Source organism: Citrobacter freundii complex sp. 2025EL-00176 (genome assembly GCF_053309355.1).
On sequence record NZ_JBRYHT010000019.1, the window covers coordinates 1 to 56,433 of the forward strand.

General features: G+C 52.7%; 57 protein-coding genes and 1 pseudogene (1 of these 58 only partly in view). 23 read left to right on the plus strand and 35 right to left on the minus strand.

What is annotated here, in order from left to right:
• Nucleotides 1-200 precede the first annotated feature (200 nt).
• Nucleotides 201-704 (minus strand): molybdopterin-guanine dinucleotide biosynthesis protein MobB, encoded by a 504-nt coding sequence (gene mobB / locus ACVXHP_RS22465; RefSeq protein WP_447572201.1) that lies wholly within the window; start codon nucleotides 702-704, stop codon nucleotides 201-203.
• Nucleotides 701-1,285 (minus strand): molybdenum cofactor guanylyltransferase MobA, encoded by a 585-nt coding sequence (gene mobA / locus ACVXHP_RS22470; RefSeq protein ID WP_447572202.1) that lies wholly within the window; start codon nucleotides 1,283-1,285, stop codon nucleotides 701-703. The genes mobB and mobA overlap by 4 nt, the downstream gene beginning before the upstream one ends.
• 69 nt (nucleotides 1,286-1,354) lie before the next feature.
• On the opposite strand from mobA, the gene ACVXHP_RS22475 reads away from it, so the two are divergent.
• The 3 genes from ACVXHP_RS22475 (at nucleotide 1,355) to dsbA (ending at nucleotide 3,327) form a co-directional block, all read left to right on the plus strand.
• Complete coding sequence (locus ACVXHP_RS22475; RefSeq protein WP_003028616.1) at nucleotides 1,355-1,624, plus strand: YihD family protein; 270 nt, start codon at nucleotides 1,355-1,357, stop codon at nucleotides 1,622-1,624.
• Nucleotides 1,625-1,700: 76 nt separating this feature from the next.
• Nucleotides 1,701-2,687, plus strand: a complete 987-nt coding sequence (locus ACVXHP_RS22480) for a serine/threonine protein kinase (protein WP_047025939.1) — start codon at nucleotides 1,701-1,703, stop codon at nucleotides 2,685-2,687.
• A gap of 16 nt (nucleotides 2,688-2,703) precedes the next feature.
• Complete coding sequence (gene dsbA / locus ACVXHP_RS22485; protein ID WP_047025938.1) at nucleotides 2,704-3,327, plus strand: thiol:disulfide interchange protein DsbA; 624 nt, start codon at nucleotides 2,704-2,706, stop codon at nucleotides 3,325-3,327.
• Nucleotides 3,328-3,340: 13 nt separating this feature from the next.
• Here dsbA and ACVXHP_RS22490 read toward each other — a convergent pair whose 3' ends face one another.
• The gene (locus ACVXHP_RS22490) at nucleotides 3,341-4,204 is read right to left on the minus strand and encodes an acyltransferase (RefSeq protein ID WP_447572220.1); all 864 of its coding nucleotides are present in this window, start codon (nucleotides 4,202-4,204) and stop codon (nucleotides 3,341-3,343) included.
• Between ACVXHP_RS22490 and ACVXHP_RS22495 the strand changes: the two genes are divergently transcribed.
• The 3 genes from ACVXHP_RS22495 (at nucleotide 4,089) to ACVXHP_RS22505 (ending at nucleotide 7,640) form a co-directional block, all read left to right on the plus strand.
• A complete protein-coding gene (locus ACVXHP_RS22495) occupies nucleotides 4,089-4,424 on the plus strand; it encodes a hypothetical protein (RefSeq protein ID WP_233612887.1) in 336 nt (111 codons plus the stop codon). The two genes, ACVXHP_RS22490 and ACVXHP_RS22495, sit on opposite strands and share 116 nt — an antisense overlap.
• A gap of 215 nt (nucleotides 4,425-4,639) precedes the next feature.
• Nucleotides 4,640-7,426, plus strand: coding sequence for a DNA polymerase I (polA, locus tag ACVXHP_RS22500; RefSeq protein ID WP_200009476.1), 2,787 nt, complete (start codon nucleotides 4,640-4,642; stop codon nucleotides 7,424-7,426).
• A gap of 166 nt (nucleotides 7,427-7,592) precedes the next feature.
• The gene (locus tag ACVXHP_RS22505) at nucleotides 7,593-7,640 is read left to right on the plus strand and encodes a spot 42 RNA, inhibition of DNA synthesis (RefSeq protein ID WP_071892919.1); all 48 of its coding nucleotides are present in this window, start codon (nucleotides 7,593-7,595) and stop codon (nucleotides 7,638-7,640) included.
• 120 nt (nucleotides 7,641-7,760) lie between these two features.
• Here ACVXHP_RS22505 and yihA read toward each other — a convergent pair whose 3' ends face one another.
• On the minus strand, nucleotides 7,761-8,393 hold the full coding sequence (gene yihA / locus ACVXHP_RS22510; protein ID WP_042313572.1) for a ribosome biogenesis GTP-binding protein YihA/YsxC: 633 nt from the start codon (nucleotides 8,391-8,393) through the stop codon (nucleotides 7,761-7,763).
• 212 nt (nucleotides 8,394-8,605) lie between these two features.
• Between yihA and ACVXHP_RS22515 the strand changes: the two are divergent.
• From ACVXHP_RS22515 to hemN, 3 genes and pseudogenes are all read left to right on the plus strand, one after another.
• Nucleotides 8,606-8,851, plus strand: a pseudogene (locus ACVXHP_RS22515) (hypothetical protein).
• Nucleotides 8,852-8,957: 106 nt separating this feature from the next.
• Nucleotides 8,958-9,467 carry a Der GTPase-activating protein YihI gene (gene yihI, locus ACVXHP_RS22520; protein WP_047025942.1) on the plus strand — a complete coding sequence of 170 codons (510 nt, stop codon included), beginning with the start codon at nucleotides 8,958-8,960 and terminating at the stop codon, nucleotides 9,465-9,467.
• 188 nt (nucleotides 9,468-9,655) lie between these two features.
• Nucleotides 9,656-11,029 (plus strand): oxygen-independent coproporphyrinogen III oxidase, encoded by a 1,374-nt coding sequence (gene hemN / locus ACVXHP_RS22525; RefSeq protein ID WP_447572203.1) that lies wholly within the window; start codon nucleotides 9,656-9,658, stop codon nucleotides 11,027-11,029.
• Between the two features lie 87 nt (nucleotides 11,030-11,116).
• On the opposite strand, the gene ACVXHP_RS22530 is transcribed toward hemN, so the two are convergent.
• The 4 genes from ACVXHP_RS22530 to glnA all read right to left on the minus strand — a co-directional run bounded on the left by ACVXHP_RS22530 (nucleotide 11,117) and on the right by glnA (nucleotide 15,519).
• A complete protein-coding gene (locus ACVXHP_RS22530; protein WP_003028631.1) occupies nucleotides 11,117-11,227 on the minus strand; it encodes a YshB family small membrane protein in 111 nt (36 codons plus the stop codon).
• 112 nt (nucleotides 11,228-11,339) lie between these two features.
• Nucleotides 11,340-12,749, minus strand: coding sequence for a nitrogen regulation protein NR(I) (glnG, locus tag ACVXHP_RS22535; RefSeq protein ID WP_042313592.1), 1,410 nt, complete (start codon nucleotides 12,747-12,749; stop codon nucleotides 11,340-11,342).
• A gap of 11 nt (nucleotides 12,750-12,760) precedes the next feature.
• Nucleotides 12,761-13,810 (minus strand): nitrogen regulation protein NR(II), encoded by a 1,050-nt coding sequence (gene glnL, locus ACVXHP_RS22540; protein ID WP_047025935.1) that lies wholly within the window; start codon nucleotides 13,808-13,810, stop codon nucleotides 12,761-12,763.
• A 299-nt stretch (nucleotides 13,811-14,109) separates the two neighbouring features.
• Nucleotides 14,110-15,519 carry a glutamate--ammonia ligase gene (gene glnA / locus ACVXHP_RS22545; RefSeq protein ID WP_047025934.1) on the minus strand — a complete coding sequence of 470 codons (1,410 nt, stop codon included), beginning with the start codon at nucleotides 15,517-15,519 and terminating at the stop codon, nucleotides 14,110-14,112.
• A gap of 380 nt (nucleotides 15,520-15,899) precedes the next feature.
• Here glnA and typA point away from each other — a divergent pair, with 380 nt between their 5' ends.
• Nucleotides 15,900-17,723: a ribosome-dependent GTPase TypA gene (typA, locus tag ACVXHP_RS22550; RefSeq protein WP_008786988.1), complete on the plus strand. Its 1,824-nt coding sequence runs from the start codon at nucleotides 15,900-15,902 to the stop codon at nucleotides 17,721-17,723.
• A 69-nt stretch (nucleotides 17,724-17,792) separates the two neighbouring features.
• Here the strand turns inward: typA and ompL are convergent, their stop codons facing one another.
• The 8 genes from ompL to yihU all read right to left on the minus strand — a co-directional run bounded on the left by ompL (nucleotide 17,793) and on the right by yihU (nucleotide 27,435).
• Nucleotides 17,793-18,485, minus strand: a complete 693-nt coding sequence (ompL, locus tag ACVXHP_RS22555) for a porin OmpL (protein WP_447572204.1) — start codon at nucleotides 18,483-18,485, stop codon at nucleotides 17,793-17,795.
• A gap of 66 nt (nucleotides 18,486-18,551) precedes the next feature.
• A complete protein-coding gene (locus ACVXHP_RS22560) occupies nucleotides 18,552-19,973 on the minus strand; it encodes an MFS transporter (protein WP_047025932.1) in 1,422 nt (473 codons plus the stop codon).
• A gap of 46 nt (nucleotides 19,974-20,019) precedes the next feature.
• The gene (locus ACVXHP_RS22565) at nucleotides 20,020-21,402 is read right to left on the minus strand and encodes an MFS transporter (protein ID WP_047025931.1); all 1,383 of its coding nucleotides are present in this window, start codon (nucleotides 21,400-21,402) and stop codon (nucleotides 20,020-20,022) included.
• A gap of 45 nt (nucleotides 21,403-21,447) precedes the next feature.
• Nucleotides 21,448-23,484 carry an alpha-glucosidase gene (locus ACVXHP_RS22570; RefSeq protein ID WP_447572205.1) on the minus strand — a complete coding sequence of 679 codons (2,037 nt, stop codon included), beginning with the start codon at nucleotides 23,482-23,484 and terminating at the stop codon, nucleotides 21,448-21,450.
• A gap of 48 nt (nucleotides 23,485-23,532) precedes the next feature.
• Nucleotides 23,533-24,375 carry an aldose-1-epimerase gene (locus tag ACVXHP_RS22575; protein WP_304702935.1) on the minus strand — a complete coding sequence of 281 codons (843 nt, stop codon included), beginning with the start codon at nucleotides 24,373-24,375 and terminating at the stop codon, nucleotides 23,533-23,535.
• Between the two features lie 18 nt (nucleotides 24,376-24,393).
• A complete protein-coding gene (gene yihS / locus ACVXHP_RS22580) occupies nucleotides 24,394-25,635 on the minus strand; it encodes a sulfoquinovose isomerase (RefSeq protein WP_047025928.1) in 1,242 nt (413 codons plus the stop codon).
• A 14-nt stretch (nucleotides 25,636-25,649) separates the two neighbouring features.
• Nucleotides 25,650-26,525, minus strand: coding sequence for a sulfofructosephosphate aldolase (yihT, locus tag ACVXHP_RS22585; protein WP_047025927.1), 876 nt, complete (start codon nucleotides 26,523-26,525; stop codon nucleotides 25,650-25,652).
• A 19-nt stretch (nucleotides 26,526-26,544) separates the two neighbouring features.
• A complete protein-coding gene (yihU, locus tag ACVXHP_RS22590; protein ID WP_447572206.1) occupies nucleotides 26,545-27,435 on the minus strand; it encodes a sulfolactaldehyde 3-reductase in 891 nt (296 codons plus the stop codon).
• A gap of 166 nt (nucleotides 27,436-27,601) precedes the next feature.
• Between yihU and ACVXHP_RS22595 the strand changes: the two genes are divergently transcribed.
• From ACVXHP_RS22595 to fabY, 6 genes are all read left to right on the plus strand, one after another.
• Nucleotides 27,602-28,498, plus strand: a complete 897-nt coding sequence (locus ACVXHP_RS22595; RefSeq protein WP_447572207.1) for a sugar kinase — start codon at nucleotides 27,602-27,604, stop codon at nucleotides 28,496-28,498.
• A 33-nt stretch (nucleotides 28,499-28,531) separates the two neighbouring features.
• Nucleotides 28,532-29,335, plus strand: a complete 804-nt coding sequence (locus tag ACVXHP_RS22600; RefSeq protein ID WP_047025924.1) for a DeoR/GlpR family DNA-binding transcription regulator — start codon at nucleotides 28,532-28,534, stop codon at nucleotides 29,333-29,335.
• Between the two features lie 105 nt (nucleotides 29,336-29,440).
• The gene (gene yihX / locus ACVXHP_RS22605) at nucleotides 29,441-30,040 is read left to right on the plus strand and encodes a glucose-1-phosphatase (RefSeq protein WP_047025923.1); all 600 of its coding nucleotides are present in this window, start codon (nucleotides 29,441-29,443) and stop codon (nucleotides 30,038-30,040) included.
• Nucleotides 30,034-30,906: a virulence factor BrkB family protein gene (locus ACVXHP_RS22610; RefSeq protein WP_042313529.1), complete on the plus strand. Its 873-nt coding sequence runs from the start codon at nucleotides 30,034-30,036 to the stop codon at nucleotides 30,904-30,906. Before yihX ends, ACVXHP_RS22610 begins: the two co-directional genes overlap by 7 nt.
• Complete coding sequence (gene dtd / locus ACVXHP_RS22615; RefSeq protein WP_003825289.1) at nucleotides 30,903-31,340, plus strand: D-aminoacyl-tRNA deacylase; 438 nt, start codon at nucleotides 30,903-30,905, stop codon at nucleotides 31,338-31,340. The genes ACVXHP_RS22610 and dtd overlap by 4 nt, the downstream gene beginning before the upstream one ends.
• A gap of 44 nt (nucleotides 31,341-31,384) precedes the next feature.
• Nucleotides 31,385-32,326, plus strand: a complete 942-nt coding sequence (fabY, locus tag ACVXHP_RS22620; RefSeq protein ID WP_032940213.1) for a fatty acid biosynthesis protein FabY — start codon at nucleotides 31,385-31,387, stop codon at nucleotides 32,324-32,326.
• 14 nt (nucleotides 32,327-32,340) lie between these two features.
• On the opposite strand, the gene ACVXHP_RS22625 is transcribed toward fabY, so the two are convergent.
• From ACVXHP_RS22625 to ACVXHP_RS22635, 3 genes are all read right to left on the minus strand, one after another.
• Nucleotides 32,341-32,787, minus strand: coding sequence for a helix-turn-helix domain-containing protein (locus ACVXHP_RS22625; protein ID WP_447572208.1), 447 nt, complete (start codon nucleotides 32,785-32,787; stop codon nucleotides 32,341-32,343).
• Nucleotides 32,784-33,095 (minus strand): type II toxin-antitoxin system HigB family toxin, encoded by a 312-nt coding sequence (locus ACVXHP_RS22630; RefSeq protein WP_447572209.1) that lies wholly within the window; start codon nucleotides 33,093-33,095, stop codon nucleotides 32,784-32,786. Before ACVXHP_RS22630 ends, ACVXHP_RS22625 begins: the two co-directional genes overlap by 4 nt.
• 85 nt (nucleotides 33,096-33,180) lie before the next feature.
• Nucleotides 33,181-34,110, minus strand: coding sequence for an alpha/beta hydrolase (locus tag ACVXHP_RS22635; RefSeq protein ID WP_447572210.1), 930 nt, complete (start codon nucleotides 34,108-34,110; stop codon nucleotides 33,181-33,183).
• 204 nt (nucleotides 34,111-34,314) lie between these two features.
• Here ACVXHP_RS22635 and ACVXHP_RS22640 point away from each other — a divergent pair, with 204 nt between their 5' ends.
• Together ACVXHP_RS22640 and ACVXHP_RS22645 are read left to right on the plus strand one after the other, a co-directional pair.
• The gene (locus ACVXHP_RS22640; protein WP_047025919.1) at nucleotides 34,315-34,557 is read left to right on the plus strand and encodes a ribbon-helix-helix domain-containing protein; all 243 of its coding nucleotides are present in this window, start codon (nucleotides 34,315-34,317) and stop codon (nucleotides 34,555-34,557) included.
• Nucleotides 34,557-34,931, plus strand: coding sequence for a type II toxin-antitoxin system VapC family toxin (locus ACVXHP_RS22645; RefSeq protein WP_316130150.1), 375 nt, complete (start codon nucleotides 34,557-34,559; stop codon nucleotides 34,929-34,931). The genes ACVXHP_RS22640 and ACVXHP_RS22645 overlap by 1 nt, the downstream gene beginning before the upstream one ends.
• A 36-nt stretch (nucleotides 34,932-34,967) precedes the next feature.
• On the opposite strand, the gene fdhE is transcribed toward ACVXHP_RS22645, so the two are convergent.
• From fdhE to fdnG, 4 genes are read right to left on the minus strand one after another with little or no spacing between them, the layout of a single operon-like run.
• Nucleotides 34,968-35,897 carry a formate dehydrogenase accessory protein FdhE gene (gene fdhE / locus ACVXHP_RS22650; RefSeq protein WP_200009464.1) on the minus strand — a complete coding sequence of 310 codons (930 nt, stop codon included), beginning with the start codon at nucleotides 35,895-35,897 and terminating at the stop codon, nucleotides 34,968-34,970.
• Complete coding sequence (fdoI, locus tag ACVXHP_RS22655; RefSeq protein WP_038635897.1) at nucleotides 35,894-36,529, minus strand: formate dehydrogenase cytochrome b556 subunit; 636 nt, start codon at nucleotides 36,527-36,529, stop codon at nucleotides 35,894-35,896. The genes fdhE and fdoI overlap by 4 nt, the downstream gene beginning before the upstream one ends.
• On the minus strand, nucleotides 36,526-37,428 hold the full coding sequence (gene fdoH, locus ACVXHP_RS22660) for a formate dehydrogenase O subunit beta (RefSeq protein WP_042313505.1): 903 nt from the start codon (nucleotides 37,426-37,428) through the stop codon (nucleotides 36,526-36,528). The genes fdoI and fdoH overlap by 4 nt, the downstream gene beginning before the upstream one ends.
• A 12-nt stretch (nucleotides 37,429-37,440) precedes the next feature.
• Nucleotides 37,441-40,491 carry a formate dehydrogenase-N subunit alpha gene (gene fdnG / locus ACVXHP_RS22665; protein WP_172698311.1) on the minus strand — a complete coding sequence of 1,017 codons (3,051 nt, stop codon included), beginning with the start codon at nucleotides 40,489-40,491 and terminating at the stop codon, nucleotides 37,441-37,443.
• 194 nt (nucleotides 40,492-40,685) lie between these two features.
• On the opposite strand from fdnG, the gene fdhD reads away from it, so the two are divergent.
• The gene (fdhD, locus tag ACVXHP_RS22670; protein WP_447572211.1) at nucleotides 40,686-41,522 is read left to right on the plus strand and encodes a formate dehydrogenase accessory sulfurtransferase FdhD; all 837 of its coding nucleotides are present in this window, start codon (nucleotides 40,686-40,688) and stop codon (nucleotides 41,520-41,522) included.
• A gap of 128 nt (nucleotides 41,523-41,650) precedes the next feature.
• Complete coding sequence (locus ACVXHP_RS22675; protein WP_042313485.1) at nucleotides 41,651-41,863, plus strand: YdgH/BhsA/McbA family protein; 213 nt, start codon at nucleotides 41,651-41,653, stop codon at nucleotides 41,861-41,863.
• Nucleotides 41,864-41,919: 56 nt separating this feature from the next.
• Here ACVXHP_RS22675 and ACVXHP_RS22680 read toward each other — a convergent pair whose 3' ends face one another.
• From ACVXHP_RS22680 to ACVXHP_RS22705, 6 genes are all read right to left on the minus strand, one after another.
• Nucleotides 41,920-43,665, minus strand: coding sequence for a putative frv operon regulatory protein (locus tag ACVXHP_RS22680; protein ID WP_447572212.1), 1,746 nt, complete (start codon nucleotides 43,663-43,665; stop codon nucleotides 41,920-41,922).
• On the minus strand, nucleotides 43,665-44,735 hold the full coding sequence (locus ACVXHP_RS22685; protein WP_447572213.1) for an aminopeptidase: 1,071 nt from the start codon (nucleotides 44,733-44,735) through the stop codon (nucleotides 43,665-43,667). The genes ACVXHP_RS22680 and ACVXHP_RS22685 overlap by 1 nt, the downstream gene beginning before the upstream one ends.
• A complete protein-coding gene (locus tag ACVXHP_RS22690) occupies nucleotides 44,725-46,170 on the minus strand; it encodes a PTS fructose-like transporter subunit IIBC (protein WP_447572214.1) in 1,446 nt (481 codons plus the stop codon). The genes ACVXHP_RS22685 and ACVXHP_RS22690 overlap by 11 nt, the downstream gene beginning before the upstream one ends.
• A 10-nt stretch (nucleotides 46,171-46,180) precedes the next feature.
• Nucleotides 46,181-46,627, minus strand: a complete 447-nt coding sequence (locus ACVXHP_RS22695) for a PTS fructose transporter subunit IIA (RefSeq protein WP_447572215.1) — start codon at nucleotides 46,625-46,627, stop codon at nucleotides 46,181-46,183.
• 181 nt (nucleotides 46,628-46,808) lie between these two features.
• Entirely contained in the window at nucleotides 46,809-47,132 is a 324-nt protein-coding gene (locus tag ACVXHP_RS22700; protein ID WP_047025910.1) for an AzlD domain-containing protein, read from the minus strand.
• Nucleotides 47,132-47,791: an AzlC family ABC transporter permease gene (locus ACVXHP_RS22705; RefSeq protein ID WP_047025909.1), complete on the minus strand. Its 660-nt coding sequence runs from the start codon at nucleotides 47,789-47,791 to the stop codon at nucleotides 47,132-47,134. Before ACVXHP_RS22705 ends, ACVXHP_RS22700 begins: the two co-directional genes overlap by 1 nt.
• 101 nt (nucleotides 47,792-47,892) lie before the next feature.
• Between ACVXHP_RS22705 and ACVXHP_RS22710 the strand changes: the two genes are divergently transcribed.
• Complete coding sequence (locus ACVXHP_RS22710; protein ID WP_003825255.1) at nucleotides 47,893-48,441, plus strand: helix-turn-helix domain-containing protein; 549 nt, start codon at nucleotides 47,893-47,895, stop codon at nucleotides 48,439-48,441.
• Nucleotides 48,442-48,498: 57 nt separating this feature from the next.
• Here the strand turns inward: ACVXHP_RS22710 and rhaM are convergent, their stop codons facing one another.
• From rhaM to rhaB, 5 genes are all read right to left on the minus strand, one after another.
• The gene (gene rhaM / locus ACVXHP_RS22715) at nucleotides 48,499-48,813 is read right to left on the minus strand and encodes an L-rhamnose mutarotase (protein WP_447572216.1); all 315 of its coding nucleotides are present in this window, start codon (nucleotides 48,811-48,813) and stop codon (nucleotides 48,499-48,501) included.
• The gene (fucO, locus tag ACVXHP_RS22720) at nucleotides 48,810-49,958 is read right to left on the minus strand and encodes a lactaldehyde reductase (protein ID WP_447572217.1); all 1,149 of its coding nucleotides are present in this window, start codon (nucleotides 49,956-49,958) and stop codon (nucleotides 48,810-48,812) included. The genes rhaM and fucO overlap by 4 nt, the downstream gene beginning before the upstream one ends.
• 11 nt (nucleotides 49,959-49,969) lie before the next feature.
• Nucleotides 49,970-50,794, minus strand: coding sequence for a rhamnulose-1-phosphate aldolase (gene rhaD, locus ACVXHP_RS22725; protein WP_200009457.1), 825 nt, complete (start codon nucleotides 50,792-50,794; stop codon nucleotides 49,970-49,972).
• Between the two features lie 143 nt (nucleotides 50,795-50,937).
• Entirely contained in the window at nucleotides 50,938-52,197 is a 1,260-nt protein-coding gene (gene rhaA / locus ACVXHP_RS22730) for an L-rhamnose isomerase (protein WP_042313455.1), read from the minus strand.
• On the minus strand, nucleotides 52,194-53,663 hold the full coding sequence (rhaB, locus tag ACVXHP_RS22735) for a rhamnulokinase (RefSeq protein ID WP_447572218.1): 1,470 nt from the start codon (nucleotides 53,661-53,663) through the stop codon (nucleotides 52,194-52,196). The genes rhaA and rhaB overlap by 4 nt, the downstream gene beginning before the upstream one ends.
• Nucleotides 53,664-53,963: 300 nt before the next feature.
• Between rhaB and rhaS the strand changes: the two genes are divergently transcribed.
• On the plus strand, nucleotides 53,964-54,812 hold the full coding sequence (gene rhaS, locus ACVXHP_RS22740; RefSeq protein WP_042313449.1) for an HTH-type transcriptional activator RhaS: 849 nt from the start codon (nucleotides 53,964-53,966) through the stop codon (nucleotides 54,810-54,812).
• Between the two features lie 108 nt (nucleotides 54,813-54,920).
• On the plus strand, nucleotides 54,921-55,769 hold the full coding sequence (rhaR, locus tag ACVXHP_RS22745; protein ID WP_447572219.1) for an HTH-type transcriptional activator RhaR: 849 nt from the start codon (nucleotides 54,921-54,923) through the stop codon (nucleotides 55,767-55,769).
• On the opposite strand, the gene rhaT is transcribed toward rhaR, so the two are convergent.
• A protein-coding gene (gene rhaT / locus ACVXHP_RS22750; protein WP_042313441.1) for an L-rhamnose/proton symporter RhaT crosses the window boundary here: on the minus strand, nucleotides 55,766-56,433 show its 3' portion. Its footprint extends 367 nt past the window's final position; the window shows 668 of its 1,035 coding nt (coding positions 368-1,035); its start codon lies off the right edge, out of view — the gene reads right to left on this strand; the stop codon is at nucleotides 55,766-55,768. The two genes, rhaR and rhaT, sit on opposite strands and share 4 nt — an antisense overlap.

Consider the following 56,433-nt stretch of genomic DNA (forward strand, 5'->3'; position numbering starts at 1 on the left):
CAGAAGTGAAACGCCGTAGCGCCGATGGTAGTGTGGGGTCTCCCCATGCGAGAGTAGGGAACTGCCAGGCATCAAATAAGTGAAGAAGCCCATCCTGCCGGATGGGCTTTTTTGCGTCTGTGCGAAATGAAACCTGCCGGATACGGCGTTCCGCCTTATCCGGCTTACCAAAGCGCATCAGGCGCATCACCACACCGCAGTTATCGTCTTGCCCACTGCGTAACAAATTCTGCAACTTGCTGTATATCATTAATATCTAATAATGGAACATCCACAGGTAACGGAACATCACTGGCAACCGCGATAACAAACTCATCCATCACCAACTCTTCTGGGCTATGTCCGCAGCCCTCGCGAAAAAGCAGGATTTTCGCGACAGGTTCATGCTTAAATCCCTCAACCAGTACCATATCCAACGTCGAAGCATCCATCCTGCTTACCAGATACGCTAAATCCAGTTCGGGTTCTTCCGGTGTTTCTACCATTAACGCCCAACGTTGCTGGCTGGCGACCAGTGTTTGCGCCGCGCCTGCCTTACGCAGCTCATAGCTATCCTTGCCGGGCTTGTCGACATCCATATTGTGATGAGTATGCTTAATCAATCCGGGTCGAATACCTCTGACGCGCAGCTCAGGGATCAGTTTCTTAAGCAGCGTGGTTTTCCCTGTGCCGCTCCATGCCGCAATGGCAAGTAATGGGATCATGATTTTTCCTGCCATTTTGCGAGTTCTTCAGGCGTGTTCACGTTTACGAATGCATCTTTATGATCGCTGAAATCGACGGCATGACCGCCAGCCTGACGCATAAACACCATGACGCGTCGTTCACCTGACTGAAGATAATCCTGTAGCAAGGGCTGCAAGGAGCGGTGCATCAGGGCAATTGTCGGGTGATCTCTTTCCCCATCATGCACCCAGACGATTGGTGCAGCTTTGCGCTGCTCTTTTAAACGAGAGACCAGATCGTGAGGAATATAGGGCATATCGCACGGGCAGAACAAAAACCAGTCCCCCGCTTGCTGCAGGAATACCGACAGCATCCCGGCCAATGGGCCAGGGAAATCGGCCAGGGTATCGGGAATAACTTTCAGGCCGCTTTGTTGGTAGATATCCCGGTGGCGATTGGCATTCACTACTACGGTTTCGACCTGCAAAGCGAGGGTATCGGCTACATGCCGCCAAAGCGGTTTACCGTCCAGCTCAAGCAGACCTTTATCCGTTCCGCCCATTCGTCTGGCCTTACCGCCCGCCAGTACAACCCCTGTTATTGCACTATCCAGAATCACTGATATCGCCTCTTTTAATGTGGGATTGACCCTGCTAACGTATCCGTATTGAGCCTAAGGAGCACAACCATGAAATGTAAACGCCTGAATGAAGTTATTGAACTCCTCCAGCCAGCCTGGCAGAAAGAACCCGATCTTAACCTGATGCAATTTTTACAGAAACTGGCGCAAGAGTCAGGTTTTGACGGTGAACTGGCGGATTTAACTGATGACATTCTGATCTATCACCTGAAAATGCGTGACTCGGCGAAAGACGCCGTCATCCCAGGTATTCAGAAAGATTATGAAGAAGATTTTAAAACTGCCCTTCTCCGCGCACGTGGCGTAATTAAAGAGTAAAAGCTTGTAATCGCCGCCACCGAAAGCGCTGCGAAATGATATCCTGAATCATTCGTAGTATTTTCCGGATGATGGGATGAACGACAACGCTTTTACTTTCCAGACGCTACACCCGGATACCATCATGGATGCACTGTTTGAGCAGGGGATCCGGGTGGACTCCGGGCTTACCCCGCTTAACAGCTATGAAAACCGTGTCTATCAGTTTCAGGACGAAGACCGCCGACGCTTTGTCGTTAAGTTTTATCGCCCTGAGCGTTGGTCCGTCGATCAGATCCAGGAAGAGCACCAGTTTGCTCTGGAACTGGTGAGCGATGAAGTGCCGGTTGCTGCACCGCTGGTACTGAACGGCCAAACGTTGTTAAGCCATCAGGGTTTCCATTATGCTATTTTCCCAAGCGTCGGCGGACGCCAGTTTGAGGCAGATAACATCGATCAGATGGAGGCGGTTGGGCGCTATCTGGGGCGTATGCACCAGACCGGCGGCAAGCGCAATTTCGCTTTCCGCCCCACGATTGGCCTTGAAGAGTATCTGACCGAACCGCGTAAACTGTTTGAACAGGCCCAACTTATTCCATCAGGGCAAAAAGCGGCCTTCCTGAAAGCAACGGATGCACTTATTACAGTGGTTACGGAACGCTGGCATACGCGTTTTGCCACGTTACGCCTGCACGGCGATTGTCATGCCGGCAATATTCTGTGGCGTGACGGTCCAATGTTTGTCGATTTAGATGATGCCCGCAATGGCCCGGCTGTTCAGGATTTATGGATGCTTCTCAACGGCGATAAAGCTGAACAACGCATGCAGCTTGAAACCATTATCGAGGCTTATGAAGAGTTTAGTGAGTTCGACACGACAGAAATCGGACTGATCGAACCTTTACGTGCTATGCGTTTAGTTTATTATCTTGCATGGCTGATTCGACGTTGGGCTGACCCTGCGTTTCCAAAAAACTTCCCGTGGTTAACCGGGGAAGATTACTGGCATCGTCAGACCGCAACTTTTATTGAGCAGGCAAAAATTCTGCAAGGTCCCCCCTTACAATTAACGCCAATGTATTAATCGGAGAAACTTGAACATGAAAAAAATATGGCTGGCGCTGGCTGGTATGGTTTTAGCTTTTAGCGCATCTGCAGCGCAGTTCCAGGATGGCAAACAGTACATCACTCTGGAAAAGCCTATTGCGGGTGAACCGCAAGTGTTGGAGTTCTTCTCCTTCTACTGCCCGCATTGCTACCAGTTTGAAGAAGTACTTCATGTGTCTGATAACGTGAAGAAAAAACTGCCGGAAGGCACCAAGATGACCAAATACCACGTCGAGTTTCTTGGGCCTTTGGGTAAAGATCTGACTCAGGCCTGGGCTGTTGCTATGGCACTTGGCGTTGAAGATAAGGTCACTGTTCCGTTGTTTGAAGCTGTGCAGAAAACCCAGACCGTTCAGTCTGTTGCAGATATCCGTAAAGTGTTTGTCGACGCGGGTATTAAAGGCGAAGACTACGATGCGGCATGGAACAGCTTCGTGGTGAAATCACTCGTGGCGCAGCAGGAAAAAGCGGCGGCTGATTTGCAGTTGCAGGGCGTTCCGGCAATGTTCGTGAATGGCAAATATCAGGTAAACCCGCAGGGCATGGATACCAGCAGCATGGATATCTTTGTACAACAGTATGCGGATACCGTGAAATTCCTGGTTAGTCAGAAGTAAAAGTGAAAGCCGGTCATTGACCGGCTTTTTTGTTTGTGGCTTTAATCGCATCTATTTGCGCGTCTTTCTCGCTCCAGAGCGTATTCAACCATAGCTGAAACCGACGTTTGAACCCCTTATCGTTCACGTAATCACCGTGCAACTCTTCTTGAATTTGCTCCAGGTTCACCCGCACGACAATACGCGTTAATTTGCCGCTCAGCATATCGTAGAAAGGGCGGCTGCTATTTTCCGGGTAGCACAGCGTGACGTTCAGCAACTTATCAAACTGCGACCCCAGCACATTCAATGCCATAGCGATACCGGCCGCCTTAGGTGGGAGCAGGTTTTGATAGGGGGAGCGGGTTTGCTCACGTTTCGCATGAGTAAAGCGTGAACCTTCGACAAAATTCACGATAGTTGTCGGGTGTACGCGAAATTTCTCGCAGGAGCGACGCGTTGTTTCCACGTCTTTACCGCGCCGTTCCGGGTGACGGAGCAGGTAGCCGCGTGAATAACGTTTCATAAACGGCATATCCAGCGCCCAGCAGGCCAGGCCAATAAACGGCACCCAAGCCAGCTGTTGCTTGAGAAAATATTTATTCATTGGGATATGCTTACGGAACAGAACGCAAAGCACAACGATATCGGCCCAGCTGTAATGATTACAAATGAGCAGATACCAGTTTTTTTTGCTAAGACCTTCCAGCCCTTCGACGTCCCACTTCAGTCGTGGATTAAGGTGCAGCAGTAGCGCCAGACCTTCACACCAGCAATACATCATGAAATTACAGAAGATGGAAACCTTGCGCCAGACGACAGGAACAGGCAAAAGGAGTTTTATCACCCCGGCAAGGATGATCGGCACAGAACAAAAAATCGTGACCAATATGGTCAATACGATACTCAGCAACAGCGTTATCGCAGCGAGTATTCTTGTCATAATTAAATTATTCAAAAGGTTAGCCATAGACAGTGCGCTAAAAAGGCGCAAGGGGCTGATTTTATCAGAAAACGAGCCAAATGATGGATCTTCACTGAATAGAAAAAAAAGGAATATCTATCCACATCAGGGTACAAGCGATAAAAATGGAATAAAATGCTGCGAATTTATTTAACCTGATGAAATACATATAAAAATATAATGAATCAATAATTATCTTGCTATATTTAAAGAGCTGAAAATTATTTATTCACAAAGTTATCCACAGTCTTATTTGCGAGCAAAGCAGAAGAACTGCAAAAGTTTTTCGACAAAAACGGCGAAAAACTCATGTTTTCATCCCGTCTGTGGCATCCTTTACCCATAATCTGATAAACAGGCACGGACATTATGGTTCAGATCCCAGAAAACCCACTTATCCTTGTAGATGGCTCATCTTACCTTTATCGCGCATATCACGCTTTTCCGCCGCTGACTAACAGCGCAGGAGAACCTACTGGTGCGATGTACGGTGTTCTCAACATGCTGCGTAGCTTGATTTTACAATATCAACCGACCCATGCTGCTGTGGTATTTGACGCTAAGGGTAAAACCTTCCGTGATGAATTATTCGAGCATTACAAGTCACACCGCCCGCCAATGCCTGACGATCTGCGTGCGCAGATTGAACCTCTACATGCGATGGTAAAAGCGATGGGGCTGCCATTACTGGCTGTTTCAGGCGTGGAAGCGGATGATGTTATCGGTACGCTGGCGCGTGAAGCGGAAAAGGTTGGTCGTCCGGTGCTGATCAGTACCGGTGATAAAGACATGGCTCAGTTGGTGACACCGAACATCACCCTGATTAACACCATGACCAATACGATCCTCGGCCCGGATGAAGTGGTGAATAAGTACGGTGTGCCACCTGAGCTGATCATTGATTTCCTGGCGCTGATGGGCGACTCCTCCGATAACATTCCTGGCGTACCTGGCGTGGGTGAAAAAACCGCTCAGGCCCTGCTCCAGGGCTTGGGGGGGCTGGATACCCTTTATGCTGAATCTGACAAAATTGCGGGGCTGACTTTCCGTGGTGCGAAAACCATGGCGGGCAAGCTTGAGCAAAATAAAGAGGTGGCGTACCTCTCTTATCAATTAGCGACCATTAAAACAGATGTTGAGCTGGAGTTAACCTGCGAGCAACTGGAAGTGAAGCAGCCCGCAGCAGATGAACTGCTTGGCCTGTTTAAACAGTATGAGTTTAAGCGTTGGGTTGCAGACGTAGAAGCCGGTAAATGGCTACAGGCGAAAGGAACGAAGCCGGCGGCTAAACCGCAGGAAACCATCGTCGTCGAGGCTACGCCGGAAGAACCGGCGACGGCTCTTTCGTACGATAACTACGTGACGATTCTGGATGAAGCGACGCTGGAAGAGTGGATCGCGAAGCTGAAAAAAGCGCCCGTCTTCGCTTTTGATACAGAAACTGACAGCCTGGACAATATCTCTGCGAATCTGGTTGGACTGTCTTTTGCCATTGAACCGGGCGTGGCTGCCTATGTCCCTGTTGCCCATGACTACCTGGATGCTCCCGATCAGATCACTCGCGACCGTGCGCTGGCGCTGCTGAAGCCGCTGTTGGAAGACGAAAACGCGCATAAAGTGGGACAAAACCTGAAGTACGATCGCGGCATTCTGGCGAATTACGATATCGAACTGCGCGGCATCGTCTTTGACACCATGCTCGAGTCCTACATTCTTAACAGTGTTGCTGGTCGACACGATATGGACAGCCTGTCCGATCGCTGGCTGAAACATAAAACCATTACCTTTGAAGAGATTGCCGGAAAGGGCAAAAACCAGCTGACCTTTAACCAGATAGCGCTGGAAGAGGCTGGTCGTTATGCCGCGGAAGATGCCGACGTTACGCTACAGCTGCACCTGAAAATGTGGCCGGAATTGCAACAGCACAAAGGGCCGCTGAACGTCTTTGAAAATATCGACATGCCGCTGGTGCCGGTTCTGTCTCGCGTTGAGCGCAACGGTGTGAAAATCGATCCGGCTGTTCTGCACAAACATTCAGAAGAGCTGACGCTGCGTTTGAACGAGCTGGAGCAAAAAGCGCACGAGATTGCCGGAGAAGCGTTTAACCTCTCTTCCACCAAGCAACTGCAAACCATCCTGTTTGAAAAGCAGGGCATTAAGCCGCTGAAGAAAACGCCAGGCGGCGCGCCATCGACGTCGGAAGAGGTACTGGAAGAGCTCGCGTTGGATTACCCGTTGCCGAAAGTGATCCTGGAATATCGCGGGTTGGCAAAACTGAAGTCGACCTATACGGACAAGCTTCCGTTGATGATTAACAAGAAAACCGGGCGCGTACATACCTCTTATCATCAGGCGGTTACCGCGACCGGGCGCTTGTCTTCAACGGATCCGAACCTGCAAAACATCCCGGTACGTAATGACGAAGGTCGTCGTATTCGCCAGGCGTTTATTGCACCGGAAGACTACGTGATTGTTTCCGCGGACTACTCGCAGATTGAACTGCGTATCATGGCGCATCTCTCGCGTGATAAAGGTTTGCTTACCGCATTTGCCGAAGGGAAAGATATTCACCGCGCAACCGCCGCTGAAGTCTTTGGCTTACCGCTGGATTCAGTAACTAACGAACAACGCCGCAGCGCGAAAGCTATCAACTTCGGTTTAATCTACGGGATGAGCGCCTTTGGTCTTGCTCGCCAGTTAAATATTCCGCGCAAAGAAGCACAGAAGTACATGGATCTGTACTTCGAACGCTACCCTGGCGTGCTGGAATATATGGAACGCACACGCGCACAGGCAAAAGAGCAGGGTTACGTTGAAACGCTGGAAGGGCGTCGCCTCTATTTGCCGGATATTAAATCCAGTAATGGCGCTCGTCGTGCAGGTGCTGAACGTGCCGCGATCAACGCCCCGATGCAAGGTACTGCCGCAGACATTATTAAGCGAGCCATGATAGCCGTAGACGGATGGCTGCAAACCGAGCAACCGCGCGTGCGCATGATCATGCAAGTTCACGATGAACTGGTGTTTGAAGTGCACAAAGATGACCTGGAAAGTGTGTCTAAAAAGATCCATCAACTGATGGAAAACGAGACCCAGATTGACGTGCCGCTATTAGTGGAAGTCGGTAGTGGTGAAAACTGGGATCAAGCGCACTAAGGGTTTACTGAATAACGGCCTTTTTTCGTAACTAAGCAACATAAGATAGAACTTTTTGTGATGTTCATTAGAATTCCCTCTGTAAGGAATGAAAAAAAATTACAAAAAGTGCTTTCTGAGCTGCTCAAAAAAGAGTAAAGTTATTCACGTAGGGTACAGAGGTAAGATGTTCTATCTTTCAGACCTTTTACTTCACGTAATCGGATTTGGCTGAATATTTTAGCCGCCCCAGTCAGTAATGACTGGGGCGTTTTTTATTGTGCGCAAGAAAAGTTTCGCTCACGCCGTAGGCCGGATAAGACGCGCAGCGGCGCCATCCGGCATAGCGGGGGGTTTATTCCCCGTCCTGAATCTCTTCAACCGGTGCCAGTTCACTAAACCAGCTATCCAGCTTCTGACGCAATTTGTCTACGCCCAGCTTTTTCAGTGATGAAAAGGCTTCTACCTGCACATCACCATTAAACGCCAGCACGGCTTCACGTACCATATTCAGTTGAGCTTTGCGCGCGCCGCTGGCCAGCTTGTCTGCTTTAGTCAGTAGCACCAGAACCTGAACGTTGCTCTCTACCGCCCACAGGATCATCTGCTGATCCAGATCCTTAAGCGGGTGACGAATATCCATCAGTACCACCAGACCTTGCAGGCTCTGACGTTTTTCCAGATATTCAGCCAGTGCGCGCTGCCATTTGCGCTTCATCTCTTCCGGCACTTCGGCGTAACCGTACCCCGGCAGGTCAACCAGGCGTTTGCCGTCAACGACTTCAAACAGGTTGATGAGCTGAGTACGGCCCGGTGTTTTAGATGTACGTGCCAGACTCTTTTGATTAGTCAGGGTATTTAGCGCACTGGATTTGCCTGCGTTGGAACGGCCAGCAAAAGCCACTTCGATTCCGGTATCGGAAGGTAGGTGGCGAATATCAGGCGCACTCATCACAAAATGCGTCTGTTGATAATTCAAGTTAGTCAAAGCGGTCCTCTCCATCAATCAAGGCTTTGCAGCGATTATACCTGAACACCAGCAAAAGGCTGGTTTTTCGACGCGTGGCCTGTGTAAGTAAAAACCTCGCACTTTGTGAGACATTGCCGATAGTATCTATACGAGATGACAGTGTAAAAAATGACATGGCCTAAATAAATCATAGCGTTACGGTTAGGCACTATTCTTAAAATCCGAAATTGTTGCCTTGGTTACTTGTACGTTTAAACCAAAACGTTAAAGTAGTGCCCATAGCGAGGAAGCTGACAGGATAGACGACTCAGGATGAGGGTCAGGAGCGCCAGGAGGCGAAGACACAGGATTGTCAGGAAGACAAACGTCCGGAGACGTTAGTAAAAGGAAATGGAAACAACACGGAATGTTTCAGGCTAAGGGAAAAACAGGGTGTGTTGATAGCCAACAGGGATAGTAGAGCCCGTAAGGGTTGAGAGTCAGGAAAAAAGGCGACAGATTACTCTGTCGCCTTTTTTCTTTATTTCTGCTAGATTCCGGCGCAAATATATACTGAATTAAAACAGCCAAAGACGAATCATGATGAAACCAACTTCTACACCACGCGGTAAAGGTCCTGCAAAAGCGCGTCGTAAAACACGCGAAGAAATTAACCAGGAAGCTCGCGACCGTAAGCGCCAGAAAAAACACCGTGGCCATGCGGCGGGTAGCCGTGCGTCCGGTAGCGATGGCGCATCTGGTGGCGGAAAGCAAAATAAGCAACAAGATCCTCGTATTGGCAGTAAAACCCCCATTCCATTGGGCGTGACCGAAAAAGTCACCAAACAGCACAAACCGAAGAGTGAGAAACCTATGCTTTCACCACAGGCTGAGTTGGATTTACTGGAAACGGATGAGCGCCTGGATGCGCTGCTGGAGCGTCTTGAAGCAGGAGAAACCCTGAGTGCGGAAGATCAGACCTGGGTTGATGCCAAGCTGGATCGCATTGATGAACTGATGCAAAAGCTGGGTCTCTCTTACGATGACGAGGAAGAAGAGGAAGAAGAAGAAAAACCGGAAGACATGATGCGCCTGCTGAAAGGCGGCAACTAACGGTTTTACACCGTGGGTCTTCCCGTCCTGCTTATAACCCTTCCGGTTATATGTTATCTGGTGTGGTTATTCGTTAAACTACAGCGGTTGTCGCGGCGACAGAAGTGGCTGCGCAACCGGCTTATTACCCGCACAGGGGTTAAGCCGGTACGCCGTACCCGCCAGAGACGCCATCGGAAGGAGTGAGCATGTCAGAGCAGCTAATAGACTGGGACCTGGCCCTGATCCAGAAATATAACTATTCCGGGCCACGATATACCTCGTACCCAACCGCGCTGGAGTTTTCTGAAGACTACGGCGCCGAGGCGTTTTTAAACGCTGTGGCGCGTTACCCTGAGCGTCCGCTCTCGTTGTACGTTCACATCCCGTTCTGCCACAAACTGTGTTACTTCTGCGGCTGCAACAAGGTTGTGACGCGTCAGCAGCATAAAGCCGATCAATACCTCGATGTCTTAGAACAAGAAATCATTCATCGCGCACCGCTGTTTGCCGGACGCCATGTCAGCCAACTGCACTGGGGCGGCGGCACACCAACGTATCTGAATAAAGCGCAAATCAGCCGTTTGATGTCGTTGCTGCGTGGCAACTTCAACTTTAACGCGGATGCGGAAATCTCGATCGAAGTTGATCCGCGTGAAATTGAACTGGATGTACTCGATCATTTACGTGCTGAAGGTTTTAACCGCCTGAGCATGGGCGTACAGGATTTCAATAAAGAAGTGCAGCGTCTGGTTAACCGTGAGCAGGATGAAGAATTTATCTTTGCGCTGCTGAATCATGCGCGGGAGATTGGCTTTACCTCGACGAACATCGATCTGATTTATGGCTTGCCAAAACAGACGCCGGAGAGCTTTGCCTTTACCCTGAAACGTGTGGCTGAACTGAATCCAGACCGACTTAGCGTCTTTAACTATGCGCACCTGCCAACGCTGTTTGCTGCTCAGCGCAAAATCAAAGATGCCGACCTGCCCAGCGCGCAACAAAAGCTGGATATCCTGCAGGAGACCATCTCTTCACTGACTGAAACAGGTTATCAGTTCATTGGCATGGATCACTTTGCTCGCCCGGATGACGAACTGGCGATTGCTCAACGCAAAGGTGTGCTGCATCGTAATTTCCAGGGGTATACCACCCAGGGCGATACCGACCTGCTGGGGATGGGCGTATCGGCCATCAGTATGATTGGCGACAACTACGCGCAGAACCAGAAAGAGCTGAAGCGCTATTATCAGCAGGTAGACGAGCAGGGAAACGCGTTATGGCGAGGCATTGCTCTGACCCGTGATGACTGTATTCGTCGGGATGTGATTAAGCTTTTGATCTGCAATTTCCGCCTCGACTACGCCGCCGTGGAACAGCAATGGGATCTGAATTTTGCTGACTATTTTGTCGAAGACCTGAAACTGCTGGCGCCGCTGGCGAAAGATGGGCTGGTGGATGTGAATGAGAAGGGAATTCAGGTTACGCCTAAGGGCCGCCTGCTGATTCGGAATATTTGCATGTGCTTCGATGCGTATCTGCGCCAGAAAGCGCGAATGCAGCAGTTCTCGCGCGTCATTTAACTGGGTTGCCCGGTGGCGCTGCGCTTACCGGGCCTACGAAATATCAATCCGTAGATCGGGTAAGCGCTAGCGCCATTCGGCACATCGTTAGCTGAACAGTCCAACCAGCGCCGCGCACAGCACTGCGGCAACCGCAGTTTGTGGCGTATGGCTTTCGACCGCACCGCTCGACAGCAGATTAATCATTGATTCCAGCATGATGACTTCCCCCCGTTAGCCGGGCACGATCATACTTAACTCATCGGAACAGTAAAGCGCAAAATAGCAGCAATTTGCGCTCAATTATCAATCTTTACACTGTGACCGAGCGTCACTCCATTCCGAGTTCTTTTAACTTACGCGTCAAGGTATTACGGCCCCAGCCGAGCAGGCGCGCGGCTTCCTGTTTATGCCCTTGGGTATGACGTAGCGCGGTGGTCAATAGCGTGCGCTCCATTTCTGGTTGAGCTTCAGAAAGCAAGTTTTGATGACCGGAACGTAATGCCCGGTCTGCCCACTGTGCTAACAGCGTTGCCCAACTGTCCGGCTGCATAGGGGACGGCGCGTCTGGCACGCTGGTTTCAAAAAGCTCGGCCGGCAAGTCCTGAATCAATACTTCCTGTCCGGCAGCCATGACGGTTAACCAGCGGCAGGTGTTTTCAAGCTGGCGTACGTTGCCCGGCCAGGCCAGACGCGTAAGCGCTGCCTCGGTTTCGGGATGTAATTGCTTGGCTTCCACCCCCAGTTCGCGGGCGGCTTCCTGCAGGAAATGACGTGCCAGGCGAGGGATGTCTTCCCGACGTTCACGCAGCGGGGGCAAATGCACGCGAATGACGTTCAGACGGTGGAATAAATCCTCACGGAATTTGCCTTCCTGTACGCGCAGTTCCAGATTCTGGTGCGTGGCGGCGATGATGCGAACATCCACTTTCACCGGCGCATAACCGCCCACACGGTAAAACTGTCCATCGGCTAATACGCGCAGTAAACGCGTTTGCACGTCCAGCGGCATATCGCCGATTTCATCGAGGAACAGCGTACCACCGTCAGCCTGCTCAAAACGTCCCTGACGAATGGTATTTGCCCCGGTAAACGCCCCTTTCTCATGACCGAACAGTTCAGACTCGATCAAATCTTTCGGGATCGCCGCCATGTTCAGCGCGATAAACGGCGCTTTGACGCGTGGGCTGTGGCGGTGTAGGGCATGAGCGACCAGCTCTTTACCGGTCCCGGACTCGCCATTAATCAATACGCTGATTGAAGAACGGGAAAGCCGGCCAATAATGCGAAAAACATCCTGCATCGCCGGCGCTTCGCCAATGATGTCGGTCGTTGGACCGTGGATTTGTACATTACGCGGCTGCTGCTGTTCCTGATAATGACTGATGGCGCGTTCGACCAGCGCCACGGCTTCGTCAATATCAAAAGGTTTGGGCAGATAATCAAACGCCCCTTGCTGGTAGGCGCTGACGGCGGCATCCAGATCGGAATGCGCCGTCATTATGATGACCGGAAGCATCGGATGACGCTGTTTAATCTGTTTTAACAGCGTCAGACCGTCCATACCCGGCATGCGAATGTCTGACAACAGTACGTCCGGTGTTTTGCTGGCCAGCGCGTCCAGCACCTCTTTACCGCTTTCAAATGCGGTACAGCTCAGACCAGCCCCTGCGAGCGCACGTTCTAGCACCCAACGGATGGAACTATCGTCATCAACAACCCAGACTATTCCTCGTTGCATAAACGTCACCTTTATTTCCTGATAGGCAGGTAAACCGAGAACTCGGTATGACCCGGCCAACTGGTAAATTCAATTTTGCCGGAATGCTGATCAATTAAATTACGGGCGATGGATAACCCAAGGCCGGTACCGCCCTCGCGACCGCTGACCATTGGGTAGAACAGCGTGTCCTGTAAATGAGAGGGAATACCCGGGCCGTTATCCTCAACATCGATCCGCGCCGCCAGACGGTAACGCACGCCGTGCAGCGTGAGCTGAAACGCAGTGCGGGTACGTAGTACGATCTCTCCGCCTTCCGGCCCTAACGCTTGCAGGGCATTGCGCACGATATTCAGCAGAACCTGTTCTATCTGGTCCGGGTCGTGCAATAACTCAGGCAGGCTCGGATCGTAATCACGAATTAGCGTTACGTTTTCTGGCACTTCCATCGAAACCAGCGCCACTACACGCTCCGCCACTTTGTGAATACTTTCCGTGACGTGCATGCCCGGTTGTTGCGGTCCTAACAGACGGTCGACCAGATTACGCAGGCGGTCGGCCTGCTCAATAATGACTTTGGTATATTCGGTCAGCGCCGGGTCCGGGAGCGCTTTACTGAGAAGCTGCGCCGCGCCGCGTAACCCGCCCAGCGGGTTTTTAATTTCATGCGCCAGACCGCGGACCAGATCGCGGGCGGCAATTTGCTGGGCATGCTGGAGCTGTTCCTGACTCAGACGGCGCTGGTTATCCATTGGCGCCATCTCCAGCAGGATAAGGCCATCAGGCAGCCTCTGGGCGGTCACAGAGAGGATATGTGAGTGGCTGTCTATCACCAGCGTCACTTCGTTATCCGTAAAGCCCTGACCGGCTTCCAGGCTCTCACGCATCAGTCCGATGTTTAACGAGAAATAACTCAACAGATCGGGCAGCGGTGTACCAAACAGTTTGCGGGAGCTTTGAGCGAGCAACTGCTGTGCCGCCGGGTTGGCGTAATGTATCGACAGCTCATCGTCGACGAGTAAGATGCTATTGATTAAAGAATTGAGGATCTGCCCAGCATCGGGCAGCGTGCCGGTTGCCATTCAGCAGTCTCCTGAAAAGTGTTGCACCATTTTAGTGCATTATAGCTTTTTATGGATAAAAAGCGCGAGAAAGCAGGTTGTTAGTGGAGAAAAAAGCCCATCCAGAGATGGGCTAAAAGTTCCACGGCAACTAAAACCTTCGTCTTTCTCCCTACAGCTGTGTTGGCTGCTTTCGCTCACCCCAGTCACTTACTTATGTAAGCTCCCGGGGATTCACTCAATTGCCGCCTTGCTGTAGCAAGAAATCCATTGGTTATTACACCCTCTGCACGTTTTTATGTGAGAGTGTAAAAGTTAAATTAAACGCTGTAGTACAGCTCAAACTCTACCGGGTGCGGCGTCATGCGCACACGGTCATCTTCTTCACGACGCAGCGTAATGTACGCATCGATCGCTTCATTGGTGAACACGCCGCCTGCAGTCAGGAACTCACGGTCCAGATCCAGTTCTTTCAGTGCTTCTTCCAAAGAACCCGCAACCTGTGGGATCTCTTTCGCTTCTTCAGGCGGCAGGTCGTACAGGTTTTTGTCCATCGCTTCGCCCGGGTGGATCTTGTTCTTGATACCGTCAAGGCCGGCCATCAGCAGCGCGGCGAAGCACAGGTACGGGTTAGCAGCCGGGTCCGGGAAACGCACTTCGATACGACGCGCTTTCGGAGAAGCCACCACCGGAATACGGATGGAAGCAGAACGGTTACGGGCAGAGTAAGCCAGCATGACCGGCGCTTCGTAACCCGGGACCAGACGCTTGTAGGAGTTGGTGGTCGGGTTAGCCAGGGCGTTGATGGCTTTAGCGTGTTTGATTACGCCGCCGATGTAGTACAGCGCCTGCTCAGACAGACCCGCGTATTTGTCACCGGAGAACAGGTTTACGCCGTTCTTGGACAGGGACATGTGGCAGTGCATGCCGGAACCGTTATCGCCGAACATCGGTTTTGGCATAAAGGTCGCGGTCTTACCGAAGCGGTGCGCAACGTTGTGAACCACATATTTGTAGATCTGAATTTCGTCCGCTTTTTTGGTCATGGTGTTAAAGCGGGTCGCGATTTCGTTCTGGCCTGCGGTTGCCACTTCGTGGTGATGCGCTTCAACGACCAGACCCATTTCTTCCATGATCAGACACATGGTAGAACGGATGTCCTGAGAAGAATCTACCGGAGGAACCGGGAAGTAACCACCTTTCACGCCAGGACGGTGACCTTTGTTACCACCTTCGTATTTGGTGGAAGAGTTCCATGCGCCTTCGATATCATCGATAGCGACGTGGGAACCGGAAATGGATGCGCCGAAGCGGATGTCGTCAAACAGGAAGAACTCTGGCTCTGGCCCGAACAGCACGGTGTCTGCGATGCCGGTAGAACGCAGGTACTCTTCAGCGCGTTTAGCGATGGAGCGCGGGTCGCGGTCGTAGCCCTGCAGCGTACCGGGTTCCAGGATATCGCAACGGATGATCAGGGTAGACTCTTCATAGAACGGGTCGATGAGTGCAGTAGACGCATCTGGCATCAGAACCATGTCTGATTCGTTAATGCCTTTCCAGCCACCGATTGAGGAGCCGTCAAACATTTTGCCTTCTTCAAAGAATTCGGCATTTACCTGATGAGCAGGAATAGTGACGTGCTGTTCTTTACCTTTGGTATCAGTGAAGCGCAAATCAACAAACTTCACTTCGTGTTCGTTCAGCATCGTCAAAACGTGTTCAGCGGACATACTTACTCTCCCGGATTGGTCATGGTCGTCGTGGTAACGAAGTCTTCAATTCTGCAAAAAATTGGCCGTGTCGCCGTAAAAAATATAAAGCGAAATCTGTGCCAACTTTTAAATTGCCCCTAAAAGGCGTTATCATGCGCACTATCGTGCAAAGGGGCTGCACCATGAAGGATGTATTGCACCATTATAGTGCTTTAATGTGAACATTAAGCACCATATTGGTGCAACGCACCCCAGATTACCCCTTTTAACGCTCCGTGAATGTGATCACAAAGAAACTCTGCAATACTTGTTTGCGGAGGATGTTTGTGATCCTGTTTTGTACTGCGATTAATCCGTGTACAATAACGCGCTATTTCTAAAATGCCTGAGGCAAAGTTGTGATCGAAAATTTGCGTAACATCGCCATCATCGCGCACGTAGACCATGGTAAAACGACCCTGGTAGACAAGCTGCTCCAACAATCCGGTACGTTCGATGCACGTGCTGAAACCCAAGAGCGCGTGATGGACTCCAACGATTTGGAGAAAGAGCGTGGGATTACCATCCTCGCTAAAAACACCGCTATCAAATGGAATGACTACCGTATCAACATCGTTGACACCCCGGGGCACGCCGACTTCGGTGGTGAAGTTGAACGTGTAATGTCCATGGTCGACTCCGTGCTGCTGGTGGTGGATGCAATGGATGGTCCGATGCCGCAGACGCGCTTCGTGACCAAAAAAGCCTTTGCCCATGGCCTGAAGCCAATTGTTGTTATCAACAAAGTTGACCGTCCTGGCGCGCGTCCTGACTGGGTTGTTGATCAGGTATTCGACCTGTTCGTTAACCTCGACGCTACCGACGAGCAGCTGGACTTCCCGATCGTTTACGCTTCCGCGCTGAATGGTATCGCAGGTCTGGATCACGAAGATATGGCGGAAGACATGACTCCGCTGTATCAGACCATCGTTGATCGCGTACCGGCTCCGAGCGTAGACCTTGATGGCCCGCTGCAGATGCAAATCTCTCAGCTGGACTACAACAACTACGTTGGTGTTATCGGTATCGGCCGTATCAAACGCGGTAAAGTTAAACCGAACCAGCAGATCACTATCATTGATAGCGAAGGCAAAACCCGTAACGGTAAAGTCGGTAAAGTTCTGACCCACCTGGGTCTGGAACGTATCGAGAGTGATATTGCCGAAGCAGGCGATATCATCGCGATCACCGGTCTGGGCGAACTGAACATCTCTGACACCATCTGCGACCCGCAGAATGTCGAAGCGCTGCCGGCTCTGTCCGTTGATGAACCGACCGTAACCATGTTCTTCTGCGTAAACACCTCTCCGTTCTGTGGTAAAGAAGGTAAATATGTTACCTCTCGTCAGATCCTTGACCGCCTGAACAAAGAGCTGGTGCACAACGTTGCGCTGCGCGTTGAAGAAACCGAAGATGCGGATGCGTTCCGTGTATCCGGTCGTGGTGAGTTGCACTTGTCTGTTCTGATCGAAAACATGCGTCGTGAAGGTTTCGAAATGGCGGTTTCCCGTCCGAAAGTTATCTTCCGCGAAATCGATGGCCGTAAACAAGAGCCGTTCGAAAACGTAACGCTGGACGTTGAAGAGCAGCATCAGGGTTCTGTGATGCAGGCTCTGGGTGAGCGTAAAGGCGATCTGAAAAACATGAATCCAGATGGCAAAGGCCGCGTACGTCTCGACTACGTGATCCCAAGCCGTGGTCTGATCGGCTTCCGTTCAGAATTCATGACCATGACCTCCGGTACCGGTCTGCTGTATTCCACCTTCAGCCATTACGACGACGTTCGTGCGGGTGATGTGGGTCAGCGTCAGAACGGCGTACTGATCTCCAACGGCCAGGGTAAAGCAGTTGCGTTCGCACTGTTCAGCCTGCAGGACCGCGGTAAGCTGTTCCTGGGTCACGGTGCTGAAGTTTACGAAGGCCAGATCATCGGTATTCACAGCCGCTCTAACGACCTGACCGTAAACTGCCTGACCGGTAAGAAACTGACCAACATGCGTGCGTCCGGTACTGATGAAGCAACGGTTCTGGTTCCGCCGGTTAAGATGACTCTGGAGCAGGCTCTGGAATTCATCGATGACGACGAACTGGTAGAAGTGACTCCAACCTCTATCCGTATCCGTAAGCGTCACCTGACTGAAAACGATCGTCGCCGTGCAATGCGTGGCGCAAAAGAAGAGTAATTAACGCTCTTTCTCAGGTAAGCATAAAAAAGCCGCTGATTATCAGCGGCTTTTTTTATCTCGGGAGTATCAGAAGAAATACTTTGCCCCAACACGAATCTGATTTTGTTCGCGATGATAGGGTTCCACATTACGATCTAACCAGCGTAATTCCAGGTAGGGCAACCAGTGTTCATTGATACGATACTTAAAGGTATTCGTAATTTCCCAGTGATGATCTTTTCCGTTACTGCTGTTGAAGTCATTGACTCGTATAAAATAGTGCGGCTCGAAAGTATAGGAAAATTTATCGGTGATAGTAAAATTCCAGTAGTTACCTATTTCATAGGTATCATTATTGTCCAGGTCACCGTTTAGATCGGTTGAACTATAGTTATTATGGTTATAACGGTTACGCACGGTAAGATTAAACCACGGGGTAAATTTATAGTTAACATCCAGGTAGGCAGCGCCACCGGAACCCGTACTCTTATCGTTGATCAACCCACCGGGCTGAATAGTTAATTTGTCCGTCGGTTTATATAAAGGATACCAGCCTTCTATTTCGTTATAGCCGTGTTTTAACTCATCCTTGCGTTGCATGGTGTAGGTGTTGGTGAGCATGATACCTGCGCCCATATCGGAGTTATAGCCAACACGCATCATCACTTCTATCTGATCGGATGCCAGATTATATGCCTCGCGGTTCTCGACATAGGCACCGGCAAAAACAGAAGTGGACACAACAGAGGATAAGAGAATTATTGTCGTTAACTTTTTCATAATAAATCCATTTTTTAAGCGTAGGGAGGCCGCCATCCATTAAGATGGAATAAGCGGCAATTATTTTTATACGTTTACAGCAGAGGTATTATTTTTAGTGGTAACAGGATCCGCTTGAGTGTTCTTTTTCTTCCGTTGGCTGATTTCCTCAATAATAAAAGCAAAACGAGTTTCATTGAGTTTATAAAATAAACCCATCGTGAGTGCTGCAATAATCGCAAGTCCGCATGGCCACAGGAAAATAAGCTGACGCAAACCGAGCAGGGTGGCATCGCTCTGGGCTATGTTGGGGATATAACCGATTTGCGTCAGCATGATGCCTGGCAGGAAGCCCGCGAGCGCAGCGGAAATTTTGCGAGAAAAGGTGTAACCCGTATACACCGAGCCTTCCGCGCGGATCCCCGTTTTCCATTCGCCATAATCGACCGTATCCGGAACCAGCGCCCAGTTCAGGCTGTTTACGAATGCTGTCCCGAAGAAAGCCATACAGGAGAACGTCACGAATAAAAATGACGTACTGCCCCAGAAAAAGTTCAGTACATCGCCAATAGCCCATAATGCCAGACCGCCGAGATAAACCTGCTTTTTACCGAAGCGTTTCACGGCCGCAGGAACCAGCAGCACACCGACCAAAATGCATCCCATGCTGAAAAAACCCATCCACGACAGCAGATGAATATCGTTGAGCACGTACTGGGTGTAATACACCTGGATTGCCAGCTTGATGTTGAATGCGGCCAACGTGCACAGGTTGGCAACACACAGCACCAGCAACGGGGGGTTACGGAAAATGGCACAGAATGATTTGAGAATACTGGGCTTATGGTGGTCCGGCACGATTTCGATATAGCGTTCTTTCACACCGCTAAAGCACCACCACATGCTGAACAGTCCGCAGACCGAAAAGATCAGTGCGGCAATCAGATAACCCAATGAGGGGGAACTGACAAATAGCGCCTGAATCGGCATAAAGCCAACGGTACACAATAACAGGCCAATGGTGGCGCCGCCCTGACGCCAGGCGGCGAGCTGAGCACGTTCATGTGGATTTTTCGTGATTGCAGGCACCATCGCGCCGTAGGAGCAGTTCATCAGGCTATAGAACAGACCGAACAGCATGAACAACACCGTCGCCAGCCCGGTTTTCACCGTGAGCGTAAAATCTGTAGCTAAAAACTGCGCGCTGGCCACGACGGCGACAGGAAATGACGCATACAAAATAAAGGGCCTGAATTTCCCTTTTGCGCCAATATTTCGCCTTGAGTCCAGCAATACACCGGTCAGCATATCGGTAAAGGCGGTGAAGAATTTCGCCACCAGAAAGATAATCCCGCCGTAATATGCAGGCATCCCTAGTTCATCGGTATAAAATTTAAGCAGATACAGCGTGCCGATACACAGCATCAAATTTGAGCCGAAGTCACCCACTCCGTAGGCGAATTTTTCACGCAGGCTCAGTTTTAGCGTTAGCGGATCATGAAAAGACATAATCGCTCCTCAATAGCGCCCCGCAGAGCGCTATTCATTATTATTATCAAACGGGTTGTTTACGTGCTTCTATCTCTTCAACGATGCGGACATACATCTTTTCGTTGAGATTGTAGAAACAGCCCATTGCGACGATGGTGATGACTGCCAGGGCACACGGATAAATAAAGATCAGCTGACGCAAACCTTCGACCGTATTCGCAGATTGCACCACGTTGGGGACGTAGCCGATTTGCGTCAGCATCCAGCCAGGGAAGAAGCCTGCCAGCGCCTGTGAAACTTTACGGAAGAAGGTGAAGCCAGTGTATACCGTGCCTTCAGAACGTACGCCGGTACGCCATTCGCCATATTCCACCGTATCGGAAACCAGCGCCCAGTTCAGGCTGTTGACGAAGGCTGAGCCGAAGAACGCCAGACAAGAGAAGGCGACAAAGCTGACTGAGCCGCCGCCAAAGAAGTAGTTAAGCAGATCGCCCGCGACCCAAATCAGCAGCCCGCCAATATAAACCTTCTTCTTGCCAAAACGTCTGACCATCCCAGGCATCAGGAAGACGCCAATGAAGATACAGCCCATGCTGAAAAAGCCCATCCAGGAAAGGAGGATCGGATCGTTCAGTACGTACTGGGTGTAATAGACCTGAATCGCCAGCTTGACGTTGAATGCGCCCAGCGTGCAAAGGTTGGCAACGCACAGAATAAATAGCGGTCGGTTACCGGCGATGGCGCGGAAGGATTGCAGTAATCCCGGTTTTTGCGCGGCATCCACGGGTTTCACTTCCACGTAGCGTTCTTTAACCCCGGCATAGCACAGCCACATAAATAACAGGCCAAACAGCGAGAACAACGTGGCGGCGAAAATATAAGCCAGCTGTGAATTGCCTTCGATCAGGTTCATCACCGGGACAAAGCCGACGGTGCACAGCAGCAGGCCGAGCGTTGCGCCTCCTTGTCGCCAGGCAGCCAGCGACGCGCGTTCGTCCGGGTTTTTCGTGATTGCAGGCACCATCGCGCCGTAAGAGCAGTTCATCATGCTGAAGAACAGTCCGTACAGCATAAACAGCACCGTTGCCATGACCGTTTTACCAGTGACTTCAAACGGTGTTCCGACAAAGTTGGCAATCGCCAGCAAGGTAACCGGAAATGCGGCATAAAGGACGAATGGACGGAATTTCCCTTTCGGGCCTATTTTACGGCGCGAATCGAGCATAATCCCGGTGCCCATATCGGTAAACGCGGTAAAAAACTTGGCAATAAGGAAAATGATACCGCCATAAGTTCCCGGTAAACCAAGGACATCGGTATAAAACTTGAGTAAATAGAGCGTCCCAATATCCAGCAGGATATTGGAGCCTAAATCACCCATCCCATAGGCGAGTTTTTCTTTGAACGGCAAGCGTAGGGTTGCCGGATTAGAGGAAGTCTGACTCATTATTATTCTCCATGTGCCCGCGAGTTGCCCCGCGGGCGAGCCGTGTTAGATGTTGCGTAAAGTGGCAAACAGTGACGCCCATTCACTCTTCGCGCGATAAAACACCGGAGGCTGGCCAATCGGCGCATCAACGGTAATTTCACCTCCCTGGTAAGTTTCCCCGGTCCAGACGTGGACCCAGCTATCCTCTGGCAGATACAGCGTCCAGTTTTGCTGGTCCTGTTCGTGAACCGGCGCCACCAGCAGATCTTGTCCCAGTAGGTACTGATACTTCAGGGTGTAGGTGCGCGCATCGTCTTCGTAATGCAGGAACAGCGGGCGCATTACCGGCAGACCGGTAGCGCTGTTTTGCGCGACGGCCTGTTTGAGATACGGTTTCAGGGTGGTAAAGACGGTGGTCATGCGGGCAAAGTGGGCAATGGTTTCCGCATCACCATCAAACTGCCAGTTATCGCCAGGGCGGTTACCTTCATGGGTGCGCATCATCGGGGTGAATGCGCTGAAATCACACCAGCGTAGCAACAGCTCTTTGCTGCGTTTCATGTCAAACAACGTGGTGTAACCGCCGATATCGCTGTGGTGCAGACCGTGACCGGTCATCGCCAGCGACAGTGCGGCAGGAACGACCGAAGCCAGTCCATCATCAAGGCTCCAGTCCACGTTCTGATCGCCTGCCCACATCATGGTGGAGTACTTCTGGCTGCCGGTGTAGCCCGCACGCATAAAGAACAGGATCTCGCCGAGCTTGCCGGTCTCCTGTAGCGCTTCGTAGTTACATTTCGCCCACAGTGCGGGCCACGCATTATGCATAATTTCGGCACTGACGCCGTTGTGCAGGTAAGTGTCAGTTGGCAGGTATTCGCCAAAGTCGGCCATCCAGCCGCCGCAGCCCAGCGCGATCATGTTCTTTTTGATGACTTCTTTGAACCAGGCGTAGGCTTCGGGGTTGGTCAGATCGACCACGCCGCCGTAAAACTCGCCGAACTCAACCAGATAGTCATCGCCCGAAGCATCTTTCGCCAGATAACCGTGTTTGGCTGCTTCGGCGCAGAGATCTTTGTCGCTGGCGACGTACGGGTTGATATAGGAGAGGAACTGCACGCCTTCTTCTTTCCACTGCTTAATACGACTGTCCAGTTGCGGGTAGTTGTCGCTGTTCCACTTCCAGTTCCACATTACGCGCTTGCCAAAGGAAGTCATGCGGATCCCGGACCAGTCCTGCGCCCAGATGCCGTTTACCTTCACGCCAGCGTTACGCATGGTGTCCAGTTTGTTCTGACAAACCTCAGTCCCGCCCTGAATACCGAGCGTGACGCCGTCGTAAATCCAGTCCGGCAGCTCCGGCTGGCGGCCTAACAGCGCGGTCAGTTTTTCCAAAAGAGAGATGTAGGTTTCGGCGCACTCAATACGCAGAGTCGTTTTGTCTTCCCACAGAGCGAGTTCGTGATACTCCGGTGCGCTGAAGTCGAAATTCATATAGCAGCTGTTATCAACGTGGCAATAATACTTCTGTGTACTGACAAAGGTTGGCTGCGGGAAGAAGGTCCAGTAGTAGTCACCGCCGGCATTTTCTTTGCAGTCGGCCTGCCACGTGACATAGCTGTTTTTGTTGCGGCCCACGCCCTGTTCGCTGGTCCACAGTGGGAATGGCTTACCGCGCAAATCGAAATAAGAGAACTGTTCGCCGCAGCCGTAAATATGATCGTCCGGCCTGGCGGCCAGGCGCAGCCAGATACGGTTATGGCTGTGTTCCTCGTTATGGAGATCGAGCTTCAAACGACCCTGTTCATCGGTGGAGATGTGCAGCGTGGCGTTGATGGTATTACCGCGGCTGAAATCGACCCGCCAGCCCTCAGGCGTCTCACTGACCGTGGCGTCGGTCAGGGCAATCTTCTCATTGAGCTTGTCTTTAATGCTGAAGTTACCGCGGAACATATCAATGTCGGCAACGCCAGCGCCGATCCACAGGCAAGGGGTCTCTGCGCTGTGACGTAAGATCAGGCGCTGGTGGTACGTCAGCGTAAATCCATTTTGTAACGTCGTCAGTTCTAATGCGGTGGACCGTTGTTGTAGCGAATTCATTTTCGTCTCCGTAAAAATAGGGTATTTCGGTAATTTGTCGGAAATCTGTTATTCACTGCCGATTAAAAAATGCATTTGATGCGTTTCTCCGGGCGCGAGATGAATCAGGCTTACCCCGGAGTTAAAGGCGTCGGGCGGGCAGGTCATCGGTTCTACTGCCAGGCCGCGCCGTGCTAATTTTTCGCCGGTATACACCTGCAGCCAGGGCTGGTGGCTGCGTAAATACGTCGACATGTTTTGAGCGGGACTTGTCATCCTTACCTCCCACTCAGCGTCAGGCTGTAAGGTCCTGAACGTCTGATCGAGAGTGGTTTGCGCGATTAAGCGCGGCGTTGTGAAATTGCGTTCATCACAGGTTTCTTCACTCGCCGGGAGCGTTAATTCACAGCTATCGATGGGTTGCAAATTGCAGGTCAGGTAGGGATGTGCTCCCGCGCCATACGGGGCGATTTCGTCACCCACATTCTGTGTACGAATAAAGACGTGCAGTCCGCGGGCAGCATCCAGCCGGTAAATCACCTCTGAATGCAGCGCGAAGGGATAACCATAAGAAGGCGGTAGAAAAATCGTCAGCGACACTTCCGTGTTTGACAGTTGGTTAATCTGCCAGTCTCGCCAGGCCAGTAATCCATGAATGGCGGTATGCGAAACAAGGTCGTTAACGGCAAGCTGAAAGATCTTGCCGTTATGTTGATAGCAGCCGTCTGCAATACGGTTTGGCCAGGGAATTAACACTTTTCCCAAATGTGCCAGCGGCATCTCTTCCGGCTGATGTGGAATAACGACGTGACGCCCAAGGTGCGTCAATTCTGCTAACCCAGCGCCAACCGTGACGATTTTCGCCTGGTAATGGCCAGCCTGAAGATGAAGGGTTTTTCCACCGCTATGCATGACAGCTCACCTCGTGACTTATTTGGCGTTGATATCCAGCAGACCGGCTGCAACTGCCGGTGCAAGACCCGGAGCCAGCGGCAAACGTGGGATCACGAGGCAGTGCAGCAGATGGTAAATATCCTGCTTACCGTCCCAGACTTTGGTGGTCACCTTGTTATCGGTATCCAGCTCCTGCCACCACGAACCGGTCTCGTAGTCCATCAGATACGTGATGCAGTAATCCCACCACTTCTGATACCAGGCTTCGTACTGGCTGTCGCCGGTGAGGGTGTAGAGGGCGTAAGCGGTGCCCATGGCCTCGACTATCGGCCAACGCACTCTTTCGCGCACGATGGGTTTTCCGTCCCAGTCTACCGAGTAGACAAAGCCGTCTGCGCCGTCCGGCGCCCAGGCATCGCGGATGGTGGCGTGGAACAGACCCTTGGCATCTTCCAGCAACCAGGCGGGAGGCGTTTCAAAACGGGCCTCCAGCGCGGCATGCAGATGCAGCATCAGGCGGCCCCACTCGATCCAGTGGCCCGGCGTGCCGCCGTAGGCGCGGAAACGATGCGCTGGATTATCTTTGTTGTAATCGCGGATTGGGTTCCACTGTGAATCGAAGTGTTCGTTGACGCGATATTCCCCGCTGCGAGCCACGTCGTGAATAATGACCGATGCGATACGCAGCGCGCGATCGAGCCATTTGCGGTCATGAGTAACGTCATAAACGATCAGGAAAGCTTCAACCGCGTGCATGTTGGCGTTGCCGCCGCGGTAATCTTCCGTCTGGCTGAAGGCTTCGTCCCAGGACTCCAGACACATCTGCTCATCTTCGCTCCAGAAGTACTTCTCAATCACGTCGATAGCGTCATCCAGTAATTGTCTGGCCTGCGGATGGCCGGTAGTGACCGCGCTGGCAGCGCCAAGTAAGACGAAGAAATGCTGATAGCCCTGTTTGGAGGCATCCATCACGCCTTCGTCATTTACGCAGGCGTACCAGCCGCCGTAACGTGTGTCGCGTAGCGCGCCGTTCAGCGCCTTAATTCCGTGATCGACTAACTGATATGCGCCGGGGCGACCCATGGATGCCGCAACGGAGTAAACGTGTAGCATGCGGGCGGTGATCCACAGATGCGTACCCATATCCGCTCTGACCTGGCCACTATTTCCCAGCCAGCCAAAACCGGTAGGGACAGCAGCATTTTTACCAAAGTTAAAAATGCGGTCAGTTTCCTGCTCCAGCCAGCGGTTGTGGCTTAAGGTGTTAAACCATTTCATGCTTTGATCCTCGATTAACGGCGGGCCATCATTTCGTCGACGATATCGCCCAGACGCTGCAACTTAGGTGCGGAAACGTCGCGCAGCATCAGTTCAGTGTCCGGCAGGCCAATAACTGATGACCAGACAGCACGTCCGGCCAGGAAGCCAGATGCGCCTGCGGTCATTGCTACGCTGACTGCGCGCGGGAACAGTTTTTCATCCACGCCAGAGGAGAGGATGACCCACGGCATGTTGATGTTTTCATTCAGGCGCTGAGAGGCGCTGAGCAATTCCTGTTGGGTCCCTTTACCGTACAGCGGCATCTCGACCTTGTAGAGATCGGCACCGCTATCGCCCAGCTCTTTCGCGGCATCGATAATGGCCTGTTCGCGATCGAACTTATCGCCACGGCGCGGTGGACGAACAACCGGCTCGATGATGCTCAGCAAGCCATTGGAATGGCATAGCGCATTGAATTCTTTCACCATATCCAGGCGCTGCTGGGCATCTTCATCGCTACGCCACAGCACCAGCAGTTTGAGAGCCTTGGCGCCATCTTGCTTCACGGCCTGCGGGTTAATTTTTTTATCAATCACCACGCTATCGACCGGAATGCCGTTACCCGGAATAAAGTCATCAGCGGCAACAATCATGGCGCAACTTTTGGCGACCGCGTTTTGCTCTACGACCTGGCGGTAGCAGAACTGCTGATCGACCAGAATGGCGGATGCATAGGGGGAAAGGATCTTCGCCGCATTGACTTTAAAGTCAGTCAGCACGCTGTCACAGACCGGCGATTTTGCACCCGCTGCGGCAAACATTAAGCGCATGGCCTCGCGCTGATCGACTGCCAGCATGGCAAAACCGCCGGAAGCTCGGGTGATATCTTTCAGGGTGTACTTCGTCATTGTTCAGTCCTTTTACTTATTAAAATTGGTGATTTAATCCGGCAGACGCCCGAACCTGCTCAAGAATTGCGGTCCAGTCTTCCCGGCCACGGCCTGCGGCGCGGGCCTGGTTATAAACTTCGCGGGAGGCAGCGCCGAGCGGCATTGGCACATGCAGCTGGTTGGCAACGTCCAGCGCGATGCCAAGATCTTTGTGAGCTAAATCGATCATGAAGGCGGGAGAAAGATCGCCTTTCAGCACTTTGTTCGGCCAGGAGGTAGTGAAATGGCCTTTTCCGGCAGGAGTACCGCTCATTACCTTCAGAGCCACATCGAAGGAGAGGCCGAGCGCTTCGCATAACACGGCGGCTTCAGCTGACAGGGCGTTCAGCGCGATACTCATGTAATTGTTGATGAGCTTCACGCGGATCCCCATGCCAGGCCCCCCTGCGTTGATCAGTTCATTACCCATCGCCATCAGAACCGGTGTGGCGCGTTCCACCTGCTCTGATGTTCCGCCCGCCAGCAGCAGCAGCGTTCCCGCGACGGCGTGATCGGAGGTGCGTCCAACCGGGCAATCCATCATGTCGAAGCCTTTGGCACGCATATCGGTAATCAGTTTGTCGGTTTGCAGCGGGTGAATGGTGGACATATCAATCACCAACGCCTGTGGGGAGAGGCTTTCGCAGACTCCCTGTTCGCCGAACAGTACGCTGCGCACCAGATCGCCGTTGGGGAGCATCGTGATGACAAATTCTGCCTCTTTTGCTGCCTGAGCCGGGCTGATGGCAGGCTGTGCTCCTTTTTCCACCAGGCGCTGAACGGCATCCGGGTTAACGTCAAAGACGCTGAGTTGATGGCCCTGCTTCAGCAAGTTGCTCGCCATGGGTGAACCCATCTGACCTAATCCGATAAATGCTATAACTGCCATAACGTTCTCCTGAGACGTGGATGTCATTTTTTGTCATTTAAGGTCGTTTGTTTTTGTCTGTTTTTGATCGTATTTGTAATTTATGGTCAAAAAATTGACAGCCGTCACTTTTTAAACATTTTGTGAAATTAAAATGATCCCATCTTGAAACGCCTAAGGAATGACCATGATTCGTATTGCTTGTGTAGGGATTGCCGTAATGGATCGCATCTATTACGTGGAGGAGTTACCGACTGAAGGAGGTAAATATGTGGCGAAGCGTTATACGGAAGTGGGCGGCGGGCCTGCGGCAACGGCCGCTGTGGCTGCAGCGAAGTTGGGCGCGCAGGTGGATTTTATTGGCCGTGTGGGCGACGATGACACCGGAAATAGCCTGCTGGCGGAGCTGGAATCCCTGGGGGTGAATACCCGCTACACCCGACGCTATGTGGGGGCGCAATCCTCCCAATCGGCAATTCTGGTTGATGCACAAGGGGAACGAATTATCGTTAACTATCCCAGCCCGGATTTACTGCATGACGCTGACTGGCTTAATGAGATCGATTTTTCCCAGTGGGATGTGGTGTTGGCGGATGTTCGTTGGCACGAGGGGACCAAACAGGCGTTCACACTGGCACGTCGGGCGGGAGTCATGACGGTCCTGGATGGTGACGTAACGCCGCAGGATATCCGTGAGCTGGTGGCGTTAAGCGATCATGCCGCGTTCTCTGAACCGGGTCTGGCGCGCATGACCGGGATAAACGATCCTGTTGCTGGACTGAAAAAAACACAAACGCTCACAAATGGACATGTTTATGTGACGCGGGGGCGTGAAGGTTGCGACTGGATAGAAAATAATACGTTGCAGCATCAATCTGGTTTTACCGTCGACGTTGTTGACACCACCGGGGCCGGAGATGTTTTTCACGGTGCGCTCGCGTTCAGTCTGGCTAACGGAAATACCCCGGAAGACGCTGTCAGGTTCGCCAGTGGCGTTGCGGCGCTAAAATGCACGCGTCCGGGAGGACGGGCCGGAATCCCTGACTGTGATCAAACCCGATCTTTTCTGTCACTTTTTGTATAAAATGCCAGGGCAATGGTTTTTCGAGGAAATTTCATGAGTCTTACCGAACTGACCGGTAATCCGCGACACGATCAGCTACTGATGCTGATTAGCGAGCGCGGTTATATGAATATTGATGAGCTGGCTAGCCTGCTGGATGTGTCCACGCAGACCGTGCGTCGTGATATTCGTAAACTCAGCGAGCAGGGATTAATTACGCGTCATCATGGCGGCGCGGGCAGAGCCTCCAGCGTGGTGAATACGGCGTTCGAGCAGCGTGAAGTCTCCTGGACGGAAGAGAAAAAAGCTATCGCGGAAGCGGTGGCTGACTACATTCCTGATGGGTCAACGGTGTTTATTACTATTGGCACCACCGTTGAGCAGGTGGCCCGCGCGCTGTTAAACCATAATCATTTGCGCATTATCACTAACAGCCTGCGTGTGGCACACATTCTGTATAACAATCCACGTTTTGAAGTTATGGTGCCAGGGGGAACATTACGCCCGCATAACAGTGGCATTATCGGTCCTTCCGCCACGTCATTTGTCGCTGATTTTCGCGCTGATTACCTGGTAACCAGCGTAGGCGCGATTGAAAGCGATGGCGCGTTGCTGGAGTTTGATGTCAACGAAGCCAGCGTCGTGAAAACGATGATGGCCCATTCAAGGCATATTCTGTTGGCTGCGGATCATACGAAATACACGGCTTCTGCCGCGGTAGAGATTGGCAATGTGTCTCAGGTGACCGCGCTGTTTACCGATGAATACCCTGGCCCCGCATTGCATAATTTACTCCAGTCTCAGCAGGTGGAAATTGTGCAGGTGAGTCCGTCACAGGATGATGCTCTGGCTGTGTAATTCTCTCCAATGATGGCTCGGTAAATTCGCAGCCATCATTCGCGCATAGTCAAACTTCTCCTTTCCCGCTACAGTTATTCATCCACGGCGAATAAGGAGAAGGGCATGCTCTATATCTTTGATTTGGGTAATGTGATTGTCGATATCGACTTCAATCGCGTGTTAGGCACATGGAGCGATCTGAGCCGTGTACCGCTAGCGTCGCTAAAGCAAAGTTTCAGCATGGGTGAGGCTTTTCACCAGCATGAGCGAGGTGAAATAACGGATGAAGCGTTTGCTGAAGCGCTATGCCATGAGATGGCGCTGCCGCTAAGCTACGAGCAGTTTTCCCACGGCTGGCAGGCCGTTTTTGTCGCCTTGCGTCCTGAAGTGATCGACATCATGCATAAGCTGCGTGAGCAGGGCCATCGGGTAGTCGTCTTGTCGAATACCAACCGTCTGCACACAACGTTTTGGCCGGATGAATACCCCGAGATCCGTCAGGCCGCTGACCATATTTATCTTTCCCAGGATCTGGGCATGCGTAAACCGGAAGCGCGGATTTACCAGCATGTCCTGCAGGCTGAAGGTTTTTCTGCGCACGATGCGGTCTTTTTTGACGACAACGCCGATAATATTGAAGGGGCTAACCGGTTAGGTATTACCAGTATCCAGGTCACCGATAAAGCGACCATTCCTGACTATTTCGCGAAGTTGTTATGCTAAAAAATGTTCAGCAACAAGCCAGGCATCATACGCGGCCCGTACGAGCCTGGCTGAAGCTGCTATGGCAGCGCATTGATGAGGACAACATGACGACGTTGGCAGGGAATCTTGCCTACGTTTCATTGCTCTCATTAGTGCCGCTTATTGCTGTTGTTTTTGCACTTTTCGCCGCATTTCCGATGTTTTCCGACGTCAGTGTCCAGTTACGCCATTTTATTTTTGCGAACTTTATCCCGGCGACGGGAGACGTCATCCAACGTTATATCGAACAGTTTGTCGCCAACTCGAACAAAATGACGGCCGTCGGGGCATGTGGGCTGATTGTAACGGCGTTATTACTGATGTATTCCATTGATAACGCTCTGAATACTATCTGGCGTAGTAAGCGCACTCGGCCCAAAGTTTACTCTTTTGCCGTTTACTGGATGATTTTAACGCTGGGACCTCTACTGGCGGGGGCCAGCCTGGCGATCAGCTCTTATCTGTTGTCATTGCGCTGGGCCAGCGATCTCAACACGGTGATTGATAATATTCTGCGTATTTTCCCGCTGGTACTTTCCTGGCTCTCGTTCTGGCTGCTTTATAGCATCGTACCGACCACGCGCGTACCTAACCGGGATGCGGTTATTGGCGCCTTTGTGGCCGCCGTATTGTTCGAGGCCGGAAAGAAAGGATTTGCGCTCTATATCACGATGTTCCCGTCTTATCAGCTCATTTACGGTGTCCTTGCGGTGATCCCCATTTTATTTGTCTGGGTGTACTGGACGTGGTGTATCGTCTTGCTAGGCGCGGAAATAACTGTCACTCTCGGGGAATACCGCAAACTTAAACAAGCCGCAGAACAAGAAGAAGCAGAGCAACCATGATTGCATTAATTCAGCGCGTAACCCGTGCCAGCGTCACCGTGGAGGGCGAGGTGACGGGTGAAATTGGCCCAGGACTTTTGGTCCTGTTAGGTGTCGAAAGGGATGATGACGAACAAAAAGCGAACCGCCTGTGCGAACGCGTACTCGGCTATCGAATCTTTAGCGATGCCGAAGGCAAAATGAACCTGAATGTGCAGCAGTCAGGCGGCAGCGTGCTGGTGGTCTCGCAATTTACGTTGGCGGCAGATACTGAGCGTGGTATGCGCCCGGGGTTTTCAAAAGGTGCCGCGCCCGATCGGGCAGAAGCACTGTATGAGTACTTTGTTGAGCGTTGCCGCCAACAGGAAATGAATACGCAAACCGGTCGATTCGCTGCGGATATGCAGGTTTCGCTGGTTAATGATGGCCCCGTGACGTTCTGGTTACAAGTATGAACCAGCTACCGGTGTGGCCGCGGGCAACAAGAGAGAGTACAGCTATGTATCACCTTCGAGTACCGCAAACAGAAGAAGAATTGGAGCGTTACTACCAGTTTCGCTGGGAGATGCTGCGTAAACCATTGCACCAGCCAAAAGGCTCTGAACGGGATGCCTGGGACGCAATGGCGCATCATCAGATGGTGGTGGACGAAGAGGGTAATCTGGTCGCGGTAGGACGTCTGTATATCAATGCGGATAACGAAGCCTCCATACGCTTTATGGCCGTTGACCCTTCCGTGCAGGAGAAAGGACTGGGTACGCTGATGGCGATGACCCTGGAGTCTGTCGCGCGTCAGGAAGGGGTAAAGCGCGTAACCTGTAGCGCCCGTGAAGATGCGGTCGAATTTTTCGCCAAACTGGGGTTTGTGAGCCAGGGAGAGATCACCACACCGCAAACCACGCCGGTGCGCCACTTTTTGATGATTAAGCCCATCGCGACGTTGGACGATATTCTCCATCGCGGCGACTGGTGCGGACAGTTACAGCAAGCCTGGTACGAACATATTCCCTTGAGTGAGAAAATGGGCGTGCGTATTCAACAGTATACCGGGCAGAAATTTATTACGACGATGCCCGAGACGGGTAATCAGAATCCGCACCATACTCTGTTTGCCGGGAGCCTGTTTTCTCTGGCCACGTTAACGGGTTGGGGGCTGATCTGGCTGATGCTGCGTGAACGTCATCTGGGGGGAACCATTATCCTTGCCGATGCGCATATCCGCTACAGCAGGCCAATCACCGGGAAGCCGACCGCCATCGCCGACTTGGGATCGCTGAGTGGCGATCTTGACCGTCTGGCGAGAGGCCGTAAGGCACGTGTGAAGATGCAGGTTGAGGTATTTGGTGATGACTCGCCGGGCGTCGTGTTTGAAGGCACGTATATTGTCCTACCCGCGAAACCGTTTGGCGCGTATGAAGAGGGCGGGAATGAGGAAGAGTAGATAGAAGTATCCGACTACTCGATGAATGCATCCGCTGGTAGTTTAAAGCGTTCTGTAAGCGCTTTTATATGGCTTACCGTCAGTGATCTACGGCCATTTAAGATGTTGCTGACGTTCGATTTTGAACCGAGTTCGTTGGCAAGATCGGCTGCTTTGAGACCGTACTGATCCATGAGCGTTCGCAATACTGAAACGCCAGAGGGAGTTTTCTCCAGGTGTTGGTTGAGTGCTTTGAATTCAGGCGCATGTTTTTCGTATTCACTGATTCGGGCACTGAGTAATTCGAATAGGGGGTTTTCGAGATCGTCGTGGTCAATCAGAAACTCTACTAGCGCTAGTGCCCTGCGATACTCAGTGTCATTTCGTTCTTCCCCCAACAGTGGGAGGTTTTTTACCGCATCGCTGAAAGTATCAACGATCTTTTTTGCGCTGGCGGCATCCAACTGACGATGCGTTCTCATTCTTTATTACCCCGATAATATGCTGTCAGTTTGTCATATTCGGCATGGGAAACGATATGTTTGACAAATATCTTATGTGACCTGAAATCTATGTAGGAGATGAGTCTTAGGCTATTACCAGAAACATCAATCACCCACCATTTATCTCTGTACTTAAAATTATCCAGTGAAGGAATAAACTGCCTCATCTCTTTAGGCAGAGTGAATGTTTTTTTCTCCAGAACATTCAGCAACTCAGCGAGAGCAAGCCCATGGATTGGATACATGAGCATCGCCTCATTGAATGGTTTTCGGCTGATAACATGCACGATGTAGTTCCATTACAAAGTTTTCAACCTGAAAACAATTTAGTGCAGCATCATCAGGTTTTCAAGTTGAAAACTAAATTGAATTTTAGATCATTTTCCCTGTTGATGGACTTACAACACGCCAGGCCACATCTCGCATGGCGCTTCGTGCCGCCTGGCTCACACCTCCGAGTTGGAAAAAGCCATGGATGACACCGAGATAGCGCTGACAGGTGCACGTCACGCCTTGCTCCTGAAACCGCTGATACAGGGCCTCGCCCTCATCGCGCAGTGGGTCGAATTCGGCAGTAATGATGTGCGTGGGTGGCAGACCGGTGAAGTCTTCACGCCACAGCGGACTGACTTCAGGATGCAGTGGATCGGTTTGCGGCATATACATCTCGTAGCCAGAAAGCAGCGTGTCACGCGTGATAATGTAATCCTGCCCGTTACGGGCGTAGCTCTCAAATCTGGCGGTTTCGTCCAGCATCGGATAGATCAGCAGCAGCTGTGCTGGTTGCCATTGACGGGCGGCTTTCAGGCGTAGCGCAGTGACCAGTGCCAGATGCCCGCCCGCGCTATCGCCGGCAAGCGTAATGTTCGCGCGGTCTATCCCCAGTTTCTGGGCATATTTCCAGATAGTATTGGCTCCGGTTTCGGCATCGTTATGTGCGGCCGGGAAGGTGTGCTCTGGCGCAAGTCGGTACTGCACGGCAATCACGCGACAATTACTGTAAAAAGCTAACTGCCTTAACTGGTTATCGTGAGTGGCAAAACCGCCGCTGACAAAGCAGCCACCATGATAATAAATGACGCAGGGTAATTTTCCTGTGGCATTGAGCGGCGAAACCACGCGAAACGTCATGGCATCGAGTTCAATATCTTCAACCTGGACGCGGTTTTCTATTTCCCCTGCCAGCACCGTACTGGCGATGTAGCCTGCTCTCCGGTCATCAATATTCTGCTCGCGAGAAGAGGGGCGCCCTGCCGCGATAAATTCCTCCACTAACTGCGCAATCCCGCTTTCCAGTGCCATTTTTCATTGCCTTTGTCTGTATGGATATACAGGGTTATAACCCGATTTGGTACGAATGAAAATGGGAAAGTTAGGCTGTGTACGATTCTGGAAAGCGGCTCGCAAAAATAAAAATCGTTCGCGTAATAACTATTTTCTCGTCAGTCTCAGGTGTATGTTGTTTGAAAAATAAGCGCCGATGATATACTGGAGGTATATGTGAGTATGATGGCTGGGATGGATATGGGCAGAATTTTACTCGATTTATCAGACGACGTGATTAAACGCCTTGATGATCTCAAGGTGCAGCGCAACCTGCCGCGAGCTGAGCTCTTGCGGGAGGCCGTTGAGCAGTATCTTGAAAGGCAGGATCGGGCTGAGATCACAATTTCGAATGCACTGGGGCTCTGGCAAGGCTGTGAGGAAGATGGTGTTGAATATCAGCGCAAGCTGCGTGAGGAGTGGTAATGGTCAAAGGAGCTGCGCTTTTTGATACCAATATCCTCATCGACCTGTTTAGCGGGCGAAGTGAAGCAAAACTGGCGATAGAAACATGGCAGCCACAGAATGCAATCAGCCTCATTACCTGGATGGAGGTGATGGTGGGCGCGAAAAAATACAATCAGGAAGCCCGAACGCGCGTTGCGCTAAGCGCTTTTAACGTGATCGGTGTTTCACAGGATATTGCTGAACGAAGCGTGAGTATCAGGCAGGAGCACGGGATCAAATTGCCGGATGCCATTATTTTAGCTACTGCGCAGATTCATCGTCTTACGCTGGTTACGCGTAATACCAAAGATTTTGCAGGCATATCCGGCGTGGTAACGCCGTATACGTTATAGTCCGGGCGACCAGCGTCGCCCGGCAGTACTGGGGTTTTACTCCCCTTCACCCGGGAACAGGAACGGGTTGATGGAGCTGCGGGCAAAGCCTTCTTGCTCCATGTGTGCGTCCAGCATCAGTGACGCGAGGTCGTCGGCCACGGCTTCGACTTTCGGGTCTTTTTCCTGGTAGAGAATCTTCAGGTAAGTCCCGCAGTCGCCGCAGCTTTCAGCTTTAATTGCCGCCTGCTCGTTATCCAGCGACCAGTAGTTCAAATCACGGCTCTGTTCGCAGTTGCTGCACTTCACGCGCACCACATGCCACTCGGTTTCGCACAGATTGCAGTGCAAATAACGCAACCCCTGAGTCGTGCCGATTTGCACCATGCTGGAGACCGGCATCGAACCGCATACCGGGCAGAACTGGCGTTGTTCGCCGTACTCAGCGCGCGCTTTACCGGGGATGAGGCTTGCCATCTGCGCCCAGTAGAGCGACAGTGCGGCCCAAATGAACGGGGCTTTGTCGCTGCTAACGGAGGCAAAATCTGAGGCAAACAGCGCGCTGGCCATCAGCTCCAGTTCCTGCTCAGAGGCTTTTTCCAGATTCTCGATCACGGCCAGTGCAGGACCGCTCATCTCCGGCTTCAGCTCAGCAATTAGCGATTGCAGCAGTTTTTGCCAGTGTTTGTCGCGTGGCAGGACGTGGATATCCAGCGGCGGCTTGCCCTGATCGTTCGCTTCTTTGATACGAGCGGTCAGATCCATCTGCAGCGGATGATCGTACAGTACCACTTCCTGTGCGTGGGCGATCAGCGCGGCAAAGCGCAGATAATCGCCCAACGGGTTGTTTTCGGCCAGCTCGCGCAGACGTTCAGCACGGCGGTTATACAAATTTTTGAGTCTGGGGAACAATAACGGCGGAATCATATCCGCCGTGCGTTTCTCGCTCGAACCCAGCTCATCTTGCGGGATTATGCGAATACTCATTCAGATGACTTTTCCTGTTTCTGGCGGACTTCTCGGTACCAGCGTGGGTGATGTTTCTTCGCCCACGATTTAGTAACCCATCCTTCCACCATCGCGGTAATGGTGCCTTTCACCCAAAGGGCGGCGTAAATGTGCACCATGATAACCACAATTAACGCCACTGCGGCAAATGAATGCAGCATTAACGCGAATCGGATCACCGGGATTGAGAAAGCAGGCGCAAAATACGGACGCCAGATGATCACTCCGCTCACCAGCAACAGGACCAGGAAGATAATCGCCGCCCAGAATACGCATTTCTGGCCGAAGTTATAACGTCCCGTGTCACCTACTTCCTCGTTGACGACAATCTTACGAATATTCTTCGCCCAAAAGATATCATCCCGATTGATTAGATTATGGTGCCAGTAACGGAAAAACATGATGATAAACGAGGCAAACATGATTACACCGACAAACGGGTGCACAATTCGCGCCAGTTGCGGTGTGCCCATAATGTGCATCAGCCAGTTAAAAGACGGGAAGAGAAAACCCATCCCGCTCACTGCCGCCAGAATAAAGCAGAAGGCGGTTACCCAGTGGTTGATGCGTTCCGGCGCCGTGTAGCGCACGATGGTGTCACGTCGTTTCATTTGCGCACCTCGTCTTTCTCTTCATGCAGATTGTCTTCTTCCTCTTCCGCACGGTTTGGACCCACACCGACGTAGTGGAAGATACTGGCCGCAAATGTCGCTGCGAAGCCGACTGCTGCCAACGGTTTCCAGATGCCTTTCCAAAACTTCACGGTGGCGCTGATTTCTGGGTTCTCCGGCAGACCGTGATACAGATTCGGCTTGTCGGCATGGTGTAGCACATACATCACGTGCGTACCGCCAACGCCCGCTGGATCGTACAGCCCCGCGTTATCGTAACCACGCGTTTTCAACTCCGCCACGCGTTCACCGGCCAGCGTTTTCATCGACTCTTTGGTGCCGAAATGAATCGCCCCGGTTGGGCAGGTTTTCACGCAGGCTGGTTCTTGCCCGACCACAACACGGTCGACGCACAGCGTACATTTGTAGACGCGGTTGTCTTCCGGGTTAAGGCGCGGCACATCGAACGGGCAGCCAGCAATGCAGTAGCCGCAGCCGATGCACTGCTCGGACTGAAAGTCGACGATACCGTTGGCATACTGAATGATTGCGCCTTCAGCCGGGCACGCCTTCAGGCAGCCCGGATCGGCGCAGTGCATACAGCCATCCTTGCGGATCAGCCACTCAAGTTTGTCGTTCTGTTCCACTTCCGAGAAGCGCATCACCGTCCAGGATTTGGCGGTCAAATCAGCCGGGTTGTCATACACCCCAACGTTGTTGCCCACCTCATCACGGATGTCATTCCACTCGGAACACGCCACCTGACAGGCTTTACAGCCGATGCAGGTAGTGACGTCGATAAGTTTCGCCACCTCTTCCTGGTGATCCCGCGCCTGAGGCGCGGGGGTGAAACCGTTAGTGGCGGATCGACGAATGATGTCTTGCGATTGATAAGCCATAGGTCGTCTCCGTTACACCTTTTCCACGTTCACGAGGAAGGACTTAAATTCCGGCGTCTGCGTATTCGCATCACCGACGAATGGCGTTAACGTGTTAGCGATAAAGCCTTTTTTCGCCACACCTTCGTAGCCCCAGTGAATCGGAATACCGATTGTGTCGATATCCTTACCATTGGCCTTCAACGTGCGAATACGTTTGGTCACCACTGCTTTGGCTTTAATGTAGCCGCGGTTAGAGGAGACTTTGACGGTATCGCCATGAGAGATACCGAGCTTATTCGCCAGCTTCTCGCCAATTTCCACAAACTGTTCCGGCTGGGCGATGGCGTTTAGCAGCGCATGCTTGGTCCAGTAGTGGAAGTGCTCGGTCAGACGATAAGTTGTGCCGACATACGGGAATTTATCCGCTTTACCCAGCGCCTCCGCGTCACCTTTAAAGATACGCGCGGCAGGGTTAGAGATAACGTTCGGGTGCAGCGGGTTAGTGCCGAGCGGCGTTTCAAATGGCTCGTAGTGTTCCGGGAACGGCCCTTCCGCCATCTTATCGATAGCAAACAGGCGTCCCATCCCTTCCGGCTGCATGATGAACGGCCCGACGTCAGTACCCGGTGCGGCGGCGCTGTAGTCTGGAATATCCATCCCGCTCCATTTCGCGCCATCCCATTTCAGGATTTGACGTTTTGGATCCCACGGATTCCCCTGCGGGTCTGCGGAAGCACGGTTATAAAGAATGCGGCGGTTAAGCGGCCACGCCCAGGCCCAACCCAGCGTATTGCCAAGGCCAGACGGATCGGCGTTATCGCGACGCGCCATCATGTTGCCTTCCGGTGTCCAGCTACCGGCAAAAATCCAGCAGCCGCTGGAGGTCGTGCCGTCATCGCGCAGTTGGGCGAACGAGCTGAGCTGTTGGCCTTTCTTGACGATTACCGCGCCGGTTGCCGGGTCGGTAATATCAGCTAGCGCTTTACCGTTGCTCTCCATCGCCACTTCTTCCGAAGCCGGTTCATGCGGTGTGGAGTAGTTCCAGGTCATGCTCAGCACCTGTTCCGGGTTCGCACCACCTTGTTCGGCGTACATCTTGCGCAGGCGCAGGAAGATACCGGCGAGGATTTCGCCATCGGTTGCGGCAATCCCTGGGGCATCCGCGCCTTTCCAGTGCCACTGCAGCCAGCGACCCGAGTTGACGATCGAACCGTTCTCTTCGGCGAAGCAGGTGGACGGCAGACGGAATACTTCAGTCTGGATTTTCGACGGATCAACATCGTTGGACTCACCATGGTTCTGCCAGAAGGTGGAGGTCTCCGTGTTGAGCGGGTCGATAGTGATCAGATACTTCAGTTTGGACAGTGAAGCTACGACCTTGTTTTTGTTCGGGAATGAGGCGACCGGGTTAAAGCCCTGGCAGATATAGCCATTCACTTTGCCCTGGTTCATCATCTCGAAGTACTGCAGGACGTCGTACCCTTTATCCCACTTCGGCAGCCAGTCGAAGCCCCAGCTGTTTTCCGCTGTCGCTTTATCGCCAAAGAAGGCTTTCATCATCGAAACGAAGAATTTCGGATAGTTGCCCCAGTAGTTTACCTGACCTTCCAGCAATGGTTTTGGCGTGTTGGCGGCAAGGTAGGTTTGCAGGTCGGTCTGTTTTTCGCTTGGCAGCGTCAGATAGCCCGGCAGGCTCTGTGACAGCAGACCAAGGTCGGTCAGTCCCTGAATGTTGGAGTGACCACGCAGGGCGTTAACACCGCCGCCGGCCATGCCCATATTGCCCAGCAGCAACTGGATCATCGCCATCGTACGGATGTTTTGTGCACCAACGGAGTGCTGCGTCCAGCCCAGCGCGTACAGGAACGATGCGGTTTTGTCTTTGGCGCTGGTTTCTGCGATGTATTCACAGACCTTCAGGAAATCGGCCTTCGGCGTACCGCAGATATTCTCTACGACGTCCGGCGTATAGCGGGAGACGTGCTGTTTGAGCAAGTTCCATACACAGCGCGGATGTTGCAGAGTCACATCACGTTTGGCGAAGCCGTTTTCATCCAGCTCATAGTTCCAACTGGTTTTGTCGTACTTGCGTTTGTCCGCGTCGTAGCCGGTAAACAGGCCATCTTCGAAGCCATAATCCTCACGCACGATCAGGCTGGCGTTGGTGTAGGCCTCGGTATATTCGCGGTTGAATTTTTCGTTATTCAGCAGGTACAGCATGACGCCTGACAGGAAGGCAATGTCAGTACCGGAACGAATGGGGGCATAGAAATCAGCCACCGCTGCGGTTCGCGTAAAGCGAGGGTCGATAACAATCAGCTTCGCGCCGTTGTGAATTTTCGCTTCCATCGCCCAGCGGAACCCGACCGGGTGAGCTTCAGCGGCGTTACCGCCCATCACCACAACGAGGTTGGCGTTTTTAATGTCGACCCAGTGGTTGGTCATCGCACCGCGACCAAATGTTGGAGCAAGACTTGCTACCGTTGGTCCGTGTCAGACACGCGCCTGGTTGTCGACCGCGAGCATACCCAGCGCGCGGGAGAATTTTTGCGTTAAATAGCCGGTTTCGTTACTGGAAGCGGATGCACACAGCATCCCGGTGGAAAGCCAGCGGTTAACGGTTACGCCTTCGGCGTTTTGTGCAACGTAGTTAGCGTCGCGGTCTTCTTTCATCAGCTTAGCGATGCGGTCGAATGCCTCATCCCAACTAATTTGCTGCCACTTGTCCGAGCCTGGTGCGCGGTATTCCGGGAATTTCAAACGACTTTCGGAGTGGATAAAGTCCACAAGACCAGCCCCTTTCGGGCACAGCGCGCCGCGGTTCACCGGGTGATCCGGGTCCCCTTCAATATGGAAGATGGATGCTTTGGCGTTTTTTGCACCGTCACCGAGACTGTACATTAACAGTCCACAGCCAACGGAACAGTAGGTGCAGGTGTTACGGGTTTCGCGGGTGCGCAGCAGTTTATATTGCCGTGTTTCCGCGAGCGCTACGCCGGGTGCAAAGCCCAGTGCCGCTGCCGTGGTGCCTGCCATACCGCCAGCGCAGATCTTAAAGAACTGCCTTCTGCTGACCTGCATGGTTTGCTCCTTGTTTCGACATTGTCACGTTCCCTGCGCATTTCTGCCATGCCAACGCGTGGGAAGTGGTTGTTATTTTTCTTTGCGGACGGGACCGCAAAGGTCCAGAATTGGGTGAATTTCCCTCCGTCCAGGAGGGATTTGTAAAGAATACCACAATGTTGGTACGCGTGTTCCAATATGGTTAAAAGAAAGTGAATAAGATTATTCAAGAAAATATTAAGAATGTGACATCTCCGACAGGATCGCGCCAATTGACTCTCTGGAAGCGCGAGGATTTGCAACATCCTCAGCCTGATGAAGTCGCTGAAGAAGTGCCTGTTGCGCTGGTCTATAACGGAATCTCGCACGTGGTGATGATGTCGTCACCGAAAGATCTTGAGCATTTCGCGATGGGTTTTTCACTTTCTGAAGGCATTATTGAGTCCCCGCAGGATATTTACGGGATGGACGTGGTTCCTTCCTGCAACGGATTAGAAGTTCAGGTTGAGCTGTCCAGCCGTCGTTTTATGGGGTTGAAGGAGCGTCGTCGCGCACTGGCCGGGCGCACTGGTTGTGGCGTTTGCGGCGTGGAGCAGCTCAATGATATTGGCAAGCCGGTCCAGCCTCTGGCATTTACCCAGACATTTGATCTGGCGCTCCTCGATAACGCCTTAAGGCATCTCCATGACTACCAGCCCGTGGGACAACTAACCGGCTGCACGCACGCGGCGGCATGGGTACAGCCGTCAGGTCATCTGGCGGGCGGGCATGAAGACGTTGGGCGTCATGTCGCGCTGGATAAACTGCTGGGACGACGTGCAATCGAAGGGGAGACCTGGCAACAGGGTGCGGTATTAGTTTCCAGCCGCGCCAGCTACGAGATGGTGCAGAAGTCGGCAATGTGCGGCGTGGAGATTTTGTTTGCCGTTTCTGCGGCGACAACGCTCGCGGTGGAAGTCGCGGAACGCTGTAACCTGACGCTGGTAGGTTTTTGTAAACCGGGCAGGGCGACGATCTATACGCATCCGGAGCGTTTGATTGTAGAGTGACTTGAATTCAAATAATTTGAATAAGATAGGCAAATCCTTCCGCTTTTAGTTGTGTGATGAGATGGCTATTATTTATCACATCAAGGCACGGTGCCTTACTCAAACAACTAAGTTAAAGGGTTTATATCATGAAAAGCATCAAAACTTTTGTCGCAGTTATCGCTCTGGCTACTTCTTTCGGTTCATTCGCTGCTCAGACTGTTACCGCAACCGGTTCTACACTGGAAAGCGCTGAAGCAAACATTGCCGCTCAGGCTGAACGTGCAGGCGCCAGCGATTATAAAATCACCCAGGCTTACACCGGTAACCGCGTGCACATGACCGCTGAACTGCTGAAATAAGAGACCTCAGTACTGTAGAAAGAGCGCCTTTGAGGCGCTTTTTTCATTTCCGGCATTCACTGCCTGAGCAATGCGATAAACGCTTTATAGTCTTTCAACCCCGCAATAATCTCTGCCGGATGGCTGCTCAACACGCTGGATAAATAACTGAAGATTTTTAGTTCATGTCGCGCTTCGGCAGCGGCACAGGCGATCAGGACATGGCTGACCGGTTCGTTGTTCACCAAAATAGGGTGCGCGAGGGTGATAAAGAAGCCACGAAAGCGACGCTCCTGTTCACTCCAGCAATGAGGAATCGCCAGGCGATTCACTATCAGATTTTCACCTTCATGTTCCCGGGCGCAAATGCGCAGCGCCTCGTCCTCGGTGATGTGGCCCTGTGCCACAAGTTGGCCGCAGATCCGGCCAATGATACGTTGCCAGCTTTCGGCCTTCATATTGGCGTAATGGAAACTGCCCTGCTGTAAAAAGAAACGTTCGGGCTGCTGACGGATAAAGGCTGTCGCGAGGAAGTGTTTAATCTGCTCGGTACCCGCCGCGGTGATAATATTCTTGATGGTTAAGGTATTTTTTATAGATTCATCAAGTAAGTAGTGACTATTGTTGATGACCAACAGTGGGGTGATTTCTTCACTGATAGCGCTGACTTCACTCATGTTTCGCGCAATGATTACCCGACAATTCAGGACATCTCGTTCAATGGCCTGTTGGTTGATGGTGGCGATAGCATTCTGGTCGGATAACAAAATGACCGGCTGACGTTCGTTTTGATGCCGCTCCAGCGCACAGGCAAAGTAAAGCCCAATGAGGTCGCTATCGAACAGCGGGATATCCAGTTTTTCGCGCAACAGGGCGATAAAACGCAGACTCAAATCGAAAGCGGCAGGCCAGGTAGACTTCAGGTTATGCATACTGCTCTGGCGATGTTCCGGTACCCAGACTGGGGCAGAGACGCATCTCAGCAGGTGACCGGTAATATTATCAACCAGTTGAGTATCGATAACGTTTAACGCGTCGATGCCGGGAACACTTTTCAGCAAAGAGGTCACCGCTGCGGCCGAGATGGTCATTGCCTGCCGTTGTCTGATTTCCAGAAGGCCGATCAGCGTTCTGAAGGCGTTCTCACCCAGGTAAACACCGCCTTGTTCCACCGCATTTTTCAGTGATGCATACCGACACTCCGGCCATGATCCGCAGAGCTGATTACGCAGGGCGTAGACTGCCAGCACCAGACTTGCCAGATACTCTCCCGAAATGAGTGGGAATTCATTAAGTTTTTCACATGCTACATTGAGCCTGTCGATATTGGCTCGGGTAATACCAGGCAGTGGAATTAACAGTGGATCTTTTTTTAGCAGATTCGCCAACAGGATAATGCGTTTTTCTTCCGGTTCATCAATGAAATGACCCACGCCCGGGCGGCTGGAAAGGCAAAAGGCGCGCTCATAGCGCTGTTTCAAACGCGGGAGACGCTCGGCCACCCAGGTTTCAGGTAAATTGAGCGCCGCAGCCAGCTGTACGCGGGGCGTAAAGGCATTGAGCAGAAGAAAGGCCAGCAATCGGTCATCATTATCATGGCGTTGCAGAAGCTGAAAATAACCGCGTCTGTCAACAATTTCCAACTGATAGCCCGTACTGCCACCGGGCAGGATGCGGGCCTTACCGCTAAGGGTAAAATTGAGGTAATCAATATCGCGCAGGATGGTTCTGCTCGAAACGCCAGTTTGTCGCGCCAGCTCGCCCAGCGAACACGGCTGCTGTTCAAGAATATCCACAAGTTTTAACTGGCGTTCCGATAGCATTAACTCACCTGACTAAAGTCTGTGAACGCGCGAACTTTTTCGACCGTCAGCGTGGCGAGCAGTTCGCGCACTAGCGTAAACAGTGCGTCGTAATCCGATGCGGAAATCATGCCGCTATTGGCGTGGAGATAGCGAGTCGGCAGGCATAGCGCCGCCACCGGACGACCGCCGCCCATCACGTTATAGCGCCCACCGTCCGTCGCCCCGGTTTTCATGGTGCAAAACTGCATTGACGCACCGCTGCTTTCTGCACACTCTTTTAATGTGGCAACCAACTGCTGATTAGGGAAATAGCGCTTATCGAATAGCATCAGACCAGGACCCTCACCAAGCTTGAGCGGGTATTTGATGCCGTCGATTCCGGGGACATCGCCCGCAACTGCAGTATCCAGCACGATCACCACGTCGGGCTTGATATGCTCCGCTGAGGTTTGTGCCCCGCGTAGTCCAACCTCTTCTTCCACGCTGCCCACGCCGTACAGAGTAATATCAGGGTTATCCACGGTTTGTAAAAGCTCGGCCATCAGGGCGCAGCCGATGCGATTATCCAGCGCTTTGCCGACGATCTTATCTTCGCCCCAGCGGGCAAAATTGGCTTCCGGGCTAACGAAATCGCCGATTGCAATCCCGCGTTTTTCAACCTCTTTGCGGCTGTTGGCGCCAATATCGATAAACATCTCGTCAAATGTCAGCGGCTGCTGTTTCTGCTTATCTGTTAAGGCGTGTGGTGCTACGGAGCCGATTATGCCAGGAATTTTAACGCCTTTGCGGGTTCGAATGGCGACCCGGTGGTTGAGCATCGACTGGCTCCACCAGCCGCCAATGGTGGTGAAGCGCAAAAAACCGCTATCGTCGATGTGCGTGACCATAAAGCCCACTTCATCCATGTGCCCAACGATGGCAACCTTTGGTCCGCGGTTACCTTTGCGTGCGACAAAGCTGCCGAGGCCGTCGAAAGTGATTTCATCGACGCTGGATTTCAGTGCATTAATGAGAAGAGTACGAACTTCCTGCTCATCGCCGCTGACGGCGCTGGCTTCGCATAACTGCTGAAGTAACTCAATGTTCATGGACAAGCTCCTGCTGTGTGGCTTTACGTTTTAGCCACAATCCTTTCAGGATGATAATTAACGAAATGTTCAGCACCAGACCGATAGCCAGTACCAGGTAAAATGACCCCACCGGAGACATCAGGCCAATCAGTGGATCAAAGATACCTAAACCCGGCGCGAGCCGTTTGATTCCAAAGGCGATAACCAGCATGCCGGTAATACCGCCGGAGAGTGTATTGGCGGTAATCATTGGCAGCGGCGCGGCCAGCGCATAAGGGATTGCCGGTTCGGTGGCGACGGTGGCGCCGACGACAATTGCGCTGCTGGCGGCGGCCTTCTCCTGCTGGGTAAACAATTTCGGCGCTAAATAGGTCGCGATACCTGCCGCGACGGGCGGCATCAGCGCCACCACGCCAACGATGGCGTACCAGTCATAGATATGTTTTTCCAGCAGTGAGAAGCAGAAGAACCAGGCTGTTTTATTGATTGGCCCGCCCATATCAAACGCCAGCATTGCGCCAACGAGAAAGGCTGCGCCCATTTTCATTGATGGCGGAATGGTGTTCAGGAAGTGCAACAGACCGCCCATGATATCGGACATCACCGGGCCGATGACGTAATAAGTCAGTACGCCAAACACCAGCAAAGTGACAAACGGTATCAACATGGAGCCGAGCAGCGGTTGCAGCGCTTTGCCGAGACGGACCTTGCGAAACCACAGCACAAAGTAGCCAATCGCCAGTCCGAGTACGACCGCGCCAAGAAATCCCGCGCCGGACTGCGTACCTAACAGGCCTTTATCGTTCGCCAGGTAGCACACCAGAAATGCCGGGGCAAACGCGGGCTTGTCGGCAATCGACCACGCTATATATGCCCCCATAATGGGGATCATAAAGGTGAAGCCCAGATAGCCGATGGATTCAACAATCCAGGTGAACGAGGGCGCGCCTTTCGACATATCAGTGTAAGGCAAACCGAACTGCACCAGCATATTAGCGATGGCGACCAGGATACCGCCGCCGATAACAAACGGCAGCGCGGCGGAAACGCCGGCCATCAGATGGCTCATCACGCTGCCCTGCTGGACCTGTTGTTTACCTAGCTTCACGCTGCTCTCTGTGGCAAAAAGCTGTGAATGAGTCGGTAGTTGCGTAAAAATCAGGTCGACATTTTTTAGCGCCTGGGAAATAGCGATTTCATAGACTTTTTTCCCGGCGAAACGCGCACGGTCTTCGCCGCTTAATCCACGGCCGATGGCTAAAATAACGTAATCAGCCGTGGCAATCTCTTCAGTAGTCAGGCGGTTTTCAACGCCGCTTGAGCCTTGAGTTTCAACTTTAATCGTGTGGCCGAGCGAGCGAGCTTTTTGCTCCAGCGCCTCCGCGACCATATAAGTGTGGGCGATACCCGCCGGACAGTTGGTGATCGCCACTAAACGTAAGGATGACTCCATAGCCGCTTCCTTATGAGGTTAAGGTCTGATTGAGCAGAGCGAGCACCTGATCAGGGCCGCCTTGTTTCAGCTGGTTGATGAAATCCTGATGGATAATTTTGCGACACAGGGTGCCGATAATTTTGACCTGATCATCCTCACCGGTTTGTGGCACGCCGAGGCAAATCCAGCAATTAACGTCCTCGCCGTCGCTGGCTTTCCAGTCCACGTTTTCTGATTTACGTGCGAACAGGACGAAGGGCTGCCTGATGCAGGCGCTTTTGCCGTGTGGGACGGCAATGCCCGAACCAAAGCCGGTGGAGTGCAGCTTTTCGCGCATCAATAACGTTTGCAGGTAGGCGCTGCGATCGGAGACATAGCCATTCTGAAACGCCATATTCGCCAGTTGCTTAAGGATGGCATAAACGCTATTTCCCTGAATATTCAGGTCAATGCAGCTAGCTGTAAGGGTTGTCATGTGGGGGCTCCGTTAAAACTATTTGATCTGATTCTAACGGCGAGATGGCGAAGAGATGAGCGGCAATATGTCAGCGTGGCGTGACAATTTGAGGCTGAGTTAGCGCGTGGTTTTGTGGGGTAAAACACACAATGCTACAGGCGATTACCCTGATGAATATTTCGTCAGGGTAGGTATATTATTAGTGTATTCCCACCATCCTCAACAGCGCGGTTACCACCGCGGCGGCAACGATCACCACGATTAACGGCATTTTACGCCAGGCGAGAAAGACCGCGAAGCCAACCCCAAGAACACGCGCCATTCCAGCAAAGTGTTCACCTTCATAAAAGGTGGTCGCCAGCGCGACGGAGAACAGCAATACCGTTGCGGCATCAGAAAGCAGCGCCTGTGAGCGTTCCGAGAACGCTAAACGACTCCCCAGTTTTGCCCCGCCTAAACGCATGAGATACGTTCCCAGAGATAACACGGCGATACCAACGATAAACAGCGTCATGTTGCCCATTATTTTTTCCTCGTCAGTAAGCCAAACAGTGAAAGCAGAACCGGTAAACCGACCGGCGCAAAGGGAATGGCGGCAAGCGACAGCGCGGCACCGCTGCAGGCGCGGATCAGCGTGGTGCGGTTTTTAAAGGCCGGGACCACTAAGGCCAACAAAATGGCCGGGAAAACGGCATCCAGACCGATAGTTTCTGGAGCCGGGAGCAGTTTGCCAACACCTGCGCCAATCAGTGTGCCAATCGGCCAGAATAGGGCGACGCCCAGACCGCATAGCCAGTAGGCGGCTTTACGTTGTTCGGGTGTTTTTTGCGACAGGCCAAACACCACGCTTTCGTCGTTCATGATATGGCAGCCGAGGAAGCTGGCGGCCCTGGAGCCCACCAGGTCACGCACCGTGACGCCAAACGGTACGTGTCGGGCGTTCACCAGTAAACCGGCAGCAGCCGCCGCCAGTGGGTTACCGCCGCTGGCGACGATGCCAATAAACATAAACTCGGATGCGCCCGCCAGCACCGTAATAGAAAGCACAAACGGTACCCACAGCGGGAAACCGTAAGCCATCGCCAGCGAGCCATATGACATGCCCACGACGCCGACGGCCAGACAGACGAGAAATATTGCTTTTAGCGTGTCGCCTTTGAGACAGGAAAAATAATGTTTCATACCAATTTAGCCATATCGAACGAATTTCCATTATAATGAACGCAACCATTTGACTTTACAAGTCGAACGATTCGTTCGATATAAAAAACATGGAGTCGTGAATGACCCAGCCCATCAGTATGATCGCGAAAAGCCTGGTGCGTGAGCGCCAGCGCACCGGTTTGTCACTGGCGGAGATTGCCCGTCGCGCGGGGATTGCTAAATCGACGCTTTCACAGTTGGAAGCGGGTAATGGCAATCCTAGCCTGGAAACGCTGTGGTCGCTGTGTGTGGCTTTGGATATCCCTTTCGCGCGCCTGCTGGAGCCGCAGGAACAAAAAACGCAGGTGATTCGCCGCGGCGAAGGGACAAAAGTGGTGGCGGAACAGGCCCACTATCAGGCCATTTTACTGGCCGCCTGCCCACCGGGCGCGCGGCGGGATATCTATTTGTTGCTGACGCAGCCGGGCGCGGATCGTATTTCACAGCCGCATCCACCGGGATCGGTTGAACATATTATCGTGACGCAAGGTAAGGCGATGGTGGGATTGACGGAAGCGCCGGAAGAGCTAGGTGAGGGCGACTACATTTGTTACCCCGCCGATCGGGCGCATATCTTTAAAGCGCTGGAACCAGACACCCAGGCGATTCTGGTTTCTGAACAGAACTAACTGTTATGTTGCGTTGTGCCGGATGCGGCGCGTTAGCGCCTTATCCGGCCTACAAGACTACGGTAAATAAAACACCTCTTTTAGCTCTGCGCTGACCGGGCTGTTGTCCGGGTTTGCTGGCATAACGTCATGCATATGTTTCCACCAACGCTGGCAAACGTCGGTGCTGGCAACGGCATTCCAGCGCTCCTCGGACTCAATCTCCACGGTAGCGAACAGCAGATTGCGCTCCTGATCGAGATAAATCGCGTAGTGATGGGCGCCATGCTCTTTTAATACGGCTGCCAGCTCCGGCCAAATGGGATTATGACGACGCTGGTACTCAACGTGCGCGTCGGCATTCACCTGCATCACAAACGCTTTGCGGATCATAATGCCTCCAGATACAGCTCGCGGACTTCATCGCGGCTGGCAGTGCGTGGGTTACACGGCGCACATGGATCGGCCAACGCTTTATCTAACCAGCCTTCAATATCCTCTTTGGTCACGCCAAGCTGGCTGAAACCGGCTGGAATACCGACACGTTTGCTCAGAGCGCGAATGGCGTTGATGGCTTCCATGCTTGCCGCTTTATCACTCATGCCACGGGTATCGACGCCCATCGCCTGCGCCACGCGGGCAAAGCGAGCCTCGGCGTTCGGGCGGTTAAAGTTTTCGATTACTGGCAGCAGGATGGCATTGCAGACGCCGTGCGGCAGGTTGTGGGTTGCGCCCGGCTGGTGCGCCAGCGCATGCACCAGACCAAGCCCGGCGCTGTTAAATGCCATACCCGCCAGATACTGACCAAATGCCATTTGCTCACGGGCTTCGAGGTTATGGCCATCGTCGACTGCTTTCGGTAGCCACAGATTGATTAAGCGAATCGCTTCCAGCGCGTTGGCGTCGGTGAGTGGGTGCGCGCCGACGGAAACATAGGCTTCCACCGCGTGGGTCAGGGCGTCCATACCGGTTGCGGCGGTGACGGAAGCCGGGATTTCCAGCATCACGCTGGCATCATCCACGGCGATATCCGGGATGATGTTCGGGTCGATGATCACCTCTTTAACCCTGCGAGCAGAGTCGATAATCACCGCATTGCTGGTCATTTCTGCAGCTGTACCGGCGGTAGTATTGATGGCGACCAGCGGAACGCCAGCGTTTTTCACTTTGCCCACGCCGGAGTATGCGGTAGAAGGACCTGGGTTAGCGGTCAGGATTTTCACCGCTTTAGCGGTATCGATCGGGCTGCCGCCGCCGAAGGCAATAATGTAGTCACATTCTGCGCTCTGATACGCCGCAAAACCTTTCTGCACCAGCTCTTCAGTCGGGTTTGGGAACACCTCATCAAACAGGTGGTAAGACATTTGATGTTCATCCAGCGCGCTAAACAGGCTATCCAGCAGGCCCAGCTTCACCAATTGACCATCGGTAACGATCAGCGCTTTGCCCCATTGCTTATTCGCCACGAGGTTCACCATATCGGCAATCGCTCCAGCGCCATGCAGACTAATTTTGGGTAGTGCCAACATAAAGCTCATCACTATTTTCCTTATAATGCCAGTGCGCTTGCCAGCGGAGTCACGCCAAAACGTTTGCCGAGTGCGATCAGTTCTTCACGCGTGATGGTCTGCTTCATACCGCCCATCGAATAGATTTTGACTAAAACCTCAGCGGATTTCTCTGCGGTATCGATCAAACCGAATGCTTCATCGAGGGAGGGGCCGCTGCCGAACACGCCATGGAACGGCCACAGAACAAGCGAATGTTTCTGCATTTCTTGCGCGGTCGCCTGGCCGATTTCATCCGTACCCGGCACCATCCACGGCAAAATGCCGACGCCATCCGGGAACACCACCAGGCACTCGGTGCTGCCTTCCCACAGTTTGCGGGTGATCAGCGCGGTGTTGTTTTCCAGCACATAGGTCAGGGCGATCAGGTTGGTGGCGTGGCAGTGCATGATCACGCGGTCTTTGCCGTTCGTCGCTTTAATACGTTCACAGTGAGAGAGGAAGTGAGCCGGTAATTCGGAGGTAGGCACCGCTTCGTGGGTCAGGCCCCAAAGGATGTGATAACCCGCACCGTCGCTGTCCACTTTTACTACGCCTAAATTTGCTGCCGGATCGAGCTGAACGTTACGGAAAAATTTACCCGATCCGGTAACGATAAACGCCGTATTCGCCAGCAACGGCATGGGCTGACTCAGCGCAATATAGCGCGGTTTTTCGTGGAAATCGGCGTTAAATGGCGCGATATCTGCTTCGTCCAGGCGCAGCGTCAGGTTGCCGCCGTTACGTTCATCCCAGCCTTTCAACCACGCATCGGATGTGGCTTTGATCATCCCCTGGACGAACCAGGAATGAGTAATGTTCTGCATGTTCAGTGCTCCCATTTATTGCCCGAAGGTTATCGGGTCTTACGTAGGCCGGATAAGCGCAGCGCCATCCGGCAATCGTGGTTCATTTATTGCCGGATAGCGACGCGGGGCGTCTTATCCGGCCTACAGATCAGGTGTCGCTATCAGCTACGTTTGCTCAGGATCTCTTTTTCATAGGCGCGAACGCTGTCCAGCCACTGGCTGCCCGCTGGCGTATCGTGACGCTGGCAATACATTTCCCAGACGGCCTGCCATGGCAGTGATTTTTGCTCTTCCAGCAGGGCCAGACGTGCGGTGTAGTCGCCGCTGGCTTCGAGCTGGCGCAGTTGCTCAGTTGGTTCTAACAGCGCGCGCAGCAGGGCTTTTTTCATATTGCGGGTGCCGATAACCCACGCGGCGATGCGGTTAATGGAGGCGTCGAAGAAGTCGAGACCGATGTGTACGCGGTCAAACAGGTTGTGGCGGACGATCTCGCTGGCAATCGCCTGAGTTTCATCATCCAGCAGCACCACGTGATCGCTGTCCCAGCGCACCGGACGACTGACGTGCAGCAGCAGGCGCGGTACATACAGCATGGCGGCGGAGATTTTGTCGGAAATCACTTCAGTCGGATGGAAATGTCCCGCATCCAGGCACAGCGCGGTCTGGCGGCTGGTGGCGTAGCCCATATAGAACTCGTTGGAGCCGACGGTGTAGCTTTCGGCGCCGATGCCAAACAGCTTGCTCTCAACGGCGTCGATATGGTGTGCCGGGTCGAGTTTCTCGCTGATCACTTCGTCCAGTGCTTCCAGCAGGCGCTGGCGCGGCGCTAAACGGTCAACGGTGATATCTTTCATACCGTCCGGGATCCAGATGTTCATCACCGATGGCGTCCCCAACTGCTCGCCAAAATACGCCGAGACGCGACGGCTGGCTTTGCAGTGGTCAATCCAGAACTGGCGAATGTGGTCATCGGCGTGGGCCAGCGTGAAACCGTCGGCGCTCAGCGGATGCGAGAAGCAGGACGGGTTGAAATCCAACCCTAACTGGTTTGCTTTCGCCCACTCAACCCAGTTTTTGAAGTGTTCCGGTTTGATTTGGTCGCGGGCAACCGGCGTATCGGATTCCAGATAGATCGCATGCAGGTTCAGACGTTTTGGTCCCGGTATCAGGCTCAGCGCCTGCTCCAGATCGGCACGCAGTTCGGTCGCGTTGCGCGCTTTGCCCGGATAGTTGCCGGTAGCCTGAATTCCGCCAGTGAGCGAGCCTTCCGGGTTTTCGAAACCGGCGACGTCATCGCCCTGCCAGCAGTGCATGGAGACCGGCAGACGATCGAGCTGGCGTAAGGCCGCCTCGACATCAATACCTACCGCGGCGAAACGCAGTTTTGCCAGTTCCCAGGCTTGTTCAAGTTGAGTGGTCATGCGCAAAGCTCCTTTGTCTGTCGTAGTGATTGAAACTGCGCCTGGTAGCGGGCAATTTCACTTTCCGGATTGGGAATGAAGGTGGTCAGGTCGTAGTTGGCGCGCACTACCTGACGGAAATCATCGACGTTGTTAAGCTCGTCCAGCGTCATCAACTGGATGCCGATGTTGCCGAGCGTGGAGGCCTCAATCGGCCCGGACATAACGCGAATACCGCAGGCATCCGCGCACAGCTGGTTGAGTAACGCGTTCTGGCAACCGCCACCGACAATGTGCAACTGACTAAACGCTGTGCCACGCAGGTCTGCCAGTTCTTGCAGAATGTCGGCATACAGCAGCGCCAGGCTGTCGAAGATACAGCGCGCCAGTTCGGCGTTTTGCAGAGGAACAGGTTGGCCCGATTCACGACAGGCCGCCTGAATTTCCGCACTCATATCGTCGGGGTTGATAAAGCGATCGTCGTTTGGGTTGATCAGGAACTGGCAGGCCGGCAGCGCTTGCGTTTCGGCGATAAGCGTTGGCAGGTCGTCGATCTGGCGCTCTTTTAATACGCGCTGGAGCAGCCACAGTCCCATGATATTTTTCAGTACCCGGTAGCGCCCTTCCGCGCCGCCTTCGTTGGTGATATTCGCCGCCAGCGCCGCATCGTTGGTATACGGTGTTCTGCTCTCGAACCCCATCAGCGACCAGGTGCCGGAAGAGAGATACGCGCTGTTTTTATCGGCGAGCGGCGAAGCAATGACCGCGCTGGCTGTGTCGTGACTGGCAACCGCCACGACCGGAATTTGATTTTTCTGCGGGCAAATCCAGTAGCCAATAACGTTCCCCGGATGCGTCGGGCGACCAAACCAGGCTTTGTCTGCCCCGGTCCACGCCAGCAGCGTGTCATCCCAGTCGTCGGTATTGATATTAACTAACTGGGTGGTGGTGGCGTTGGTGTATTCCCAGTTCATTTCACCGGTCAGGCGAAAGCTGAAGTAGTCGGGGATCAGCAGGGCATGCGCTACCTGCGGAATCAGTTCTGGCTGCTGTTCAACCAGCGCGCGCAGCTGATACAAGGTGTTAAAGGGGAGAAATTGAATACCGCTCCGACGGTAAATCTCGTTTTTACCCGGTTGCACCATCGCCTGCGACATAATGCCTGTCGTGCGGTTGTCACGGTAAGAAACCGGTAGACCGACGCGCTGACCGGCGTTATCGACCAGCACGTAATCCACCCCCCAGGTATCAATGCCGATGCTGTCTATCCGAATGCCTTCATCGCAGACTTTCTTCAGACCCTGACGAATGTCGTTTTCCAGGCTGTCGATGTCCCAGGTGTCAAAACCGTCCGTTTTTTGCAGGCAGTTAGTGAAGCGGTGGATTTCACGCAGCGTCAGGGTGCGGTGTTCACTGTCGTAACGCGCCAGCATTACGCGCCCGCTGGATGCGCCGAGATCGACTGCGACACAATGGCGAAAAGTCATAGCGAGGTCCTTCTGAGTTTTATTGCACTCAGTCTAAGAACCCCCGATATGACGTACCTTCTTAACAGTGACAGGCACAATTAGCGGTTGGCAACATGGCAAAGGTGAACGTGATGATGTTCACAGTTTCTACTCATAGGGCGGATTCGGGCAGATGTGACGCCTTCCGCAATTCCCGATCTTTCCCGCCTTATCTTGAAGAATTGACCGTGTTTACGCACTTTGGCGTCAAAAATTTAAGGTGAGGGTAGTAACCCTTAATTACTATTCAGCCATATTCGCTAAACAGGGGGAGCCGTCATGACTGTACTGCATTGCGTAGACTTTTTTCCGACAGGTAAAGCGCCAGTGGCTATTGAGCCGCGGCTTCCTCAACCCGCGTTTCCTGAACACCATCATGATTTTCATGAAATTGTGGTGGTCGAACATGGCACGGGGATTCATGTGTTCAACGGACAGCCTTACACCATCAGCGGTGGTACAGTGTGTTTCGTCCGCGATCATGACCGGCATTTATATGAACATACGGACAATTTGTGTCTGACCAACGTCCTGTATCGATCCCCGGATGCGTTTCAATTTTTAGCGGGGCTGAATCAGCTTTTACCTCAGGAACAGAATGGGCAGTATCCATCCCATTGGCGGGTAAACCAGGGGGTATTACAGCAGGTCCGACAGCTGGTGGGGCAAATGGAAGCGCTTGGTGACGGGATGGATACGCCGACGGCGGCGAATCGTGAAATTCTGTTTATGCAGCTACTGGTCGTGTTGCGTAAAAGCAGTCTGATGGCAGCGGCAACCGATAACGACGCGCGGCTTAACCTTCTGATGGCTTGGCTGGAAGATAACTTTGCTGACGAGGTGTGTTGGGAGGCGTTGGCCGAGAAGTTTTCGCTCTCTTTGCGCACGCTGCACCGCCAGCTTAAACAACAAACGGGATTGACGCCCCAGCGCTACCTTAACCGCCTGCGGCTTATAAAAGCGAGGCATCTGCTTCGCCACAGTGATGACAGCGTGACCGATATCGCATATCTCTGCGGTTTCGGCGACAGTAATCACTTTTCGACGCTATTTCGCCGTGAGTTCGAGTGGTCGCCCCGCGATATTCGTCAGGGGCGCGATCTCATGGCGGGAAGCAGCCTGCAGTAACGCGAAAGCTATCAACGTTTTTTACCGCCCGTTTGCTGATAATCATACCCTTTCATGCCGGATGGCGGCTGCGCCTTATCCGGCAAGCGTCCAGGTTGAGGTAATGCGGTGGCGAATCAGCTAATCCTTCTGAAATCAGACTTTTTTGCGCATGAGCAGCAGGCTGTCGCCGTGGCTGACCGTTATCCGCAGGACGTCTTTGCGGAGCATACCCATGAATTTTGCGAGCTGGTCCTGGTCTGGCGCGGCAATGGTCTACACGTCCTTAACGATCGTCCGTACCGAATAACCCGTGGCGATCTGTTTTACATTCGCGCCGAAGACAAACATTCCTACACTTCCGTAAACGACCTTGTGTTGCAAAATATCATCTATTGCCCGGAGCGGTTGACGCTGAATGTTGACTGGGAAGGGGCGATCCCTGGATTTAACGGTGCGCCGCGGCAGCCGCATTGGCGACTCGGCAGCGTTGGCATGACGCAGGCCCGGCAGGTGATAAGCCAGCTTGAGCATGAAAGTAATCAACGCGATGCGCAGGCTTTTAACATGGCGGAACTGCTATTCGGGCAACTGGTGACGCTCCTTAAACGCCATCGTTACGCCACGGATACGCTCCCGGCAACGTCGAGTGAAACGCTGTTGGATAAACTCATTACCGCGTTAGCCGGGAGTCATGAGCATGCTTTCGAACTGAATAAATTTTGCGAGCGTGAACAGTGTAGCGAACGCGTTTTGCGCCAGCAGTTTCGCAGCCAGACCGGGATGACCATCAACCAGTATCTCCGCCAGGTGCGGGTCTGCCATGCTCAGTATCTGCTCAAGCATAGCCGGTTAATGATCGGTGAGATTTCCATGCGTTGTGGCTTTGAGGACAGTAACTACTTTTCGGTGGTGTTTATGCGGGAAACCGGGATGACGCCGAGCCAGTGGCGTCATCTCAGTACCCAGCATGACTAACTGGCCATGCCCAGACCAACAATATTTGCCGCGACAATAATTACCACGCAGCCGAGGCTCAGTACGCTGACCGGACGGCGACCCGCGTTTTTCCACTCTTTCAGTACCAGACCAACAATCCCGCCGCACAGGACATAGAAACTCATGTGCAGCATCCAGCTTACATAGTCATACTGTGCCGGGATTCGCGCGTGGCCCCAGGCGTAGAAGAAAAATTGCAGATACCACATCAAGCCACCGAGCGCGGAGAGCAGCACGTTGCTGATGATCAGCGGTTTAGCCAGCGAGAAGTCGGCTTTTATCGACAAGTTCTTCACTTTTGCCAGACGAATGAAGCAAAAACCCAGGTTGACTAGCGCACCGCCGCCCATGATAACCACATAGCTAGGCAGGGCGACATACAGCGGGTCTACACCCAACGCGGCGGCGGCATCGTGCATCGGTTTAGCGGCGTTCATCGCAAATGACATCCCCGCGGAGAAAATGCCGCACATGACCGCCAGAACTAACCCTTTTTTCAGGTTGAACTCTTCGGCTTTGATGCCCATTTTGCGTTCTTTTAATTGACCCGCACGGGTCACAATGCCCACGCCAATCAGTGCGACCAGCACGCCAAGCAGCGTCATGCGTCCGCCGGAGGTGTTGATCAACACATCAAAGTTGC

Bases quoted from the DNA above. Each gene is read 5' to 3' on its own strand.
- yihS (WP_047025928.1), bottom strand. From the start codon at position 25,635: ATGAAATGGTTTAACACCTTAAGCCACAACCGCTGGCTGGAGCAGGAA.
- fdhE (WP_200009464.1), bottom strand. From the start codon at position 35,897: ATGAGTATTCGCATAATCCCGCAAGATGAGCTGGGTTCGAGCGAGAAA.
- ACVXHP_RS22600 (WP_047025924.1), top strand. From the start codon at position 28,532: ATGAGTCTTACCGAACTGACCGGTAATCCGCGACACGATCAGCTACTG.
- fabY (WP_032940213.1), top strand. From the start codon at position 31,385: ATGTATCACCTTCGAGTACCGCAAACAGAAGAAGAATTGGAGCGTTAC.
- hemN (WP_447572203.1), top strand. From the start codon at position 9,656: ATGTCAGAGCAGCTAATAGACTGGGACCTGGCCCTGATCCAGAAATAT.
- dsbA (WP_047025938.1), top strand. From the start codon at position 2,704: ATGAAAAAAATATGGCTGGCGCTGGCTGGTATGGTTTTAGCTTTTAGC.
- ACVXHP_RS22625 (WP_447572208.1), bottom strand. From the start codon at position 32,787: ATGAGAACGCATCGTCAGTTGGATGCCGCCAGCGCAAAAAAGATCGTT.
- ACVXHP_RS22480 (WP_047025939.1), top strand. From the start codon at position 1,701: ATGAACGACAACGCTTTTACTTTCCAGACGCTACACCCGGATACCATC.
- rhaA (WP_042313455.1), bottom strand. From the start codon at position 52,197: ATGACCACTCAACTTGAACAAGCCTGGGAACTGGCAAAACTGCGTTTC.
- ACVXHP_RS22560 (WP_047025932.1), bottom strand. From the start codon at position 19,973: ATGTCTTTTCATGATCCGCTAACGCTAAAACTGAGCCTGCGTGAAAAA.
- fdoI (WP_038635897.1), bottom strand. From the start codon at position 36,529: ATGAAACGACGTGACACCATCGTGCGCTACACGGCGCCGGAACGCATC.
- glnA (WP_047025934.1), bottom strand. From the start codon at position 15,519: ATGTCCGCTGAACACGTTTTGACGATGCTGAACGAACACGAAGTGAAG.
- ACVXHP_RS22710 (WP_003825255.1), top strand. From the start codon at position 47,893: ATGACCCAGCCCATCAGTATGATCGCGAAAAGCCTGGTGCGTGAGCGC.
- ACVXHP_RS22690 (WP_447572214.1), bottom strand. From the start codon at position 46,170: ATGGAGTCATCCTTACGTTTAGTGGCGATCACCAACTGTCCGGCGGGT.
- ACVXHP_RS22635 (WP_447572210.1), bottom strand. From the start codon at position 34,110: ATGGCACTGGAAAGCGGGATTGCGCAGTTAGTGGAGGAATTTATCGCG.
- glnG (WP_042313592.1), bottom strand. From the start codon at position 12,749: ATGCAACGAGGAATAGTCTGGGTTGTTGATGACGATAGTTCCATCCGT.
- ACVXHP_RS22685 (WP_447572213.1), bottom strand. From the start codon at position 44,735: ATGAACATTGAGTTACTTCAGCAGTTATGCGAAGCCAGCGCCGTCAGC.
- ACVXHP_RS22495 (WP_233612887.1), top strand. From the start codon at position 4,089: ATGAAATTACAGAAGATGGAAACCTTGCGCCAGACGACAGGAACAGGC.
- ompL (WP_447572204.1), bottom strand. From the start codon at position 18,485: ATGAAAAAGTTAACGACAATAATTCTCTTATCCTCTGTTGTGTCCACT.
- ACVXHP_RS22595 (WP_447572207.1), top strand. From the start codon at position 27,602: ATGATTCGTATTGCTTGTGTAGGGATTGCCGTAATGGATCGCATCTAT.
- ACVXHP_RS22575 (WP_304702935.1), bottom strand. From the start codon at position 24,375: ATGCATAGCGGTGGAAAAACCCTTCATCTTCAGGCTGGCCATTACCAG.
- ACVXHP_RS22570 (WP_447572205.1), bottom strand. From the start codon at position 23,484: ATGAATTCGCTACAACAACGGTCCACCGCATTAGAACTGACGACGTTA.
- ACVXHP_RS22705 (WP_047025909.1), bottom strand. From the start codon at position 47,791: ATGAAACATTATTTTTCCTGTCTCAAAGGCGACACGCTAAAAGCAATA.
- fucO (WP_447572217.1), bottom strand. From the start codon at position 49,958: ATGAGCTTTATGTTGGCACTACCCAAAATTAGTCTGCATGGCGCTGGA.
- ACVXHP_RS22530 (WP_003028631.1), bottom strand. From the start codon at position 11,227: ATGCTGGAATCAATGATTAATCTGCTGTCGAGCGGTGCGGTCGAAAGC.
- polA (WP_200009476.1), top strand. From the start codon at position 4,640: ATGGTTCAGATCCCAGAAAACCCACTTATCCTTGTAGATGGCTCATCT.
- ACVXHP_RS22565 (WP_047025931.1), bottom strand. From the start codon at position 21,402: ATGAGTCAGACTTCCTCTAATCCGGCAACCCTACGCTTGCCGTTCAAA.
- ACVXHP_RS22700 (WP_047025910.1), bottom strand. From the start codon at position 47,132: ATGGGCAACATGACGCTGTTTATCGTTGGTATCGCCGTGTTATCTCTG.
- ACVXHP_RS22610 (WP_042313529.1), top strand. From the start codon at position 30,034: ATGCTAAAAAATGTTCAGCAACAAGCCAGGCATCATACGCGGCCCGTA.
- ACVXHP_RS22695 (WP_447572215.1), bottom strand. From the start codon at position 46,627: ATGACAACCCTTACAGCTAGCTGCATTGACCTGAATATTCAGGGAAAT.
- ACVXHP_RS22645 (WP_316130150.1), top strand. From the start codon at position 34,557: ATGGTCAAAGGAGCTGCGCTTTTTGATACCAATATCCTCATCGACCTG.
- yihT (WP_047025927.1), bottom strand. From the start codon at position 26,525: ATGACGAAGTACACCCTGAAAGATATCACCCGAGCTTCCGGCGGTTTT.
- mobB (WP_447572201.1), bottom strand. From the start codon at position 704: ATGATCCCATTACTTGCCATTGCGGCATGGAGCGGCACAGGGAAAACC.
- ACVXHP_RS22475 (WP_003028616.1), top strand. From the start codon at position 1,355: ATGAAATGTAAACGCCTGAATGAAGTTATTGAACTCCTCCAGCCAGCC.
- yihI (WP_047025942.1), top strand. From the start codon at position 8,958: ATGAAACCAACTTCTACACCACGCGGTAAAGGTCCTGCAAAAGCGCGT.
- fdoH (WP_042313505.1), bottom strand. From the start codon at position 37,428: ATGGCTTATCAATCGCAAGACATCATTCGTCGATCCGCCACTAACGGT.
- rhaM (WP_447572216.1), bottom strand. From the start codon at position 48,813: ATGATCCGCAAAGCGTTTGTGATGCAGGTGAATGCCGACGCGCACGTT.
- rhaD (WP_200009457.1), bottom strand. From the start codon at position 50,794: ATGCAGAACATTACTCATTCCTGGTTCGTCCAGGGGATGATCAAAGCC.
- rhaB (WP_447572218.1), bottom strand. From the start codon at position 53,663: ATGACTTTTCGCCATTGTGTCGCAGTCGATCTCGGCGCATCCAGCGGG.
- ACVXHP_RS22680 (WP_447572212.1), bottom strand. From the start codon at position 43,665: ATGCTATCGGAACGCCAGTTAAAACTTGTGGATATTCTTGAACAGCAG.
- dtd (WP_003825289.1), top strand. From the start codon at position 30,903: ATGATTGCATTAATTCAGCGCGTAACCCGTGCCAGCGTCACCGTGGAG.
- yihX (WP_047025923.1), top strand. From the start codon at position 29,441: ATGCTCTATATCTTTGATTTGGGTAATGTGATTGTCGATATCGACTTC.
- rhaS (WP_042313449.1), top strand. From the start codon at position 53,964: ATGACTGTACTGCATTGCGTAGACTTTTTTCCGACAGGTAAAGCGCCA.
- ACVXHP_RS22675 (WP_042313485.1), top strand. From the start codon at position 41,651: ATGAAAAGCATCAAAACTTTTGTCGCAGTTATCGCTCTGGCTACTTCT.
- ACVXHP_RS22640 (WP_047025919.1), top strand. From the start codon at position 34,315: ATGATGGCTGGGATGGATATGGGCAGAATTTTACTCGATTTATCAGAC.
- yihU (WP_447572206.1), bottom strand. From the start codon at position 27,435: ATGGCAGTTATAGCATTTATCGGATTAGGTCAGATGGGTTCACCCATG.
- glnL (WP_047025935.1), bottom strand. From the start codon at position 13,810: ATGGCAACCGGCACGCTGCCCGATGCTGGGCAGATCCTCAATTCTTTA.